The following is a 57671-nucleotide window of genomic DNA, read 5'->3' on the forward strand; positions in this document are numbered from 1 at the left end:
CGCCGGGAACGATCGTGGAGACAGTGAAGACCGTGAGGCACCTGGTGTTCCTCCCTCCTCGGGAGTGGTCATGTCGGACGGGACCGCAGACGGTAGCCACGGCAGCCCGATGAGGGCATCCGGAACGCTACGGACTGACAAGCGGGGCCGGCGGACCGTCCGGGAGACGGGGGAGACGCGGGAGGCGCACCCCGTCCCCGCCGCGCTAACGTTCGACGTGCGTGAGGACCGATGATGCGGCCGTCAGGCGCCGGGGTGAGGAGGGGGAAATGAGCGGGGTAGTGATCTATCTTCCGCAGGGGGCGGCGGGGGCCGGAGGGGAGCCGCGCGGAGACGCGGTGACGTTGCGGCTCGGCCCGGGGGAGGTGGCGCGCTTCGGGCGGGGCTCCGCGACGTCCCCGGTCGAGCTCCGCCTCGACGACGAGGCGATATCCCGGCTGGCGGGCGAGATCCGGGTGACGGACGACCACTGGCAGCTGAGCAACCTCAGTACGACCCAGAGCTACCTGGTGGAGAACCCGGAGGGCGCGGGCGAGTACCTGAGGGTGCCGCCACGGCGGGCGGGAGCGCCCATCCCGTTCGAGTTCTCGCGAGTCGTGCTGCCCACCCGCCGCAACACCACGGTCGCCTTCCAGGTGTTCGCGCCCGACCACGTCTACCTGGACCCGGACGGCCTCGGCGACCAGTGGGGGAGCCGCACCGTCACGGCGTACTCCCTGGACGAGACGGCCCTCTACTTCCTGGTCCTGGTCGCGCTCTGCGAACCGCGGCTGCGTGACGAGTCCCCGGTCGCGGTGCCCACCACCCCCGAGATCGTCGAGCGGCTCAAGAGCCACCCCGCCTGCGGCCGGCTGACGGCCCGCGCGGTCAGCTCGCACATCGACTACCTGGCCGACGAGAAGATGCGGATCAGCACCCCCACCGACTACGGGCCCCGCAGGGAAGCCCGCCGCAACGGCAAGCGGGAGACCATCGTCGGACTCGTGCTGCGGTTCGGGCTCGTACGGGAGGAGCACCTCGCGCTGCTGCCGCCCCGGCCCGGAACGGGCGCACACGAGCGGGAGACGGTGCGATGAGACGTGGCGGACCCGGACGGCCCGAAGGGGGATGTCGTGCATGGCGTGGCCGGCACATCGGGACCGGGAGATGACCGTACGGAACTGCTCCCGCGCGGCTACCGCATCGGCGACTGGGAGGTCACCGAGCCGATAGGGGCCGGTGGCTGGGCAACCGTCTACGCGGGACGGTTCGCCGGTGACGGGGCGGCGGACGGCCGCGGGGCAGGGGAGCCGGGGCGCGGCGCCGTAGCGCTCAAGGTCCTGCCGACCGCCGGGCTGGCCCCGCGCCAGGCCCGCAAGGCGGCGGAAACCGCGCGGCGCGAGGTCGAGTTCGGCCGCCGCTCCTCCCACCCGCGGCTGATCCGCCTGCTGGCGTCCGTCGTGCTCGGCGAACCGGACCTTCCGGTCCTCGACGGTGCCGTCGTGCTGGTCATGGAGCGGGCCGAGCGCAGCCTGCGGGATCTGCTCGACGCCGAGGCGACCGACGGCGGTGTGACTGACGCCGGCGTGACCGAAGCCGAGGGCGCCCGGCTGCTCGCCGAGATCTGCGAGGGCCTGGCCCACCTGCACCGCAGCGGCTGGGTGCACGGGGACCTCAAGCCGGACAACATCCTGCTGATGGCGGACGGTTCGGTGAAGCTCTCGGACTTCGGGCTCGCCACGGAACTGACCGGCACCCGCGGCACCCACGGGTACGCGCCCCCGATGGGCACCTTCGACTACCTCCCGCCCGAGCGCTGGAAGGCCCCGCTCGGCGAGTACGGAGTGGAGGTCCGGCCGAGCGCCGACATCTGGGCCCTGGGCATCATGATCCACGAGGTGTTCGCCTCCGGCGCCCCGCCGTTCCCCGGCGCCACGCCCATGGCCCGCGCCGCCGCGACGCAGGAGTACGCCGAGGGGCGCGCACCGCTCCGCCTGGACAGTGCGGTCCCGCCGTTCTGGCGCGCGCTGGCCGCCGACTGCCTGGCCCCGACCCACGCCGCACGTGCCGCGCACACCGCCGAGAGCCTCCTGGCGCGCATCGCCACCGACCGGCAGGCCACGGAAGCCGAGCCCACGGTGGGGGCGGGCGGGGATCCGGCGTTACGCGGGCGAAGGCCCTGGAGGGTGAGTCGGCGGACGAGCCGGCCATCGCGTCGGCCAACACGCAGGGGCCGAAGAACGCGCGTTGCACTCGCGGCCGTTGCGGTGTGCACGGTGGGTGCGGCGATCTGGCCGTACGCCGTACGCGGCGGCGCATCCGGCTCGCACGGCGCGGCCAGAGCATCAGGCACGCCCGGCGCCACCGCCGCCGAAGCCACTGGCCGGATCCGGGTGTTCAACGCCGAGAAGAGCTGCCGGGACCGTACGGACCGGGACCCGCAGTGCAGTCTCGGCCTGGCGATCGACCCCACCCGGCCCTACACCATCGACAACGTCGTACCGACGCGCGTGTGGCACGGCGATGAGCTCGCCGTGGACTGCCTCCTCCCCCAGGGGATCCCCATCATCGACGAGGCGGACACGCTGTCCGCCGTCTGGTACCGCGTACGTCTCCCGCGGGGTGCCACGCGGCCCACCGCCTGGCTGCCCGCCGTGCGCTCGAAGGACCATCCATCGGTCCCCGAATGCCCGCGCCCCGCACCCGTCACCGCACCCGCATCCGCACCCGCACCCGCACGGCGATGAGACTCCGGGGCCGGGCCGTCACACCCGGAGTCCATCGCGAACCGCCGCGCGTGTCACTCCGGATCGTTCCGGATGGCTCGCTCAGCGCTCCCGTGGTGAGCACCGGCCCGGCAACGCGGGTCAGGACTCGGCGACCGCTTGCAGGGGGCTGAGCGCGGCGGCCCGGCGGGCGGGGAGCGCCGCCGCGGCGGCGCCGACGGCGAGCGAGAGGACGACGACGAGGGCGAGCGTGCCCCAGGGGAGGGCGAACGCGTACTGAGGCACGGCCCCGTTGGCGAGCCCGCTGATCTTCCACGCTCCGAACAGGCCGGCGGCGAGCCCCAGCAGCGTGCCGTACGCGGCGACGGTGAGGGATTCGAGGCGGATCATCCGCCGGATGCCCGTACGGTCCATGCCGATCGCCCGCAGGACCCCGATCTCCCGGGTGCGTTCGGAGACCGACATGGCGAGCGTGTTGACCATGCCGAGCGCGGAGATGATCACGCCGATGGCGAGCAGCCCGAAGACCATGGTGATCAGATCGCCCGCGACTCCGGCCTGCTCCTGGACGAGCTGGGCCCGGTTCTGGACCTTCAGCAGGGGGCTGTTGTCGACGGCGCCGCGCAGCTGCTTCTCCAGGTTCCGGGAGGCGGCCGTGCCGTGGTGTTCAGTGGCCACGAGGATGCGCTGGAGGGAGTTGCGCAGGTAGCTGTGCTGCTGGACGTCGCCGCGGTCGGCGAGGACGTCCTGGGCGGTGGGGTTGTCCTCGTAGACCCCGACGACGGTGTAGGACCGCTCGCGGTCGCCTCGGCCGGGGCCGCCCTGACCGGGGCCGATGCTCGCCTTGATCAGTCCGCCGGTGCTGACCCGGTTGTCGCGGGCGAAGCTGCTGGAGACGGCGATCCGGCCCGGTCCGAGGTCCTCGGCCGAGCCGCTGGTGAAGCGGAGCTTCATGACGGCCCCCACGGTCTTCGGGTCGACACCGGAGACCGGCCGGGCGGAGGCGCCGGCGGTCATGGTGGAGTCCGCGACGGCGGACGCGGTCGCGACCCCCGGCACGGCGGCGACCCGCCGGACGGCGGCCGCGTCGATGGCGGTGGTGGTGTTACGGGTGCTGATGACGTAGTCGGCGCTCAGGCCGGCGGCGGCCTGGGAGTCCAGGGCCCGGCTGGAGGAGTGGTCGATGACGGCGAGTCCGGAGACCAGCGCGGTGCTGATCATCAGGGCGGCGGCGGTGGCGGCCGTGCGGCGGGGATCCCGTAGGGCGTTGTCCTTCGCGAGGCCGCCCGCGACGCCGCCGAGCCGGGCGGTGAGCCGGCCGAGGAGCCGGATCACCGGGCCCGCCAGCAGCGGGGCCAGCACGATCAGACCGGTCACGAGGACGCCGCAGCCGAGCATGGCTGTTTGGAGGTTCTCGTCCGAGGCGTCCTTCGCGCCGCTCAGGGAGATCAGCAGGCCGCCGCCGGCGAGGAGCATGACCGCGCCGGCCGCGCCGCGGATCCGGGACACCGTCGTGGAGGGCGGCTGCTCGGCGGTGCGCATCGCCTCGACGGGCGCGATCCTGGCCGCGCGGCGCGAGGGCAGCCACGCGGCGAGGACCGTAACGCCGACACCGACCGCGAGGGAGGCGAGAACCGGGGCCGGGCCGATCACCAGCGGGCCCCGGGGCAGCAGATCGTCCGCGGTGCCGAGCAGGCCGGGCAGGGCAGTGGCCACACCGAGCCCGAGGACAAATCCGGTTGCGGAGGCGACGAGGCCGACCAGGGCCGCCTCGGCGAGCACCGAGCCGACCACCTGGCGGCGGGTGGCGCCGATCGCGCGGAGCAGCGCGATCTCGCGGGAGCGCCGCGTGATGAGCATGGTGAAGGTGTTGATGATGAGGAACGAGCCGATGAAGAGCGACACCACGGCGAAGACCATGGGCAGCCGGGCGTAACTGCTGGTCTTTGTGTCGATGAAGACCGACTGCCGGGCGGCCTTCGCGGTCGCGGTGGTCACCTCGGCGCGGTCGGCCGGCAGCAGCGCGCTGATGCGCCGGGCGAGTTCGATCCGGTCGGTGCCGGGCGCGGCGGAGACGTCGATCCCGGTGTAGTGGCCCGGCGTGGCGAACAGCTTCTGCGCGGTGGCCTTGCCGAACACGGCGAGGGTGCCGCCGGAGGTGACCCGGGTGTCGTCGGACGAGACGATGCCGACCAGCCGCATGTGGAGGACCGGGCCGTCGGTGGCCAGGGTGACCGTGTCACCCAGGGAGTACGAACCGGCCGCGGCAGTGCCGCGGTCCAGGGCCACCTCGCCGTCCGTGCGCGGGGCGCGGCCGGCCGTCAGCGGGTAGCGGCGGTCCTTGCCGTCGGGGCCGGGGACGTAGGCGGCGGCCAGCTTGCCCATGGCGTTGCCCGCGCGCATGGGGGAGCCGTCCTTGGCGGCCAGGGTGGCCGAGCCGTCGGCCGTCGGACGGGCAGCGGTGACACCGGGAACGGCGGCCAGCTCGGCGACGAGCGCGTCGTCGAGGACGGTGGTGCGCTCGCCGGCGGGGGCGCCCGGGGGGTATTTCGGGTCCACGGTGACCGCGATGCCGGCGTAGTTCTTCGCCATGGAGGCGCGGTAGGCGGCGGTGGTGGAGTCGGCGAAGACGAGCGAGCCGGAGATGAACGCGACCCCGAGGCTGACCGCGAGGACGGTCATGATCAGACGGGCCTTGTGCGCGAGGACGTTGCGCAGGGCTGTTCGCAGCATGGCGGCTTTCGGAGAGTGTGAGTACGGCGGAGGGCGGAGGGGGCCGGGGAACGCGTTCAGGAAGTGCGGCTACGGGCCGCGGGGCCCTGCGCGGTACGGCCCTGGGCTTCGAACGCGAGCATCCGGTCGAGGACGGCGCCGGAGGTCGGCTCGTGCAGTTCGTCGACCAGGCGGCCGTCGGCGAGGAACACCACGCGATCGGCGTGGGCGGCGGCCACGGGGTCGTGAGTGACCATCACCACCGTCTGCCCCAGTTCCCGCACCGAGTCGCGCAGGAACCCGAGCACCTCGGCGCCGGAGCGGGAGTCGAGGTTGCCGGTCGGCTCGTCGGCGAACACGATCTCCGGGCGGGAGACCAGGGCGCGGGCCACGGCGACGCGCTGCTGCTGACCGCCGGAGAGCTGGGAGGGGCGGTGCGCGAGCCGGCCCGCGAGGCCGACGGTGGAGACGACGGTGTCCAGCCACGCGGCGTCGGGCTGCCGGCCGGCCAGCCGCAGGGGCAGGGTGATGTTCTCCAGCGCGGTGAGGGTCGGCAGCAGGTTGAAGCCCTGGAAGACGAACCCGACCTTCTCCCGCCGCAACCGGGTGAGCTGCCGGTCGTTGAGGGCGGACAGCTCGACGCCGCCGATCCGGGCCGACCCCGAGGACACCGGGTCCAGGCCCGCCATGCAGTGCATCAGCGTGGACTTGCCGGAACCGGACGGGCCCATGACGGCCGTGAACCTGCCCCGCGCGAACTCCACGGACACCGCGTCCAGCGCGGTGACCCGCGTCTCGCCCCTTCCGTACGTCTTGGTCAGGCCGGATGCGCGGGCGGCCGGCTCCACGAGGGGTGCGCTGGAGGAAGGGAACGTCTGTGACATGGATACTCCGCCTGGCGTGCGACGGCTCGCGAGGAGTTCCGCGAGCCGGGGGACGTATCCATCCTCACGGCCCTGAACTGCGAAAACATCGCTCTGGAGGCGGGAGTTGACCTCTGCCGAAAGGGCAGTGGTGCCTGATTCCTCTCTACCGAAGGGCAGAGAGGACGGCCGGGGAGCTCCGCCTACGGGGAGAGGCGGCAGTGGCCGTTTCGTCAGGAGGCCAGGCCGGTCCGGTGGGCGAGCAGCGCGGCCTGGACGCGGCTCGTCGAACCGGTCTTGTCCAGGATCGCGCCCACGTGCGTCTTCACCGTGCCGATCCCGATGCCGAGCCGCGCGGCGATGTCCTGGTTCGACAGCCCCTCGCCGAGCATCGCCAGGACCTCCCGCTCCCGGCCGGTGAGCCGGGCGATCCGCTCGTCCGCACGCCCGCCGTCGGCGTCCTGCGCGCCACCGGCGCGCAGCATCCGGGAGATCACCGCCCCCGTCACGCCCGGGGAGAGCACGGCGTCCCCGGCGGCGGCCGCCCGTACCGCGCTGATCAGCTCCTGCGGGCCCTCGTCCTTCAGTAAGAACCCGGCGGCGCCCGCCCGCAGCGCCCGGACGACATTGTCGTCGTCGCCGAAGGTCGTCAGCATCACCACGCGCGGCGCGGGGTCGAGGGCGAGCAGCGGAGCGATCGCGGCCAGCCCGTCGCACACCGGCATCCGGATGTCCAGCAGCACCACGTCGGGGCGGTGCGCGGCGGCCGACTCGACGGCCTGCCGCCCGTCCGGGGCCTCGGCGACGACCTCGATGCCGTCGGCGTGCCGGAGGATCAGGCGTACTCCGTGCCGGATCATCGTCTCGTCGTCGGCGAGCAGGACGCGGATGGCCCGGGCGGGCTCGGTCACGGGGTCTCCCAGGGTGCGGCGTCCCGGACCGACGGGACGGTGAAACGGTCGATGGCGATGAGGCGCTGTGAGGCGTCGAAGCAGTAGCGGGCGACGATCAGGCCGCCGGGGCGGGGCTCGGTGGCGCCGTTGAACGGGTAGACGCAGCCGGCCGTGCCGGCGGGGCGCGGCGGTTCGTGGCCGGTGGCCGCGGCCCGGACGGCCTTGTTGTCCGAGACGCCCGTTGCCGCCACGTCGGCGTAGGTCATGCCGACCCGGGGCAGCGGGCTCGGCCCGGCGTTCTTGTGCGGCGCGGTGGCGTACACGAAGGCGGTCCCGAGGACCATCAGCACGCTCAGCGCCGCCAGCCCGAGGGCGAGGGTCAGCACCTGGGCGGTCCGGCGTTCGGGCGGGGTGCCTGCGTCGTGGCTCGCGTCGTGACCTGTCACGTCGCCGGCCGTGTGCGCGCGGGCCGGCGCGCGGGCCGGGGTGTCGCCGGGCTCGGCCGGCACGACCGCGTCCACCTGGAAGCCGCCGGACGGCAGGGGAGCGGCGTCGAACGTCCCGCCCAGCAGCTCCACCCGCTCCCGGAGTCCGGTGAGACCGCGGCCGGTGCCCACGCTTCCGGCGGAGGCCGGGGGCGCGGGCGGGGCGCCGTTGCGGACGGTGACCCGTACCGTCTCGTCGCCGTGCACCACCGTCACGGTGACGTGCGCCGCGCTCGCGTACCGGTGCACGTTGGTCAGGGACTCCCGTACCACCCGGTGCACTGCCCGGCGCACCCGCGCCGTACGGGCGTCGAGGTCCGGCCCCGTCCAGTCCAGCCGTACGGCGATCCCGCCGTTCCGGGACTCCGCCACGAGCGACTCGATGTCGGCGCGCGTACCGGTGGCGTCGGTGAGCGCCTCCGGCCCGGTGTCCCGGCCCAGCGGCCCGAGCACCCCGACGGCCTGCCGCAGCTCGCGCATCGCGTCCCGGGTGGTCCGCCGCACCAGCACGGCTTCCTCGCGCAGCTCGGGGTCGGCCCGCTCCAGGGCCAGCTCCAGCCCGCCGGCGTGCAGCGAGATGAGGCTGAGCCGGTGCCCCACCAGATCGTGCATCTCGGCGGCGATGCGGGACCGCTCGTGGGTACGGGCCTCGCTGTCGGCGGAGCGGCGGGCCCGCTCCGCCGCGTCCCCGCGCTCACGCAGCGCCTGCACCAGCCGCCGCTGCTGCCCGTACGACGTGCCGACCAGACCGGGCACGAGCACGGCGGCCGGCGTGAGGATCAGACCGAGCGCCAGGCCGTACTCCACCGGCCCCGGACCGGACCAGGGCGCCGACACCGTCGCACACACCACGACCACAGCGGCCGCCGCGACCAGCAACCGGCCGCGCCGCCGCGCCCGGACCGTCCGCCGCGCCACCGCGAACGCGGTCGCCGCCGTGACCGGCCCGACGCACGGCGCCGCACCCGTCAGCGCGGCGAGGACGAGGAGCACGGCCACGGGGAAGCGGCGACGCAGCGGAAAGAGCCCGGCACCGACGGCCAGCGCCGTCACCTGCACATACGGGTGAGCCGGAAACCCGAGCCCCGCGACAGCCCCCCACACCACCAGCCCCGCGGACACCACCCCGCCCGTCTCCACCACCGCGCGCAAGCGACCGCGGTCGGGAAGGGAACGGAACAGACGAGTGAGTGCCACGCTGACCAGTATCAATGCCCCCATCCGCGACAACGTGCACCTCACGACCGATCTCCGCCTCTGCCGAAAGACAGAGAGAGGCGGCTTCAGTTTCAGCCGTAGGGCTTTGCTCCCTGGAGCGGTTGCCTGCTGTGCGATGCGCGGGCTCGTTTACGGCGCGCCCTGACGGGCCAGGCTGCGGACCATCCGGATCAGAGAAGCACGCTCCGCCTCGGGGTCGGACGGCCTGTCGAAGATCATGCGGACGGCCTGGGGGACCGTGAACCACCAGGCGGCCAGGGCCAGCACGGCATAGAAGAGCTCCTCGGGCCGCAGGCCGCCGTCCAGTGCCCCGGCGCGCTGGGTCTGTGCGAGGGCCGCGACGCGCGAGCCGTACGTGGCGGTGCGCTCCGGTTCCTTGAGTGCGGGGCCGCCCCGGTCGAGGAGGCCCTCCCAGTGCAGCAGGCGGATGAACTGGGGCCGGGACCGGTGGTAGTCGTACAGCAGACCCGCGTAGTGGCCGAGGTCCTCGGCCTGCTCGGCGGTGAGCGGGATGGTCGTGGCGATGCGCTCCAGCTCCGTCTCCATCACCTGCCCGAAGAGCTGCCGCTTGTTGCCGAAGTACTGGTAGATCCGCTCCTTGTTCACGCCGGCGCGAGTGCCGATGCGTTCGATGCGAGCACCGTCGAAGCCGTGCTCGGCGAATTCGTCGACGGCGGCGTCGAGCAGGGCTTGTCGGGTGCGTGCGGTGTCCCAGGCCATGCCCCGATCATATGCGACTCCAACCAACCGTTTGGAGATTGCTTGAAACTTCAGCTAATCTCCAAACGGTTGGTTGGAATTTGATCGCCAAGGAGTCCGTACGCATGTCTGAGCACACCCCTGCCGTCCCCCAGGCCGGTCCGCCGCCCCGGCACCACATGGCACTGATGATCTGGATGTCGGTCTTCCCGACGCTCACCGTGCTGGAGCTGCTGTTCCACGAATGGCTCCAGCGCCTCCCGCTCGTCCTCCAAACCCTCGTCCTCAGCGCGTGCGTAGTCCTCACCGTGGTCTATGTCCTGATGCCGCGACTGCAACATCTGCGGCTCCGGCTGCTCACGCGCGGCACCCGCTGACACTCACCGCGTCACTGAGCCGGACCACTCACGCTTCTTCTCCGGCGTAACACGGACGGCGGCCGACGTACACCACGGTGTACGTCGGCCGCCGTCCGGGAGCCTCTCCGGCTTATGCCGTGAGCGTGTGTTTTCGTTCAGACGATGTCAGGGAGTCGTCAGGGAGTCGTGAGGACGACGAGTTGCCGGGTCGCCCGGGTCATGGCGACGTAGCGGTCGACCGCTCCCTCGATGCCCTCGCCGAAGTTCTCCGGGTCGACGAGGACGACCAGGTCGAACTCGAGGCCCTTCGACAGCTCCGGGGTCAGGGACCGGACGCGGGGCGTCTCGCGGAAGGCGGGGTCGCCGATGACGCAGGCGGTCCCGTCCGGCTGCGAGGCGAGCCAGGTGTCGAGGATCGTGCTCAGATCCGCAGTGGATCCGTGCACGACGGGGATGCCGCTGCTGCGGATGGACGTCGGCACGTTGGCGTCCGGGAGCGCGGCGCGGATGACCGGCTCGGCTTGCGCCATGACCTCTTCCGGCGTCCGGTAGTTGATGGCCAGGGAGGCCAGGTTGATCCGGTCGAGCCCGATCCGCTCCAGCCGCTCCTGCCACGACTCCGTGAACCCGTGCCTGGCCTGGGCGCGGTCCCCGACGATGGTGAAGCTCCGGGACGGGCAGCGGAGCAGCAGCATCTGCCACTCCGCGTCGGTCAGCTCCTGGGCCTCGTCCACGACGACGTGCGCGAACGGGCCGGCGAGCAGGTCCGGTTCGGGGGTGGGCAGGGCGCTCTCGTCGACCAGGGCGGTCCGCAGGTCCTGTCCGTGCAGCATCGTCACGGCGCCCTCACCGTCGGGATCGGCGTCGAGGATGTTGTCGATGACGCCGGCCATGCGCTCGCGTTCGGCAGCGACGGTGGCCTTGTGCCGGCGCTTGCGCCGCGACGCCTCCGGGTCGCCGAGCCGCTGCCGTGCCGCGTCCAGGAACGGCAGGTCGGATATCGTCCAGGCCCGGGCATCCGCGCGCTGGAGCTTCCGCACGTCCTCGGGGGCGAGCCAGGGAGCGCACAGCCGCAGGTAGGCGGGCACGGTCCACAGGTCTCCCACGATGTCCGCCGCTTCGAGCAGCGGCCACGCGCGGTTGAAGGCGGTGAGCAGTTCCCTGTTCCGCCGCAGCGACTTGCCGAGCTGGTCGGGCGAGACGTCGCCCTCGTGCTCGGCCTCGTGCTTGTCCACCAGGATCTCGAGCAGTTCCTCCCAGACCTGCTCGCGCGCGTCGTTGTGCGGAGTGCCGGGTTCCGCCGCGTCGAACGCCGCGGCCCAGTCGTCGGCGGTCAGCCGGATGTCGGACCAGTGGGTCGTGACCGTCATCCCCTCGGCCGGCGGCTCCTCGTAGAACCTGACGGCCTTCTCGATCGCGTTCACCAGCTCCGCGGACGACTTCAGGAGGGCCACGTCCGGGTCGGCCTCGACCCCTGCCGCGGCTCCCTCGGCGACGAGGTCCCGCAGGATGCAGGTCTGCACGCCCTCCTCGCCGAGGCTGGGGAGGACGTCGGCGACGTAGGCGAGGTAGGGCCGGTGCGGGCCGACGAACAGCACGCCGCCCCGGCGGTGACCGAGGCGCGGGTCGGAGTAGAGGAGGTAGGCGGAGCGGTGCAGGGCGACGACGGTCTTCCCCGTACCCGGGCCGCCGTCGACGACGAGGGCGCCACGGGACCCCGCCCGGATGATGGCGTCCTGGTCGGCCTGGATGGTGCCGAGCACGTCGCGCATGCGAGGCGACCGGCTGCTGCCCAGGCTGGCGATGAACGCGGACTGGTCGTCGAGCGCCGCGTGCCCGGCGAACCCCTCCGAGGCGAACACCTCGTCCCAGTAGTCGCTGATCCGGCCTCGCGTCCAGCGGTACCTGCGGCGGCTCGCCAGGCCCATGGGGTTGGCGTGGGTGGCGCCGAAGAACGGCTCGGCCGCCGGGGAGCGCCAGTCGAGCAGCAGCCGGCGACCCGTGCTGTCCGTAAGGCCGAGCCGTCCCACGTACACCGGCTCGGAGCTGTCCGCGCCGACCATGTGCCCGAGGCACAGGTCCAGGCCGAAACGGCGCAGGGTGCGCAGGCGGGCGGTCAGCCGGTGGATCTCTATGTCCCGGTCCATCGCTTCCCGGCCCGCGCCGCCGGGCGCCCTGCGCAGGGCGTCGAGGTGGTCGGACAGCTCCGCGATCGCCTGCTCAAGGCTCTCCGCGATGGCGGTGAAGTGCTGCTCGTCGCCGGCGATCAGCGCCGGGTCGGCCTTGGGGGAAAGGCGGTCGGGAAGGTCAAAAACGCTGGTGGTGGTCAGCGGGTGCACGGCATCGGCTCCGATCTGATGTCGCTCGCGACCATGTGAGCGCGCAGCGAGAAGCGTCCGGACCGGCAGCGGGCGGCGCACGGGGTGGCCACGTCGGACGGAACAAATCTCCGTCCGACGTGGACCCCGTGGCCGGCCGCTGCCGGTACAGGTCGCCAGGGTGATTGTGCAGGTTTTCGCGTTACGGGTCGGGTTCAGGGTCGTTCCGGGTCGCGTTCCGGCTCGGTGACCCTGTTCGGTTCACGCTGTCAGGGGCGCCTGTCCCCGGCCGGCCGTCCGGGGACGACTGATCGCGTCGAGCAGCAGCTTCGCGGCCACCGCCGCTCCGTCGGTGCGGATCGCGTCGGCCACGACGGCCGCTCGTGCGCGGGTCCCGCGGGCCAGGGCCGTCCCGAGCGCGGCCGACAAGGACTCGAAGGTCGGAGCCGGACCGTCGTGCGCCGCGCCGACGCCCAGCTCGGCGACCCGCCCGGCCCAGTACGGCTGGTCCGTCGCCTGGGGCACCACGACCTGCGGCGCGCCCGCCCGCGCGGCCGCCATCGTGGTGCCCGCGCCGCCGTGATGCACGACGGCGGCCACCTTGCCGAACAGCGCCCGGTGGCTGACCTCGCCGACGAGGAAACAGTCGTCCTGGTCGTCGATCAGGTCCAGGTCGGCCCAGCCGCGGGCCACGACCGCGCGGCGGCCCTGCGCCCGGACCGCCTCGACGGCCACCTGCGCGACGTCCGCCGACGCGTGCATCGGCATGCTGCCGAAGCCCACGTACACCGGGGGCGTACCGGCGTCCAGGAACGCCACCAGCTCGTCCGGCAGCGGGCGCTCGTCGGGCAGGATCCACGCGCCGGTCTGGACGACATCGAGGCCCGGCGTCTCCCGCCACGGGTCCAGGACCGGGTCCGTCGCCAGCCACGGCCGGCCGCCGACGACGTAGTCGCGCACGTCGTCCACCGGCGGCAGGCCGTGCGCGACCCGGTTGGTGTTGAGCGCCTCGCCGAACAGCGCGTTGATGCTCCGGGCGTCCAGGTCCCACAGCACGCGGTTGTCGGTCACCTCCGGCGGGAACGGCCGGCCCGGATACGCCAGCGGCGCGCGGTGCGGCGACGGCAGGGTGAGCTGCTGGAACGTTACGGACACGGAGGCGATGCCCAGCTTCTCGGCCACCGACAGCGCGCCGGCCGCGGCCGGCACCATTCCGGTCGCCACCACCGCGTCACACCCCTCGGCCGCCTCGGTGATCACCTCGAACTGGGCGGCGATCAACGCCGCCGCGCGCTGCGGCAGGGATGACGGCGCCGGCGCCGCCTTCGTCAGCTTGCGCGCCGACGGACCGACCGGCACCAGCGGCACGCCCACATCGGCCAACCGCTGCGCGAAGGCCTCGTCCGGCGGCGCGCACACCCGCACCTCCGCGCCGAGTGCCCGCAACTGCACCGCGAGAGCCACCAGCGGTTCGACGTCCCCACGCGACCCATACGTCGACAACAACACGCGCACTTTGTGACTCCCCGTTTCCGCAGGTTCCGGCCCTAGGCTTCCGCCCTGGGCGTGCCTAGGCGTGAGATTCTGCGGCACGAGGGGGGCCTTGCCGCAAGGCCCCTAGTGCGCTATAAGTTAAGAGTGGCAAGGAGTGGGTAATCTCCTTGCCTTTGTTTTTTGTCTCGGCGAGGCCGTTCGGACCTGGGTCTCCCGCCAATCACCGGGCCGACCATACGGTCTATCGATATGAGACATCGCATCGCAGTGGTCGGGAGCGGCCCTGCCGGCCTTACCTTCGCCCGCGTCCTGCACCGTCACGACTACCCCGTCGCCGTCCTCGAACGCGATCCCGCCCCCGACGCCCGCCCCCCGGGCGGCACGCTGGACCTGCATGAAGGGATGGGCCAGCTCGCGCTGGACAAGGCGGGACTGCTGGCGGAGTTCCGGGCGCTGTCCCGTCCCGAGGGGCAGGCCATGCGCATCCTGGACACGGACGGGACCGTCCTGCGCGACTGGCAACCCCGTCCGGACGACCGGGCCAATCCTGAGATCGACCGCGGGCAACTCCGTGACCTGCTGCTCGGCCCTCTCGACGTCCAGTGGGGCCGGGGCGTGACGCGGGTGGTGCCGGGGACCCGGGACGGTGTGCTGGTCCATTTCGCGGACGGGCGACAGGAGACGTTCGACCTCGTGGTCGGCGCGGACGGCGCCTGGTCCCGGGTCCGCCCGGCAGTCTCGCCGGTGGTGCCGCACTACAGCGGCGTCACCTCGATCGAGACCTCCCTCGACGACGTCGACACCCGCCACCCCGACCTCGCCCGGCTGATCGGCGACGGTTCCCTGGCCGTGTACGGCGTGAACCGAAGCCTCGTCGCCCAGCGCAACAGCGGCGGCCACGTGAAGGTGTACGCCAAATTCCGCGCCCCGCTGGACTGGCACACGCACCTGGACCTGGCCGACGCCGAGGCCGTGCGATCGAGTCTGCCGACCCTGTTCGACGGCTGGGCCGCTCCCGTCCTCGACCTCCTCCGCAACGGCACCGCTTTCGTCCACCGCCCCTTCCACGTCCTGCCCGTGTCCCATGCCTGGGCCCACGTCCCCGGGGTGACGCTCCTGGGCGACGCCGCCCATCTGATGCCCCCGCTGGGGGTGGGCGCGAACCTCGCGATGCTGGAAGGCGCCGAACTCGCCGAGTCCATCGCCACCGGCCCCGGAGATCCGGACGGAGCCGTCCGCGCCTTCGAGGAACAGATGTGGGCGCGGGCCGGCAAGTGGGCGAAGATCACGGCGGCCGGTCTGGAACGCCTTGTGAGCCCGGATCCCGCCGAAGCCCTCGCCCTCTTCGACCAAGTCCAGCCGTCCTGACCGCCGAGCGCGAGCGCGGATACCGGTGCCCGGCCCGGCGAGGAGGGATAATCAGGGGATGGAGTCTCCCGTTCCCGTTACGCTTCCCGGTCCGGATTGGCCCGAGGGGCCGGACCTGCATCCGGTCTCCGACGTGGTGGATTACCTCACGGGGGAGTGGACCGTCGAGCGCACCCTCGTCGATCTGGGTGCCGGGCGCAGCGGGTCGTTCCGCGGCACGGCGGTGTTCGGGGCGGCCGGCGACGGCCGGGTGTCGCATACGGAGGAGGGCGAGCTGCGCTGGGACGGCGGCACGCCGGGCCGAGCGGGCCGCACGCTCGTGCTGCTCCCCGGGGCGGACGGCACCTGCGAGGTCATGTTCGCCGACGGCCGCTTCTTCCACGACCTCGACCTGCGTACCGGCGGGTGGGCTGTCTGCCACCCCTGCGCGGCAGACCGCTACGAGGGAGCCTTCGCGGTCGTCTCCCGCGATGAGTGGCAGGTCCGCTGGCGCACGACCGGCCCGGCCAAGGACCACCTGCAACGCACGGTCTACCGGCGCGGGCCTGCCGCCGGGGCGTAAGCGGGCCCCGCTGCCTATCGGTCGGCCCTTCACCCCTGGCGGTTTCCGTACGTCTCTCCGGGCGAAGTATCGGAAGGGTGGTACGGCGGAGGGGGAGACCATGACCGTGATCGTCGGGCTCGTACACAACGAGCGGGTGCACCTGGGCGGGGATTCGGCCGGTGTCTCCGGCCTCAGAGTCACCGTGCGCCGGGATCCGAAGATCTTCCGCAACGGCCCCTACGCCATGGGGTTCACCACCAGCTTCCGCATGGGCCAGCTGCTGCACCACGCGTTCAAGGCGCCGAAGCCCAAGGGCGACCTGGACCGGTTCATGGCCACCGTCTTCGTCGACAAGCTGCGCACCTGTCTGAAGGAAGGCGGCTGGGCGCGCAAGGACTCCGAGCAGGAGGAGTCCGGGACGTTCCTCGTCGGCATACACGGCCGCCTGTTCGCCGTCTACGACGACTACCAGGTGGCCGAGCCCGCCGACGGATACGCGGCCGTGGGGTGCGGGGACGAATTCGCGCTCGGCGCCCTGCACGCCACCGCGGGCCTGGACATCGCGCCCCGCAAGCGCCTGGCCCTGGCTCTCGCGGCCGCCGGCCACCACAGCGCCGGAGTCTGCGAGCCGTTCAACTACGTCACTGCACGAAAGAGCCCCTCATGACCGGGGAACCGTGTCCGGTCCCTTGGCCGCGGTGCCGTCGGCGATCCGCAGCACCGGATCGTCATCCGGTTCAGTCGGCGAAGCGATTGCGCGGGACATCGCAGATCAGGTAGGGGATGCGGGCTTCGCAGGCGTCGCAGGAGTGGGCGGTCCAGGAGTTCGTGGCGCCTTGTCCGTGCCAGGTCCGCATGTGGTCGGCGTCCGTGGCGCCGGCGCCGACGTAGACCATCTCGCTCATGCGCAGGTAGTCGACGTTCTGCCATTTGAGGCCCATCTTGCCCAGGCCCACCAGGAGTTTGACGGCGGAGCACGGCCGGGTGACGCCCGCTATGCCGTCGCCCAGGTTCACCTTCTCGCCGCGGACGGTCAGCCACCCCTGGTTGTTCGCGGGAAGGGACGGGTTCACCTGTGTCCACTTCCCCGGGTGGTAGGTGATTCCGTCGAGGTGCTTGTCCTTGATCCACGGTTCCGGGGTGCGCCCGCTGGAGGCGACGAGGAAGTATTCGTGCTGATTGATCTTCGCCTCGAGCACGCCCATCATGAAGACGGCGGTCGGATCGCCGACGAGGCTCTTGTCCTTCCGCAGATTGGCGCCGATCTGCCCGACGACGCTGCGCAAATCCTCGCTGTCGGTCACTTCCGGAATGCCGTGGAGCAGCTTCCCCTTGTCTTTCTTGTTCCGGGCGTAGTGGCACCTCGGGCAGGTGTCTGAGGCACGGCCACCGTGCCGAAGATTGATGTCCCCACCCTTATTGCGGCGCTTGGTGTCCGGCATGCTCGGCCTTCCGTCAATTGTCCGTGGCGCGGGGAAAGTAGCACGTGAGAGCCCTGCCGCCGGCCTCTTGTGAGGAGCCATCGGCCAGTTCTGGACGTCGTCGCGTCATGTCGCGTCGGAGGGTCGTCACCCTGTGGGATCAGGTGTCCGGCCCGAATTCGGCCCTCCCGGTCCCGGACTTACCGCAGGTCACGGCCGGTTCGAGGGGGATGATTAAGGCGGAATCCTCAATGTTCCAGCAAAACAGTCAAAAGAGTGATTCAGTGCGGAAGTTGACGAATGTGCCGCGGCTCCCGGTCCCTCACCTGGCCTGATCACCGCTGGTCGGGCCTCCGCCGCTGATAGCGTGCGCCCGAATTCCATGTACACATTCATGTCCACATTCACGTCCACACACTTATGGCGGACCGTGCCCGGCGCGGCCACTCGATCAGGAGGGAATGCGTTGTGGCAATGACCGTCGGCGAACTCAAGGAATGGCTGTCGAGCCTTTCCGAAGTCAAGGAGCTGGCTCTCCCCGATGGGCTCCCCGACGAACTGGCGGACCTCAAGAACGCGGTGAACCCGGGCGCCCTTTCGAAATGGTTCACCATCGGCACCTCCCTCACCGCGATGGTTCCGGCTCCGGCTGATCTCCGCGTCACCGGAAGCATCGCCACCGGTACGCCGCAACTCTCTCTCCGGTTCTTCAGCGATGACGACGAGAACCCCGATGGCGCCACCATCACCGGCGTCGAGCTCGGCCTGTCGCTCAAGAACCACCCCGTGATGTCCGTCCTCAGCGCCATCGGGCTGGAGGACGTCCTCTTGGCGTACGACATCCGGATGCTCGACGGCGCCGCTGTCCGTGAGCTGTCCGCTCAGGCCACGATCGCCGTCAACGGCGGCGATCCCGTCCTCATCACCTGCGCACTCGACTTCGCGGCGGAGCAGACCGGTTACGAATTCGTCGTGGAGCCCGAGGCCGGAAAGGAGTGGCACGTCGCCGAGGCGTTCTTCCGGCTGTTCGGCGCCGCCCCTCCGCCCGTCCTGAAGGACATCGCCCTCGAGCGCCTCATGCTGGCGTACGACCGGGGCTCCGGCTCCACCGGTTTCCGCGTCGAGGTGGACGCCCAGTTCCCGCTGGGAGACGTCACCGCCGACCTCGACGTCACGGCCAAGCTGTCCAAGTCCGGTGACAGCCAGACGTACGAGCAGGAGTACGAGGGCCGTCTGGTCCTTGCCGTGCCCGCGCAGGGCGGCGGTGACGCTGATGTCCGTACGCTGACGTTCGACGTCAAGGACGCCCAGCACGCCGAGTTCAGCGCGACCTGCGAGGACTCCAAGGGCGTGTCGCTCGCGGAACTCGCCGGACTGCTGGGGCTGACGGACGCCTCGGCCGCCGGGGTGCTGGGCAAGCTGGGCACGATCACGGGGCTCACGGTCGGCTACGCGTCCGCACGCAAGTCCATCGTGTTCGCGGCGAAGGAGAAGGCCGGCGGCTCGCTCGTCGTCGTGTCGGACCAGCCGAACGGCGGCACCCGTGCGTGGGCCGTGCGCGTGGGCGTCGCACTGGACGCCAAACTGTCCGACGTACCGTTGCTGCAAGGGCAGATACCCGAGGAGCAGGACCTCGGCGTGAGCGGGCTGGGCGTCCTGCTCACCTCCGAAGAGCTCAAGCCCGACCGCGTCACCGAGCTCAACAAGGCGCTCGCGGCGAGCGACGCAACGCTGCCACTGCTGCCCGCCGACGGCCTGGGTAAGGGCATGGCCTTCACCGTCGACCTCCAGCTGCCCGGCCACTCGGAGACGACCTCGGTCGTCGTCCGGGGCGAAAGCCGCAAGGCCAAGTCGCCCGTCCCTGCGGGCCAGCCACGGACGATCACGCAGGACGGCACCCCCGTACCGGTCAACGCCCCCGAAGCCCCCACCGCCGCTCCCACCGGCCTCCCGCTCGTCGCCTGGCTCAAGGTCCAGCGCAACGTCGGTCCGCTGAACCTCAGCCGTGTGGGCGTGGGCTTCGCCGACGGCACCGTCTGGGTGCTGTTCGACGCCTCGCTGGGCATGGCCGGGCTCACCGTCGGGGTCGACGGGCTGGGGCTGGGCATCGAGCTGTCCGACCCCGCGCACCCGAAGCCCCGGCTGGACGGTCTGAGCGTCGGCTACTCCCGCCCTCCGCTGGCGATCAAGGGTGCCCTCGTCAACCGGCCCGCGGACGACACCTACAGCACGCTGATCGAAGGCGCTCTGGCCGTCACGGCCGAGGAGTTCGGCCTGACGGCGCTCGGCGCGTACGCACAGACCAGGGCGCACCCCGACCAGCCGTCGCTGTTCCTCTTCGGCAAGGTGAAGGGCGAGTTCGGCGGGCCGCCGCCCGTGCAGGTCACCGGCATCATGGCCGGCTTCGGACTCAACACCGACCTGCGGCTGCCCGAGGGCGACCAGGTGCTGGACTTCCCGTTCCTGAAGGACATGTCCTCCCAGGAAACCGACCCCCTCGCCGTCCTGGGCACCCTGATGGGCGACCAGAACGCCTGGGTGCGGCCCGCGTCGGGGCAGCTGTGGTTCGCGGCGGGCCTCGAGTTCAAGATCTTCGAGTACCTCGACGGCCAGGCCCTGCTGGTGCTGGAGGTCGGCGACGACTTCGCGGTCGCGGTGCTCGGCACGGCGGAGGCCCGGTTCCCGAAGGACCAGTCCCTGACCCCGTACGCCCGGGTGCGGCTGGGGCTGTCCGCCAAGTACCGGGCGAGCGAAGGCGCACTGAAGCTGACGGCGCAGCTAGCGCCCGGCTCGTTCCTCCTGTCGGAGGCGTGCGTCCTGACCGGCGGGTTCGCGCTCTACACCTGGTTCGACGGCGAGAACGCCGGTGACTTCGTCCTCACGCTGGGCGGCTACTACCCCGGCTATCCGGTGCCCGCGCACTACCCGCAGGTACCGCGGCTGGGCTTCAACTGGCCGGTCACCTCCGAGCTGACCATCAGCGGCGGCTCGTACTTCGCCCTCACCCCCGGCGCGATCATGGCCGGCGGCGCGCTGGACGTGAACTTCCGCTCCGGCGACCTGCACGCCTGGCTGACCGCGCACGCCAACATCCTCATCGAGTGGGCCCCCTTCCACTTCGACGCCGAGATCGACATCAGCATCGGCGTGAGCTTCGTCCTCGACCTGTGGCTCGTGCGCGAGACGATCAGCGTCGAGGTCGGCGCGTCCCTGCACCTGTGGGGCCCGCCGACGGGCGGCGAGGTCACCGTCCACCTCTGGTTCATCTCCTTCACCATCGGCTTCGGAGAGGGCAGCGCGAGCGGCGACAAGGCCGCCCTCTGGTCGGACGTGGTCAAGCAGCTGCCGGCGGCCGGGGACGCCGTCCGGCTGGTGCCCATGGACGGCCTGATGCCGGTGCAGTCCACGGTCGAGCCCGGCCTGTGGACCGTCGGCACCGCCGCCTTCTCCTTCGCCGTGCGCACGGCCGTCCCGGTCGGCACGCTGTACCTCGGCGACGGCGGGCAGCACAAGCTCGACGGCGCGGACGTCGACATCCGCCCGCTGCGCGACGGCGGCGAGAAGCTGGAGTCGACGCTCACGGTCACGCTCACCAAGGAATCCGTCGCCCAGGACCTGAGCACCTGGACCGCCACGCGGAACCTGGAGAGCCTGCCCGCCGCGCTGTGGGGCCCGTACGACGGCAAGCTGACCACCGGCAGCACGCAGCGCGTGGACGGCCGGCTGACGGGCGTCGACCTGCGCATCCCGGCACCCAAGCAGGGAGCCTCGCCCGGGCCGGTCAAGGCCGGGACGATCGCGCACGACGACCGCAGGCCGGACGGCGTGCTGCCGCTGAAGCAGCCCACCGCCGTACGGACGGCCGTCACGCGGGCCGAGTCCGCCCACGCTGAAGCCGCCCCGTCCGTCACGCCCGTCGCCGGGCAGCTCGTCGCCGAAACCGTATCCGAGCCCCGCCCGACCCCGGGTGCCCTCACCGCCGGCACGACCGGCGCGGCGGTCGACCAGTCCCGCGACCGGCTCTTCGCCGCCATGGACTACCTCGGCGTGAGCCCCGGGACCAACGAGCGGCTCACCGCCACCGACGCCCTGGCGGCGGGTGACGTCACGGCGCAGCCCGCGCCCCCGGTCCCCGGCTCGCCGACCGCGAGTGAGCGGCTGTACGTCCTGGACGCGGGGGCGACCGTCACGCCGGTCGACGCGCAGAGCCTGACGGTGTACGAGCCCCTCCTGCTGCAATTCTCGGCACCGAACCATCTGGCCGTAAGCCCCGACGGCCGCTTCCTGTGCGTTGTCGACAACGATCAGAGCATCGACATCCGGGACGTGTCCTCCAACCCTCCGTACGAGGCACCGTCCCTGTTCAACGACCGCATCTGGGGATATCAGCAGACACGAGGAGCGGCGGTCTCGCCCGACAACAAGTGGGCTTACGTGACCTCCACACAGTCGCAGCAGCTGCTGGTGCTCGACCTCCAGCCGAAGGCCCCTGCCAAGAAGCACAACTTCGGCTTGCAGACGGCGCTCGGGGAGGTCGCTCCCTCCGCCCGGTGGGACGGGCAGGAGCAGGTGGTGTACGTGGCCAAGCCCGAACAGGGAACGGTCGCCCAGGTGGTCGTCACCGACGGACGGTATCCGAGCTCGGCCCCGGGCGACGACCTGCCCGCCGGTCCCTCTCCCACCCGCCTGGCCGTCGACCCGAAGGGCCGCTGGGTGTACGCGCTCAACACGGGGAAGTCCACGGTGACCGTCATCGACATCGCCGCCAAGAGCATCGCCGCCACCCTGCCCACCGGCACCGGCCCGAGCGCCCTGGCCGCCTCCGCCGACGGCACGCGGCTGTACGTGGCGAACGCCGTGACCGGCACCGTCTCGGTCTTCGACACATCCGGCGACGTGCCGCGCGAAGCGGCCGAGCCCGTGTGGGTGGGAGCACAACCGATCGCGCTGGCCGTGTCCGCAGCCGGTGACCGGCTGTACGTCGTCCGGTCGAAGGTCCGGGCCGTCCAGGTGGTGGACGTCGCGTCGAATCCGCCGGCCCTGCTCCCCGTCACCGTCACTCTCCAGCACGACCCGGTGGCGCTCGCCGTCACCGTACCGCCGGCAGTCACCGACGCCCCGGCGGCTCCCAGCGTCACCCGAATCACCGAAGGCGGTGCGGCATGAGCCACCCCGAGTACGCCCCGGCCCCCGACCCGTCGCTGAACGTGCAGTTCGCCGACTCGCTGGTGCCCGAGCTCACCGCGGGACGGTACGTCCTCACCGCGCACCAGACCCTTACCAAGGACGGCACCCGGGTCGACACGGACCACTACCTGGACACCCCGGTGACCCAGCAGGTGGAGGTCCGCGCGCCGCGCTTCACCCTTCAGCCGGAGTGGATCCACGGCGCGTACCCGACGCCGGGCGCCACCGGCCTCTACGACGACGTGCTGCCGCACGTCACGCTCGACCGGGCGACCCTGCCGTGGGAGCGGGGGAAGGAGAAGGACACGCCGGTGCCCTGGCTGGCTCTCCTCGTCTTCGGCGAGGGCGAGCTGCCCGACACCGACCCGCACTGCCTCGGCCGGACCGAGGCGAAGACGGTGGCCGAGCTGCTCGTCCCCGAGAGCGGCGTCGCCCTGCCGCGGTTCGACCAGGTCGCGGACCCCGTCACCGAGGACGACAAGAAGACGACGTGCCGCACCGTGCTGGTGCCCGCCGACGTCTTCCACGCCGTGGCCCCGGCCGAGGTGGAACTGCCCTTCCTCACCCACGTCCGCCGGGTCAACGAGCAGCACCAGGGCGTGACGCTCACCGACGACCTGATCCAGGTCGGCGACTACGCCGTCGTCGTCGGCAACCGCCTGCCCCGCGCGGCGGGCGGCCGCTACGTCGCCCACCTGGTCTCCCTGGAGGGCTGGCAGTCGCGCCTGCCCGGCGGCACCGAGGAGACGCACGACGGGCCCGACGAGAAACTGCGGCTGATCTCGCTGTGGGCGTGGTCGTTCGAGACGATCCCCGACCACGCGCCCGGATTCGCCGCGCTGACCGAGCACTTCGTCGACACCGAAGGCGAGGGCGGTTCCGCGCTGCTGCTGCGCGTACCGCTGCCCGCCGGCCGCGCGCTGTCCGGATCCGACCAGCAGGAGGTCGCCGACCGGCTCGGCAAGGGCTACCTGCCGATCTCCTGCCGCACCGAGTCCGGACGCTCCACCTTCGGCTGGTACCGGGGCCCGCTCGTTCCCCGGCCGCCCGAGCCGCAGACCGAGCGCGAACGCCGCCGCTGCGCCGCCGAGGCAATGATCCACCTCCAGCAGTACGGCGTCTTCGACGTCAGCCTCGCCACCGCGTTCACCGCCGGCCGGGGCGTCGCCCTGGCCGACCACCAGTTCGGCGCGGCGCTGCTGCGGCTGCGCGGCAAGGTGCAGAGGGCAGCGGAGAAGAAGAGCCGCGCGACGGCAACCGCCGGGGCCCGGGCGCGCATCGAGCACCTGGCGGCGAACGGCCTCGCCGGCCACCTCGGCGAGGTCCTGACCACACCGGCCCGCGCCCGGCAGGCCGCCGCCGCTTCCGTACAGCGCCCAGGCGTCACCCCCGTATGCGCCGCGACCGAACTGCCCGCCACCGCCGGGCTCACCCCGGAGCGCCTGCGCGCCGACGCGGACCTGCATGCGCGGCTCACGTCGGACGACACGCCGCTGGTGGACCCGGCCGACGACGACCTCACCCTCGTCCGGAGCCGGCTGCTCGGCCTGCGGAACCTGACGGGCGTGCCGTTCGCGCACCTCGTGCCCGACACACGGATGCTGCCGTCGGAAAGCCTGCGCTTCTTCTACGTCGACCCCGACTGGACCGCGACGCTGCTCGACGGCGCACTGAGCGTAGGACTCGCCCACACCTTCGACCTCACCTCGGACGACCTGGTCTTCGGCCCCAAGGGCGTGGCCCCGCTGCCACCCCTGACCACACCGGTCACGGGACTGCTGCTGCGCTCGCAGCTCGTCAGCGGCTGGCCCGCGCTGGAGGTCCGCCCGTACGCGAACCCCGAGGCCACTGACGGAGAAACGACTCTGCCGGTCCTGCGCCGCGAGGCGCTCGCCGACGACGTCCTGCTCGTCCTCATCGAAGGCGTGCCGGGCCGGGTCGAGCTCGCCGAGCCGCAGCAAGGCGTGCACTTCGGCATCGACGAGCCGGAGGAAGGCGGCAGCGACGACCCGGTCGACGACGGCATCATCCGGCTGCGCGAGATCGACCCGCAGAGCGGCACGCCCCTCGGTCAGGAGACCGGCGCGCACTTCCCGGCGCGAGCGGGGCTGCGCCCCTACCTGCGTCCCGCGGGCACCGGCGGCCCCGACACCGTGCTGAACGTGGCGAAGCTCGCCGACGGGCTGGGGAAGGCCCTGGGCATCAAGGGCCGTCCGCTGTTCCCCAGCGAGTTCGCCATCCAGATGATCAACGCCGCGCAGCGCCGCACCTTCACCACCGCTCCCGAAGAGCAGCACCTCACCACGACAGGAGACCACCCCAATGGCTGACCGCGACGACACCCTCATCGTCCCGGTGAACGTGGACGCCCTGGTGGTCAACCAAGACCTGCGCCAGCGCGACGGCCAGGGATTCCGCCGCTGGCGGCCCAACTTCAACCTGCTGCGCCACAGCCTCAGCCCCGAAGTGGCCCCGTTCACCAACGAGGACCAGTGGAACGCCACCGAGGAGCACGAGACCGACGACGCCTACAAGCAGTACGACGGCGTCTACGTGCGCTGGGAGCTGCCCGACGCGCTGCGCCAGGGCGCCGCGCGGGCCGAAGGCGGGCGTACCGAGTTCCCGCTCGTGCCCAACCGCTGGCTTGTCGTCCGGCAAGTTCAGGACAGGGACGACCTGACCACCGGCTGGGTGGTGGAGAGCGACTACCTGGACCCCCAGGACGGCACGTCGCGCTTCCTCCACCCCGTCAGGCCCGACGCCGGAGACCCGGCGAACACGCCGTACCGCTCCACGATCATCACGACGCAGATCGGCAAGAAGCAACCCATCGGCACCGGCGGCGCCACGTGGCAGGAACCCACGGACGCCTCGCGCAAGGAGCTGTTCCTCACCGCGGTCGGCCCCGGCATCATGACCTTCCACGTCTACCAGCCGTACCACGAGAACGTCTTCTCACTGCACGACCCGATGACGGGTGTGGACGACACCGCGACCGTCAACTACCAGGTCGTGGGCTGGTACTCGGACCCGGCACAGGAGGAGCTGCGCCGCCGCCTCGACGTCACGGGCGCGACGGTCACGTCCGTCCTGGCCGGTCTCGGGTGGACGGTCGCCGACCTGCCGGGCGGCTGGACGCCCGGCAGCACCACCTACTGCGGCCGCGCCCTCCAGGTGCAGTGGAACCGCGGCGGCCGCGCCCCGGACTCGGACCGCCCGGAGAAGCCGGACGTCCAGGACCAGGTCGCCGTCGGGAGCAGCGCGGACGAGGCGCACGCCGCGCTGGTCGCCAAGGCCCGCGAGGCCCTGCCCGCCGACTCCGGCAACGTCCTCGACCACACCACCGACCCTGCTCTCCTGCACGCCCTCGGCCAAGGCCTGCTGAACACGCTCGACGGGCCCGACGGCGACGTCCTCGCCGCCCAGGCCCTGCACAAGGGCTGGTTCCAGCAGGTGCCGGGCGGCTACGTGTGGCGGCTCGCCGACACCGCCGACAAGGGCAACGTCTCCGGCGACCCGAAGTCGGTGACGTGGTCCGGTGTCGCGCCCGAGCACGAGGCGTGGCTGGCGGAGCTCAACGGCCACCAGAGCGCGTACGACAAGGCGGAGCGCGAACTGACCGCGTTGCAGCAGCGGCTGTACGGGCTGTGGTGGATGCACAGCCTGCCGCTCATCCCGCAGCAGTACAGCCGCGAACGGCTGTACGCCGAGATCGACCCGTCGAACGAGGACGGCCTCGCCGCCCGCGTCGCCACCGCACAGGACGACCTGAAGAACAAGAGGCAGAAGGCCATCACCGACTGCCTCAGCGGCCACCAGCTGCCCGAGGGCTACGAGCTGCGCAAGGAGACCCTGCCGCCCTTCCACCAGGTCACCGACCCGACGATGGTGCTGGCCGGCGGGAAGAGCCACACGGCGCACCGGCCGCTGATGAAGAACGGGGCCCTGCTCTGCCGCATGCCGTCGCAGATCGTCGGTGACGGGCGGGCGAACCCCTTCACCTCCCTCCAGCTGAGCGGGCTGCCGTCGGTCGTGCCGGCGCTGCTGATCGAGTTCGCATGCGTGCTCGCCCCGAAGCACCCGAGGTCCTACACGTCGGACATCGCCCCGGAGCCTTGGCGGCAGCCGTGGAAGCCGCTGCTGTTCCAGTGGCGGATCGACCACTGGCGGGTGCCCTACGGCGATCCGGGCAACCCCAACTGGACGTTCGACGGCAGCACCTACCAGTGGACGAACGGCTCCGGCGCCACCGACGCCGTCGAGGTGACCGGCCGCCGCTTCCTCGTCCCGCTGCCGCAGCACACGGCGAGCAGCGGGCTCGAACAGCACGCCGCCGACCATCCCGACGCGGCGACAGCCGAGGCACTCACCGCGGCAGCAGCGCAGATCAAGGACCTGGACCTGCTCTCGCAGCGGCTGGACGGACTCACCGACGCCTTCGCCCTGCGCGACCCCGCGCCCGGTATCAGCCCGCCCGGCAGGATCGGTGAGCTCATCGGTGACGCGTTCCGCCACCTGCCCGACCCGGGCATGCTGCCCGTGCCGTTCACCGGATGGCAGGACTCCGGCTTCACCCAGATCCGGGCCGGGCAGTTCGCGGTGAACAGGCTGAGCGTCGTCGACGAGTTCGGCCAGAGCCTCGACGTCCTGCTGCCCGGCGAGGCGCCCACGTTCGCCCCCAAGGTCGGCGACAGCCTGCACGCCGGCGACAAGTTCGTCCAACCGAACGACCAGGGGCGGTTCGTCCAGCTGCCGCCGCGTCTGCTCCAGGCCGCCCGGCTGCGGTTCGACTTCGTCGCCGAGCACAACGACGCCCAGCTCGTCGACCTGACCGCGAACACCACGCCGGTGGGCGCGTGGATCGTCCCCGACTACGTCGACCGCTCGCTGCTGTGCTACGCGCCGACCGGCGAACCGCTCGGCGAACTGCGCCTCGAACTCCGCGAGGGCGAGGGCGGCGAGGTGACGACCGTGGTCGCCTGGGGCCCTCTGCCCGATTCCCGGGTGAGCACGATCGACGCCCTGCAAGACGCCCGGCCGCAGCTCTACGCGTTCGCCCGCGAGCTGGCCGCGAAGGGCCCGGACGCCTTCGCGGACCTGCTGGGCACCGTCGACAACGCGCTCGCCGGCATCGACCCGGGCACCCCGTACGGCGACGAGGTCCTCGGCGCGCTGCTCGGGCGCCCGCTCGCCCTGGTCCGCGCCCGGCTCGGCTTCGAGCTGGACGGCCTGCCCGTCGCCGACGGGGGCTGGCAGTACGCGCTGGACTGGAAGACGCAGGAGGCGTGGGCCACGCGTCAGGGCGACACGGCGCCGGCCGAGATGGCCCACCTCGACTACCGGTGGCCCGTCCGGCTCGGCAACGCGGGGCAGAAGGGCGACGGCCTGGTCGGCTACTTCTCCGAGGACGACTACGGCACGTTCTACGCGGTGGCGAAGCCGGGCGATCACCCGCACACGGACTACGTGGCGCAGATCTCCGGCGCCAACTGGCCCGCGCTCCGGGCCGACTCGACGGATCAGACGCACCTCACGCTGCTGCTCGACCCGCTGGCGACCGTCCACGCGACCACGGACATCCTCCCCGTAACGGGGCTTCAGCTCCCGTCCCGCTTCACGCGCACGGCCATGGCCGCGATGCAGGTGGCGCTGCGGCTCAGCCCGGTGCTGACCACGACGCGGAAGGTCCCGGCCAAGGACGTGGGCACGGGCCGGGGCGATGCGCCGGCCGGCTTCGTCAAGGCCCTCGCCATGCCGCACCCCACGTCCCCGCAGGGCACATGGGACTGGGCCGAACTGGTCGTCCCCGACGCGCCCGCCGGAGCCGACCCCGCGCCGCAGTGGAACCACGAGTCGATCGTGCAGATCGACCAGACGGCCCGGCTGGACGAGAACGGCCCGACCGTACGGACCGGCTTCCTGCGCCTGACCGGCGGTTTCCACACCAAGTGACTCCGCAGCACCAGCACCTCCCCGTACCCACCCCGAAAGGAGCCGACTCCGTGAGCGAGCCGGACGCCCCTCTGCTGGACTACGCCATCATCAGCGAGCCGTTTCCGCTGTACGCGACGACGGGTACCGACGACCCCGCCACGGCCCTGCACCTCGTGGTCTCCAACGGCGGTGGCGAGACCGTCTACTGCCGGGAGATCGTCTTCTCCCTGCCGGAGGGCGACCTCGCCCAGAGCCTGGTCGAGGCCGACGCGGGCGACGGACAGGCTCCGGACTGGACAGTGGCGCGCATCGAGCCGGGCACGCAGACCATCCTGCCGCCGGGCGACTACGCCCACTTCGTGGCCACGCCGAACAAGGCCGATGCGCCCGTCGACGTCTCCGGCATCACCATCACGCTGGCGAATCTGAAGATCAGCTCCCGTCCCGGCACTTCAAGGATCGAGATCCGTGAAGTCGCCACCAAGGACACGAACAAGTGGCCCGAAAGCCCCCGCTTCACCAAGCTGGCACTCACGAAGTTCCCGGCGCCGAAGATCCCGGCCATGGCGGTCTCCGACTTCAGGGCGGGCAACGCGGAGGTGATGGCCGGCTACCCGGTCACCCTCAAGTGGAACGGCCCGTCGACCCTCGACTACACGGTCTTGTACGACGGCGCCTCGTACCCGGTGGGCAAGAACCACGTGTACAGCACGACGATCGACCGTGACACGACCTTCCAGCTCTCGTACGAAACCGGCGACCCCAAGACCCCGCACTACCTCACGACCACGGTCACGGTGAAGAACCCGAAGCTGGCGGGGCTGGAGGTGGACGGGAAGGCGACCGTGGTGGGCACACTGGAGATCCGTGGGGATGCGGATGTCACCGGCACCGTCAAGGCCACCGAGGACATCACCACCAAACAGCACTTCCTCGACCCCAAGGGCACCCCGCTGCGAGGGGAACTGAAGTGACCGGCGTCTTCAAGATTGATGGCCGCCTCACCGTCTCGGGTGACATCGGTACCACCGGCGGCCACTACGAGATCCTCAACCCTTCGGGCAGCAAGGACTTCACCTACACCGGTGCCGACGAGGACCAGACCTTCGTCGTCCCGGCCGACGTCACCATCCTCTCCCTGCATCTCCAGGGCGCTGCCGGCCGGGACGCCGGCGGCGTGAGCGGCGGCAAGGGAGCCGACATCAAGGCGCTGCTCTACGTGAACCCGAACGACCGGCTTACCGTCCGGCTTGCCCGTGACGGCGCTTCTGGGGCCTCGGCGAAGGTCCTCCACGAAGGCACACCGATCGCGGGGGCGGGCAGTGCGGGCGACGCCGGTGAGGCGGGTGGCCGTGGTGCGGACGGTGCCCCCGGACAGGACGGCGGGGCAGGCGACGCCGGCGGCAGTGCAGGTGGCGGGTCCGCCGGCGCCGGGGGATCACAAGGAAGCGGGGGCGCCGGCGGCAATGCCGGGCTGGTCACGGCCTCCGGTGGAACGGCATCCGGTGCCATGGGAGTTCAGGGGACGGCCGGATCAGCGGGGAGCGACGGGGGAACCGGAGGACGCGGCTGGAAGTGGGGGGCCGAAGGCCCGGGCGACGGTGGCGGCGGGGGCCGGGGAGCGACGACGTCGGCTCCCGGCTCCGGCGGTGGCCGCGCGCCCGGGACCGGCACGTCGGACGGTGGTGCCGGCTTGCACCCGCAGGGCGGGCCGGGAGGTTCGCCCAGAACATCGGACAGGAGCAACCGCGGAGGCTGGGGCGGTATCGGCGGCAGCGGTGGTAGCGGGGGCAACGGGGGCCGGGGCGGAGCGAACGGTGGCAGCCCGTCCTGTGCCTCCCCGGGCAGCACCGGTGCGACGGGGTTCGGCGGAGGCGGAGGGGGAGGCGCCTCCTCGGGTGAGTGCGCTATCGGGTGCTCCGGAGGGGGCGGCGGCGGAGGGGGCGGTGGCGGTGCCGGTGGTCAAGGCGGCCAGGGCGGCCAGGGCGGCGACAGCTTCTTCGACGCTGACAGGGCCACGCTGATGTCGGCGAGTGCGGACCACTCCGGTGACGCACGCGTCACCATCGCCTGGGGAAACCACTCCTTCCCTGCGTGAACCAATAGGTTCGGCACCGTCGTACCGGTACGACGGTGCCGAACAGGAAACATGTCAGCGCTGCCTCGCTGAATGCGGCCGAACTGGCATCCCGATTCTGAAAGGCCCCCTCCATGAGCGAGCCGGACAACGGCCGGCCCCTGCTGGACTACGGCGTCATCAGCGAACCGTTCCCGCTCTACGCGACGACCGGGACGGACGACCCCGCCACGGCCCTGCACATCGTCGTCTCCAACGGCGGTGGCGACACCGTCTACTGCCGGGAGATCGTGTTCTCCCTGCCCGAGGGCGATCTCGCCCAGAGCCTGGTCCGGGAGGACGCGGGAGACGGACAGGCCCCGGACTGGGACGTGGTGCGCCTCCAGCCCGGCACGCAGACCGTGGTGCCGTCGGGTGACTACGCCAGCTTCCAAGCCACGCCCAAGGGGGACGCCAAGAAGACCGGCGTGCGCGTTGACGCCGAGGGCCTCGTCATCACCCTGGAGAACCTGAAGATCAGCGCGCGCCCCGGCACGGCACGGATCGAGATCCGCGAGGTCGCCACCACGAACACGGACAAGTGGCCCGACAGCCCGCGCTTCACCAGGCTCGCGATGACGAAGTTCCCGGCGCCGAAGATCCCCGTCCAGGCGATCTCCGACTTCACGGCCGACAACCTCGAAGTGGAAGCCGGCGGCTCGGTCCGCCTCACCTGGAACGGCCCGTCGACGCTCGACTACACGGTCTCGTACGGCGGCGAGTCGCACCCGGTGGGCAAGAACCACGAGCACAGCGCGACGATCGATCGCGACACGACCTTCCAGCTCTCGTACGTCACCGGCGGCACCACGCACTGCCTGACGACCACGGTCACGGTGAAGAACCCGAAGCTCACAGGGCTGGAGGTGGACGGCGACGCCACGGTCACGGGTGCCACGGGGGTCCAGGGCCTGACGGTGGGCGGGAACCTGACGGCGGAGCAGGCTCTGAAGGTCGGCGGATCGGCCACTGTCAGCGGCCCCACCGACCTCCAGGAGCTCACGGTGAACAAGGACCTCGGCTCCAAGTCGAGGCTCTCGGTGAGCGGGGCGCTGACCGCGGACAGCACACTCACGGTCGGTGGGCTCCTGAAGGCGAACAGCGACATCACCGTCTCGTGGGGTGGCACAACCAAGTTCACGACGGACGGCGCGAACGGCATCAGGACCCCGGACATCTCCGTGGACGGCAAGAGCATCGTCTTCCGTGGAGATGCGAGCCGCTTGATCTACACCGGGAAGCACGGCGACGGGAAGCTCCAGAACATCAACTACATAGGTGACTCCATCTATATGGCCGACAATGGCGCCGCACAGTTCTACTTTGAGTAGGAAGGATTACCTCCAGGTGAGGGGAGGGGTGGGCAGGCGTCCCAGGGCCTACGCCCGGGGGTAGATGCCCCAGGGCCTACGCCCGGCAGTTGGTGACCGTGCCGCCGTCGCGGTTGTCCGTGCGGCAGAGGTTGTCGCCTCGCCCGCCGTCGACGGTCCCGTACGGGCCGACGGCGACTGCCGTGCCGCCCGGTCCCTGGATGACGTCATCGTCGTCGTCCCCGGAGACCGTGGCACCCCTGCCCTGCCCGACGGACGGCACCTCGATGAGGTCGGCCCCGGCACCCCCGCTGACGCGGGTGGTGCGCACGTTGTCGGTGGCGCCGGTCGCCCCGACACGGATGACGTCGTCGCCTTCGTCGCCGTCGACGGTGGCGGGTTTGGGCGTACGGGAGTTCACGAGGGCGAATCCGTACACGGCGATCTCGTCGTCACCGGGGCCGCCGTGGAGCGGGCCACCGAGTTCCGCGACCGTGATGGTGTCGTTGCCCGCGCCGCCGTCCAGGCTGCTCGACTTGTCGTACCCGGGTACGTCGTAGGAGGCGAGGCGGAGGATGTCGTCCCCGTCGCCGCCCTTGATGCTGGTGGCGAACACGCGACCAGTGGTGATCACGTCGTTCCCGGCGCCACCGTCGATGTACGCCTGGTGGGTCACGTTGCCGGTGGTGATGGTGTCGTTGCCCGCGCCGCCGTAGATGAGGCCCAGGACGGGCCAGTCGTCCTTGTCGGTCACGGTGATCTTGTCGTCGCCGTCACCGCCGTCGATGACTCCCGGTATGTGCCTGCCACCGCCGTTGCCGAGAATCCTGTCGACGACGATGACGTCGTCCCCGCCGAGGCCGTTGACCGTGCCGGAGAGGTGGCCGGTGGCGTCGCCGCCCCTGACCTCGATGATGTCCGCCTTGCCGGTGCCGTTGAGGGTCGTATCGACGGGGACGCCCTGAGCGCACACGATGTGGACGCCGCCGCTCGGCAGGCCGGTACGGGTGCAGCCCGGCGGGTCGGCCGGGGCGGCCGCCCCGGCCGGGGCCGTGGGCGCGGCGATGAGCACCAGACCCGTGACGAGCGCGCCGACGGCCGTGTGTCTGAGACGCATGGCTGGTTCCTCCTGAGGGCGTGAATATGCCAGCGGTGAGAGCCACAGCGTTCCCTTGAGGAACTGGACTTCACAAGCGGGAAATTGGCCCGGCTGGATCCGGATCCATATCCATGCCTACGCCACTGAGCGAGGCAGCCACTGAGCGAGGCGGTCGAGGAAATGCGGTGAGCCCCAGGCGTGGACGACGCCTGGGGCTCACCGGTTCTTGTTTTACTAGGCCTCTAGGCCGTGGCAGGCGCCGTCGCCGTCGCCGTGGCCTCGGTGGCCTCGGCGGTGGGCGGGATGCGGTGCAGGCCCTTGCGGTCGTAGAAGCGGGTGACGCCGAAGCCGAAGAGCACGGCGGCGACGAACGCGATGCCCATGGAGATCCATGCGCGGGTGAGGCCGGCGTCGCCCTGGGCGTCGTAGTAGAGGATGGAGCGCATGCCTCCGGTGATCTGCCGCAGCGGCTCGAACTCCGAGAGCCCGTGGAAGAAGCCGGGCAGCGCCTCCAGCGGCACGGTCGCTCCGGAGGACGGGACGGCCATGGCGACGAAGACGATGGTGGAGATCAGCATGCCGGGCGTGCCGAAGACGGCGAGCAGGGCCAGGGCGCTGACGCCGACGGCCGCGATCGTGCCCACGGAGTAGAGCCACAGCAGGCCGAGGTGGGAGGCGTCCATGCCCAGGATGCCGACCGTGGCGAGCTCGACGAGGGAGCCCATGACCAGGGAGAGGCCGAGCATGAGGACCGTGCCGACGGCCAGCGTGCGGACCCGGCTCGTGCGCCGGACGGGCATGCGCTGGCGGAAGGGGCCGAAGTCGGTGTGCAGGTAGCCGAGCGCGGTGTCGACCTGGGAGACGATCGCGTTGGCGCCGAGCATGCCGCAGACGATCAGGACCAGCGCGTAGTAGAAGGCGCTCAGACCCATGGCGCTGTGCGTGCCGAGCGGGTGGCCGTCCGCGACCTCGACGTTCACGGGGTCCGTGAGCATCAGCTTGGCGGCCGGGGCGAGCTGCGCCTTCTGGGCGGCGGCGCGGTTGAGGAGCTCCTTGCCGAGCTGGGCGGAGGCGGCGTGGGCCGCCTTCTGGTTCGCCTGGCTGGCCATGGAGGAGCCGATGCTGCCGGCGGACTGGTTGGTCAGCACCGTCAGGGTCGGCCGGGTGGCTTCCGCCGGCTTCGGGCTGCCCAGCCCGGCCACCGTGGCGGAGAAGTTCTCCGGCACGACGAGCGCGCCGTAGACCTTGCCCTGGCCGAGCCGCTTGTCGGCCTCCTGCCGGCTGACGACCTGCCAGGAGAAGCTGTGGTTGTCCGCGGCGGACTTCTCGATCCCCGAGACGACCTGGTCACCGAGGTTGAGGTGCTTGCCGTTGGCGTCGGCCCCGCGGTCGCTGTTGACCAGTGCGATGGGCAGGTCGCGCAGGTTGCCCTTGGGGTTCACGTTGCCGCCCACGTAGAGCAGGGCGAACAGGATGGAGACCACCGCGACGATGAGGCCTGAACCGATCCACAGCTTCGGGCTGCGGAGTACGGAGGAGGGCTCGGGGGAAGGCATATTCGCTCCGAGTTATTACCTAGAGTAACTGGATACTTAAGGTATCCAGTGGCTAGATAGTGGCAGTATCTTCGAGGGGTGTCCAGTCGGCGGGTGTCCGGTCGGCAGGTGTCTGATCGGTGGGCGTTCGGTCAGCGGATGTCCGGTCGGCGAGTGTCCGGTCGGCGAGTGTCCGGTCGGCGGGCCTCCGGTCGGTGCGGCAGGATGTCCGGCCGACGCATCACCAGCGAGGAAGCTGCATGAAGATCTCGGAGCTCAGCCGGACCACCGGCGTGCCGGTCGCCAGCATCAAGTACTTCCGGCGGCAAGGCCTGATGCCCGCCGGCAAGGCGACGGCCGCGACCCTGGCCGAGTACGGGCAGGAGCACGTCCAGCGCCTGCGGCTGATCAAGGCGCTGACCACGCTGGGCGGGCTCTCCATCGCCGCCACCCGCGACGTCCTGACGGCTGTCGACCAGGCGCACAGCGCCGACAGCGCCCTGGGAGCGGTCAGCTACGCCCTGCCGGTGCCCGTCGCGGAGTCTCCGGTCGGTGACGCCGAGCGGGAGGCGGAGACCGGATCGGCCGCGGAAGCGGAGGTGGCGGCCCTGATCGCGGACATGGACTGGCAGGCGCCCAGCACCTCCCCCCACGTGGAGGGGCTGACGGCGGCGCTGCGGGAACTGAAGCGACTCGACGCGGACTACCGGCCCGGCGAACTCGCCGCCTACGCGGAGCTGGCCCGCTCCATCGCCCGCTTGGACCTCGACCGGGCAGCCGCTTTCGGCGACGACCCGGTGGCCCTGGCCGAGCAGGCGGTGATCGTCTTCGCCCTCTCGGCTCCCGTGCTCGAACTGCTGCGGCGGCTGGCTCAGGAGGACCAGGTCCGGCGGCGCGTAGCAGGCGATGCGGTTGACGTCGACGCTGACGCCGACACCGACGCCGCTGTCGACGCTGACATTGACTGACCGCGGCGGTCGGACGCACGACGTCCATTCCGTACACACGCGACGAGCGAGCCCCACGCCCACCACGCGACCGTCACGGCTTCTCGCTCGAACGTGGGAACCCTTGCCGGAGTGACCGCCCGACACCCCTGGCCCGCACTAAGGTTCGGGAGCCCCTAAAGGTTCACGGCCCCGGGACGGGCCGGCACGTGCGGGAGGGAAGTACCGTGTCCAACTATCAGTACCGGTGCGCCGTTTGCGGCATCACCTGGGACGAGGTCACCAATCGGCGCCAAGCCGAACAGGAACGCGACCGGCATCGCCGCGAGGCCCACGACGGCGGTGTCCCGGACGGCGACGGCATCCGGGCCCAGGACTCCGAACGCTGGCCCGGCCGAGGGGTACTCCTCGCCGGGCTCCTCCTGATGCTCTTCGTCATGTACAGCAGCTGGCATGGCCAGTAGCCGCAAGCGGAACCGTCAACCGCTACCACCGAACCACTCATCCGGGGAAGCCCACCAGCCCCGTACCGCACTCCTTGACGCAGGCGCAGGCGCAGGCGCAGGCGCAGACGCCGGACGCGGTCCTTTCGCCGCCCGCGGCGGGCGGCCCAGAGGTCAGAGGGGCTGCTGGTTCGGCTGCAGGGTGTTCTCGCTGCGGTCCGTCGCGTAGGGAAGGTCTCGTCCCGCTCCGGCTCCCGCGGTGGCCTGGAGGCAGGCCAGGGCCGTGAGCATGAGGAGGGCAGGCGTCCAGCTGCCGGTGGTGTCGTGGAGGTATCCGGCGAGGAACGGGCCCACGGCGGCGATCGCGTATCCGACGGCTTGGGCCATGCCGGACAGGGCGGTGGCTGCGGCGGCGTCGGCGGCCCGATGGGCCTGGAAGGTCAGGGCGAGGACGAGGCAGGCTCCGGCGCCGAAGCCGAGCACAGCGCTCCATACGGTGGCCCAAGCGGGCATGAGCAGGACCCCGGCGTACCCTGCGGCGCTGACCAGCGAGGCGCCCGCGGCGGGCAGCCGCTGGTTGCCGCAGAGCCGAGTCAGGAAGGGCACTGCGGCGCCGGCGGCCAGGCCCACCGTCTGCATGAGGAACAGCTGCCACCCGGCCGCACCCGGGGAAGTGCCGTGTGCGCGCAGCACACTGGGCAGCCAGGCGATCACCGTGTAGAAGCCCAGGGATTGCAGGCCCATGAAGCATGCGACCTGCCATGCCAGAGCCGAGCGCCAGGGCGAGGACGGGCTCGCGGCCGGGGCCGCCCGGGCCGTGAGTGTGCCGCTCGGGGCTGCCGCTCGGTGCAGCAGGGGCTTCCAGGCGGCAAGGGCGAGGAGCGCCAGAGCGGTCCACACGCCGAGGGCGGTGCGCCAGCCGCCGGGCGTGTGCTGGGCGATCGGCACCGCCACCGCGGAGGACACCGCGGCGCTCAGGCCCATGGCGGTGACGTAGAGGCTGGTGAGAGGCCCGACGCGGTGGGCGGGGGCAACGCTCTTGATGGTGGCGGGCAGGAGGACGTTTCCGGCGGCGATGCCGGCGGAGAGCACGAGGGTTCCGGCGAACAGCGCCCACAGCGCCGGTGCGGAGCGCAGAGCGGTGCCCACCATGATTCCCAGGAGGGCTGCTGTGATCACCGATGCCGACGCCCGCCGCCGTGACCAGCGGGGCACCACGGGGGAGATGACGGCGAAGGCCAGGAGCGGAAGCGTGCTGAGGAGCCCGGCCGCGGCGGAGGACAGCCCGGTGTCGTCGGAGACGGCGGGGATCAGCGGGCCGACGCAGGTCAGGCCGACCCGCAGGTTCACCGCGACCAGAACGATGCCGACGAGCAGGCCGGGATGTACGGGTGAGGGTGGTCCGGAGTCCGTCCGGATCATGGGTGGTCCTTAGCGGTGTTCTGAGCGTGACGACTCGGCCCCTTCCGAACGGTAGCCCTGCTGCCCGGCGGCACGGGCGAAGAGGAGATCACCGGCGTGGGCGCCGTGGCCTAGCTGCTGATCAGCTGGGCCACCTTCGCACTGGTCAGCTCGGTGGCGAGCACGCTGTTCTCCAGCGGCAGCAAACGGTGCGCCTTGCACAACTGCGTCGGCAGCGCCGCGTACTCCTCCCCGGTGACGCGCGTCCAGGACGGGTCGAACCGTACCCGGATGATGAGGTCGCGGGCCTGCTCGGAGACGATCGACGACGCCAGCAGCCACAAGCCGGGCTCTCGCGCCGTGCCCGGCGGGTCGATGGCCAGGTGCAGCAGCGATGCCGAGCGGCCCAGCGGGCTGCTCAGCCGGTGCCAGACGATCCGCCCGTCCGCGTCGATCCGCCCGAACGTGCCGGTCCCCGCCTGCGCCGTGCCGAGGAGCACCAGCCAGATGCCGCCGGGACCGCTGATCAGCCCGACCGGGGTGCTGCCCTGATCCGCCGGTACGGGGATCTGGGTGGTGCGGCCCGTACGGGGATCGATGCGCAGGAGCGAGCTCGCGCTGTCCTGGCTGACGTAGAAGTCTCCGCTGACCGGATGCCGCGCGGCAAAGATGGGGTGGGGCTTCGCGTCGAAGAGGCGGTGGCGTTCGGGGCGCGTGTGGTCCAGGGTCAGGACCTGGTCGCTCCCCTTCAGGGTCACCCACAGGGCGTCGCCGTACTCGTTGACGTAGTGCGGCCCCCGCCCGCCGCCCGGAACGGCGATCTCCCGTTCGATGCGCGGGGCGGCTTCGAGGGAGTCCGCCCGCGGATCCACCAGGAGCAGCCGGTCGGCGCCCTCGTGCGTGGCCCAGATCCGTCCGGGGTGGTGTGAGGAGACCGCCAGCCCGTGCAGCATCGCGTCGGAAGAGCCGAGCGGGAAGGCCTTGACGGCGGTCACTTGCTCGGTGCGGGGGTCCAGCCCGAGCTTCACCAGCCGGCTGTTGGACATCTGGGACACGAGGGCCATCGGCCGGTCCGGCACTTTGACGATCTCGTGCGTTTCCTCGGCGGGCGGCAGGTCGTACTCCACCACCGTCCGCCGGGACGGGCCCGACGGTGGGGAGGGGGCCTCCCGGGGCCGCGGCTCTGCGGTCGCGGTGGCCGGTAGCCCGAGCAGAGTCCCGGCTGCTGCAAGGGCGCCCAAGGAGAGCAGTCGGCTGTGAAAGGTGCGGCGATCCATGCGACGGTCGACGCGGCGGTCGATGTGGCGATCCATGCGACGGTCCAAGCGGCTCTCCTGGTGGGCGCGGCGTGGCTCTGTGGTGTGACGTGTCACGTCTTGGTTGACGTGTCGCGCGCGCCCATACAAGCGGTCGGCCCGATCATCAGATGGTGGTTCCGTCGGATCCCCCCTTGTGGGTGATACGGAAATCGCCACCGGATCGTGCTCGGTTACGGGGCCTGTGATCGTCCAGCTGCCTAGGTGGTCCGGGTCGCCCGGGTCATTGAGCCGCCCGGACGAAGCGAACGATGCGGACGAGGGTGGCCACGCCGCCGATCCAGAAGGCCAGCCCGAGAAGCAGCCGCAGCGCGGGCGGCAGGTAATCGGCGTGGGCCGAGTTGTAGACGAAGTGGGCGAGCATGAAGGGCCAGACGAGCCGGGTGCGCCGGTAGACGAGGACGTACCCGGCCATCCAGATCACGCACAAGGCGAGCGCGCCGTACCCGTAATAGAGGTGGAAGGGAACGCGCAGGACGGTCAGGACCGCGAGCTGAGCCTGCCAGGACCAGCGCAGTCGTGTCATCACCGCCATGGGCAGCGCGAGCAGCAGGGCCTCCTCGACGAGGGCGCCGTGCAGGTTCGCCACCAGCTGTTCGCCGGCTCCCGTGCGGCCGTCGGGGGCGAATCCGGGGGACGGGAAGAGCCGCATCACCTCGAAACCGATCCACATGCCGAGATAGGCCACCGCTGCGGCGCCCGCCGCGCCGTACGGGAACGAGCGGCGGGGACGCGCCGCCAGACCGAGCTCGCGGGCGCTGTAGCCGAGCCACCGGTGGGCCGGCAGGAGCGCGGCCGCGGCGACGACGAAGCCCGCCTTCATGCCGGGGAGGTAGCGCACGGCCCACTCGGGCAGATCGATGTGCCCGGTCAGCAGGATCTGCACTGCGACGGCGCTCGTCAGCCCGAAGGCGAGCAGGAACCCGGCCGCGACCAGGCACCAGTCACGCGCTGCGGAGGGTGTACGCGCACGGTCGGGCCGGCAGGAGGCGTATGCGTCCGGAGGCGGGCCGCTGAACATGGCTGATCATCATCCTCGGTAAGGCGTGGCGCAGGAACCCGGGAAGACGACGACGAGCCCGGAGGGTGGGCCTTGGGTCTTCGTGCCGGCGGATGTCCTGGACCTGGAAGGGCTCGGGCTCGCCCTCATGGTTACCGCATCCCACGGTCCGGGGCCGGGGGCGAAGCGCCGTGAGAAAGCCGCGCTCCGGGCCCCGGCCCTCAAATGGCGCTGCGCCGCTCCGCCTTCATGCACCTGCCGTCCGGCCTGTGGTGTGTGCCACAGAAGGTATCCGTCTTACGGTACGAGACGGCTGTGGTCTCTGAGCTGCGGGGGAAGGCCGTCACGCGCGGACGGTGTACCAGGCGCCGACCCCGCCGCAGCCGCCGGCCATGTACGTGGTGCTGCGGTAACCCGGCGGGATGGGCGAGCCGGCGCAGGTCCATATGCCGTTGCGGACGAGCTGGTGGTACCACGCGCCGACGCCGTTGCAGCCGGTGCGCATGTAGTTGGTCGTGACGTAGCCGGGCGGAATGGGGGAGCCGGCACAGGTCCAGCGGCCGTCGCGGGCGAGCTCCTGGTACCAGGCGCCGATGCCGTTGCAACCATCACGGAGGTAGTTCGTGGTGACGTAGCCGGCGGGGACGGGGGAGCCGGCGCAGGTCCAGCGGCCGTCATGGGCCAGCTCGTGGAACCAGGCCCCGATGCCGGTGCAACCGCCGCGGTCGTACCGGGTGATGACGTAGCCGGAGACGATCGGCGAGCCGGCACAGGTCCAGATGCCGTCCTTCACGGGCTGCTGGTACCACGATCCGCTGCCGTTGCAGCCGGAGCGGTCGTAGCCGGTGATGACCCAGCCGTCCGGAACGGGAGCTCCGGAGCAAGCCCACTTGCCCGCCGGCCAGAAGCCACCGGCGGTTGCTGCGGTGGCCGTACCGGCAGCCGTGCCGGTGAGCGCGGTCGCGATCAGCACGACCGCCCCCACGGCGGCGGCGATGCGGCCGCGGGCTGCCGCCGTCTTCGCTCTGAGGTACGTCAGGTACGTCAGGTACGTCAAAGGTCTGTACACGCTCATCCCATCGTCATGGTCACTTCGTGCCTGTCGAGGGGAAAGAACACCGGAGACCGGGACGAAAGTCAGCCCGCCCGACACCGACTGTGAGAAGGGTGTCACTGCTCATGAACAGCGGCAGTGGAGACCGCGGCGTGGTAGGAGCTTTGCCATGCATGAGGCTGCCCCCGCCCGTGAGGAAGGCGGGGGCAGTCGTGGAGCAGTGGAGCCGTAGAGCCGTCGAGCCGTCAGGCGGCGACGAGCCCTGTCTTGTGGGCGCTGGTGTTGCTGAACTTGAAGTAGAAATAGACGCCGTTATTGAAGTCCGTCCCCAGGACGGTCCACTTACCGGACTTCACCGTGACCTGGCCCTTGCAGGTTTCCTGGCCGGGGTCGTGATTCTTCAGATAGCACAGCTTGATCTGCGTGTCGTCGTCCGGCTTGACCTGGATGTCGGCGCAGCGGTTGGTCGTCACGTAGTAGCCGCTGCCGGTGGGGGCGTAGCCCCACCCGGACGGTTTGTCGTACTTCCATGCACCGCCGATACAGGAGGCGGTCGCCACGTTCGTGTGCTCGGACGGTGCGGTGGCGGACGCCGGGGAGGATATGACGAGGGGTGCGCCGATCAGAGCGGCGGCGGCCACAGTGGTGAACAGCTTTCTACGAGCGGACAAGACGTTCTCCCTTGCCGACTTCGAGGACGTGACGCACCGGACGGCACATCACCTCGGGCACGACAGACCCTACGGACCGGCCCATCCCAGGACATCCCGCCGCTGTTCGATATCCACCTCAACCCGGCACGGTAGCCCTCTCGACGCCTGCAACCCTCGTTGTACTGCGCCTCGGCGATGGATTCAGCGGACCGGGTGCAGGGGCCGTCGGAGGCGCCAGGCACACTCTTTATGTTGCAGTTCGTACAGCAAGAGGATGTTCCACGCATGATTACGCTCAAGAAGGAAGACGGCCCGGCGGACCTGGACGGAGTGACGCACCTGTCCATCGGGGTGTCCTGGGACCCCACCGGCGGGAGCAGCGGCGGTGTGATGGGCATGCTCCGCCGCAAAGCCGGCACCGACCTCGACCTGATAGCCATCGCGATGCAGGGCGCGGACCCGGTCCGCCTGGCGGGCCTGGACTCCCTCGATCCGATGGGTAACGGCTCCGTGGTGCACAGCGGTGACAACCAGACCGGGCGCGGGGACGGCGACGACGAGACGGTGACGGTCGAGTTCGCCCGGATCCCGGAGAACATCACCTCGATTGTTTTCGTCGCTGCCGCGTACAAGAAGGGCAGCTCCTTCCAGAAGGCGCGCAACATCAGCTTCAAGGTGTACGACGCAAGCGGGGGCAGTTCTCAGCAGGTTGCCGACATCTGGCCGAGCCTGCTCAGCAATGACAACGGCTGCGCCGTGGCCAAGGCGGTGCGTGTCGGTGGCAGCTGGAAGCTTGAGGTGATCAATGTGACGGGGAAGATCAAGCAGGGCGACGAGCACGCCCTGATGCGCTTCGCCATCAGCAAGTAATCCGGGCGGGCTGCGTGCGGCCCGGGGACCTGTCGGGTGTCCGGGCCTCCGGGCCGCAGTTCATGACGCGTGCCCCGTGTCCTTTGTGCAGGCAGCGGGGCTCGTAGGGGGGGCGGTAAGGGCGATGACGCACTGACCGTGTGCGTGCTCCTGCACGCGGTGGGTGTGCTCCCCGTGCGCTGGTGACGGCGCGGTGCGCGGCAGGCTCAATGGGGGTCATGGAGACGCTTACCGCCTGTGGACCGGCATCACCGGTCACGGGCTCGCGTACGGGCGCGAGCACCACGATCGGCGCCGACGATGTCTTCACCGACCTCTGCATCGCCCCGGCCGCCTGCACGGCTCCGGTGGCGGTCTGCCTGCCGGAAGGGGCCGAGTGCCTGCCCGGTATTGATGTCTGCTGCTCGGGGTTCTGTTTCAAGGCCCCCGGCGAGGTGAAGGCGCACTGTCACGGCTGAGGAGAGAGCAGCCCTGCGGCTGACGTCCGGCACCGTCCTGCTCGAAACCGGCAGCGACGGAGTGCTGCTGAACTGCCGCGCGCCCGTCGCCGCCTACGTTCCCCCGGCGGCGATGAACTGGGCGGCGCGTGGGGCGGTGGTGCCGGTTGAGCACGAAGCGGCGTACGTACGGTGTCTGGAGGCGTGGCGCTCGGCCGGCCTCCTCCAGGACACCGGCCCGCAGCCGGCCGCCCCCGCGGCCGCCACAGCAACTGCGCAGAAGAGCCGTGCCCGCCTGGCCGTCGACCGTCCGGTACTGGTCATCATGTCGTCCCCCGGCTGCGGATACTGCCGGCACCTGCGGGCCGACCTCGAAGCCAATCGTGAGGCCCTCGCGCGCCTGGACGCTTCGGCGCTCCTGCTGGGCGACAGCAGTCCTGGCGACGGCAGTCCTACGGTGTGGGGCGCCCGGCTGGACCCTGACCGGCTAACAGAACTGGCAGAGGCCTGTGCGGACGTGGCGACGCTCGGCACACCCTCGGCGGTCCTGCTCACTCCCGGCGGCAGCCCCCGGACCATGCGCGGCTTCGACGCCGTAACCGCGGCTCTGGTCGAGCTCGGTGGGGGCGACCCCGGGCGTACGGTCTGCGAAGTGCCGACGTCCTGCTCGGTCACGTTGAGCGCCGGCCCTGTCGACGCACTGGTGACGGCGCACGTCCGGGGAAGGACGCTCGGGATCGCCGCCCGAGGTCCGGAGCCCGTAAGGGTGGCCGGCCTGGCGGCCGAGGAACTCGCCCAGGCCCGTTCCCGTGGCACCGGCTACGTGCCCGTCACCCTGCGGGTGGAGCGCCCACGTAACGTATGGCTGATCTTCCGTGGCGGTGAACTCGTAGCCCGTTCCCGTAACGCGGAAGAGGCCCTGTCCCTGCTGAGGCGGACCGTCGCAGGCTTCGGCCCGCCGGAAGCCCACCAGTCGCAGTTGCTGTGCGGGGCACTCGTCCACGACGAGAGACGGGCCGTGCTCTTCCCGCGGAGCTGGCTCTCGTACTTCGTCGAACGCTCCACCCTGCTGGCGAGGTCCGGCTGGCGACCGTGTCCCGACCCGTTCGCACTCCTGGAGGCGGACCTGGACGGCACGCCCGTCCTCGTCCACCCGTCACCGGCCGGAATCCCGCAGCGCACGCCCGTCACAGGGGTGCTGACACAGCCCCCGGATCACCCGCGACCCGCCGCGCACGCGCGGGGAAGGGCGCTCGCCGCGATCGTCAACTGGCTCACCCGCCCCGTATCCCCACAACAGCTCCGCACGACGTACGCCTTGCTCGCCGCTCTACCCGTCCACTTGGGCACCCGAGAGGAATCCCTGACCTTCCTCACCGCCCCACCGGCCGTCGCCTGATCGGCGGGATCAGCGCCGGCCAAGAGGTGCCGGGTGCCCATACGTTCGCGCAGCCTCGGGAACTCCTCGGCGACTTCGGCGGCGTGCGCCAAGGTGTCGGCCATGCGTAGCTTGGTGGCGGCAGGACGTGCCCCCTCCTCAGCCGTCCAGCAGCCGCCATGCGGTGAGGGCGATCGCGGCCACGTCGGCGTTGTCCCGCGCTGCGTCCTGGGGCACCTGCGCGAGCAGTGCCAACGCCCCTCAGATCGTCGTAGTGCACGACGGGTTGGCGGCAGGTCGGCTGCGAACCCCAGAAGCCGTAGCGCCCGGGCCCTGGCCGCCTCGCCGCAGTCCTGCGCCGCGCCGTGGCCGAGTAGGCCGTCGCGGAGTTCACCTTGACGTGGACGAGGTCGTTTCCTGTCTCACCGGCGGGATACGCCTCTACCTCCGTCCCGAGGGGCCGGGAGACGAGGAGGAAGAGATCGGGCTGACGGCCGGAACCGCCGTCATCGTGCCGCGCGGCAGTCGCCTGGAGAGGTGGAAGACCGAAGCCCAGACCAGGCGCAGGGGCGCAGGGCCTCGGCTTCGGTCTTCCTTCCCTTACGGGGTGGGTCCTACGGGCAGGTCACGTCAGGGCAGGTCAGGAGGACGCGCCGAAGTTCTGCGTCCACCAGGGGCCGTTCGACTTGAAGTTGATGCCCACGCCGATCTCCTTGAAGGAGCAGTTGAGGATGTTGGCGCGGTGGCCGGGGCTCTTCATCCAGCCGTCCATGGCCGTACGGGCGTCCTTGGGGCTCTTGAAGATGTTCTCGCCGTACGTGCTCCAGCGGTACCCGGCGGCGGTCATCCGGTCGCCGGGGCTCTTTCCTTCCGGGCTGGTGTGGGCGTAGTAGTCCCGGGCGGCCATGTCGTCGGAGTGGCCCTGAGCGGCGGCCTGGAGCTTCGCGTTGACGGTGAGTGGTGAGCAGCCGGCCTTCGCGCGCTCCGCGTTGACCATGTCGACTACCTGCTGCACGTACGCGCTGTTCGCACCGCCGGCCTGGCTGCCGCCGCCATTGCCACCGGCCGGGGGCTTGCGATGGCTGCTGGAGCCGTTGCCGTTGCCATTGCTGCCGCCGCCGTTGCCGCGGCTCGTTGAGGGCGCGTCCTGGTTCGTGGCGGCCGCCTGGCTGTCCGGCTTGCCTCCGGCCTCGGTCGTGGACTCGGCCCGGTCCTTCTTCTCCTTGCCACCCCGGTCCTTGTCCGGGGCCTTCGAGGCGCCGGCGCTCGGGGACGCGCTGCGCGTGCCGGGAGCCGGTGAATTGGCCGCCGCCACGGAGAGGCCGTCCTTCGACGCCTCGGTGGTCCGGTCCGCGGTCGGCTCGGAAGCCGTAGGAGTGCTCGTACGGGTCTCCCCGCCGCCCGACAGCGACTGGGCCACGCCGTACCCGCCGCCCACGACGGCTATCAGACCCACCGTCCCGCCGATGACCATCGCCCGCCGGGGGCGCCGGCCGCGGTGCCGGCGCGGGCGGCGGTCGCCGTCGGATGCCGGGTCGAACGACGGAGTCTGGGGTTCACGATTCACGTGGATCACTTCCGGTGTGGGGTCACTGAGTACTGGTCCAACACTCAGGAGACGCCGGGCCCGGCACCGGATAACAAAAATTCGCGGACGTTGTGAGTTGTGAGGTGATGAGCTGTCGCCGCCCGCTCGACCGCCCGCGGATGAGCCGTTGTCAGTGCCGTATGACAAGGTCTGTCGCACGGGCACGAGCACGTGACGGAACACGAGCACGTGACGGAACACGAGCACGTGACGGAACACGGAACGTACGGAACAAGGAGTTCGGCATGACGGGGGCGCTGACAGAAGCCTGGGACGAGGCGCGCGTGGTGGAGCTGGCGCGGCGGCTGAGGACGGCGGAGACCGGTGGCTGGAGCGGGACGGCGCTGCGGGCGCTGGTGGAGGGCCTCGGCTGGCAGTGGGAGGACGGTGCCGCCGGACCGCGGCTGGTCACGGGCCCGGAGTCGGAAGCGTCCTCCCGGTGGACGCCGCGGCTCCGCCCGACGGACCGCTTCGAGAAGGACTATGTGCACGGCGGCGAGGAGTACGTGGGGCTGTACGTGCCCGTCGCGCTGCCGGAGGACGGTGCCAGGGGGAAGGCCGAGGCCTTCCGCGCGGTCGCCGAAACGCTGACGCGAGAGTTCGGCCCCGCCCCCGTCATGGGTGTGTACGGCGACCCCGGGCCCTTCTACGACTCCGCCCCGCTGTGGGGCAGCCCGTTCCTCCGCTGGCGCGGGCAGGAGAACACGCTGGAGCTGCACGCCGGCGAGCACGGTCCCGAACTGCTGCTCCAGCCGACCGACCCGGTGGAGAACTGGTTCTGGCGGCAGGGACACGGCGAACACTACGCCGTCGGCGGATTCTTCGGCACGCGCCGCGACCCCGCCAACGCGGGCCTGGGATTCCCGGGCCGCTGGCGCACCGACGACTGGGACGTCTTCGCCCACGCCCTCGGCGACTTCCTCCACACCCTCCCGGCCGAGACCCACGCCCTCGGCATCGAGCTCGACCTGGGCTTCCACGCGCTCGTGCCCGGCACGTACGGGCCCATCGTCTTCCACCTCGTCTGCGGTGAGCGACTGGAGATCGTCTACGACCCGGCGCGGACCGGCGAGGGCGTCGCCGACCCGAGCTCCTTCGGCTGGATACCGCACACCACGCGCCCGGCCGCCCTGGACCACTGGCTCGAAGCCCCCTACCACTCAGGAGACTTCGGCATCGGTGAGGTGGACGGCCGCCGGCTGGCCCGGATGATGGTGGACACCCTGCGCGACCTGGGTGTCGAGTCCCCGACGGACCTCAGCCTGAGCGACCACGCGCAGCAGGTGGGGAACTACCACGTCGACTACTACGGCCTGACCTTGCAGGAGAACCCGTAGGCCAGGAGAACCCGTAGATCGGGTGAACCGGTAGATCGGGAGAACCCGTAAATGACGAAGCCGGGGTGCCGTGCGGCACCCCGGCATGACGCCAAGGGCGAGGAAAGCGAAAGGACTAGATTCAATGAGGTTTGAGAAGGAAGTCCCCTCATGGCCTCGCCGGGACCAAGGCTAGCAGTCAGCCCGGGATCAGGTCGCGCAGGTTTTCCGGGGTGATGATCCGGGAGTCAGGGTGCAGCCCGTCCGGGCGTTCCAGGCCGATGTACGTGACGGGTTCGTCCGGGACGGTCTTGCCGTCCCACAGGGTGGTGGCCGTGGCGTGGTCGGCCATCAGGCCGGTGAGGTACCGGACCGTGAGGAAGTCGCGCTCGACGATGCCGCGCAGCAGCGTGGCGACCGACACGCGGTTGCCCTCGATCTGGTTGTGGCTCGGGTTGCCCTTGAGGTACAGGTGCAGCCACTTGGCGCGCCAGCGGCCGTCGCTCCCGCGGAGGAACGCCAGCGGCAGTGCGACCCTGCCCGGGCCGCGCAGCTCCGACTTCATGCGCACGGTGCGTGCCTCGAAGGGGCGGCCTCGCTGTTCGGCCTCGCGCAGCATGAAGCCGAAGAACGATTCCTCGACGTCCTCGAAGCCCTCACCCGAGAAGATGTTGACCTGCGGGACGATGAACGCGCCGCGCACGGCCCCCAGGCGCAGGTTGATGAACTCCGAGGCGCCGTCGGGCGCGTCGACGATGTCGCCGGAGTGCTCGCCCTCCACCTCGGTGAGGGAGGTGTAGGAGAGCCAGGAGACGGTTGCGTACGAGGCGTCCAGCATCAGCGCCGACAGGTCGTAGTCGGTGCTGATGCTGGTCTGCTTCCAGTAGACGAAGAACCGCAGCAGTTCGCCGTCGACGGGGGAGAGGGAGCCCCGGGGCAGCACGCCCAGGCCGGCGGCCGTCGCCTTGCCGCTGAGCGGGAGCGCGACGTCGAGGACGTCGGGGTCGATCAGCAGGTGCCCGGGCGCCGGGAGGCGGTGGCGCGTCTCCGCGTCCAGGGCGGCGATCAGGCGCTTGCGCTCGGGCGGCAGCACGGGCGGGCGGGTGTCGGTGGTGACCCAGGCCCGGCCGAGGCGGTTGACGAAGACGCGCCGCCGCTCGTCGGCCTCCTCCGGCCCCTCCAGCTCTTCCACCTCCTCCGCGCGGTTGTGGAAGTGCTCGCGCACCGACAGCAGGACCCGGCCGGCCACCTGCGGGGCGACCTGTTCGGCGGCGGTCACGACGGCGTCGCGCTCCTCCTGGGTGCGGCACGCGCGCAGCAGGCGGTCCAGGGACCGGAACAGCTTGCCCGGGGCGGCCGTCAGCAGCCGTGCCGCGCCGGTGACGTCGTTCGCGCCGAGCAGCTCCTCGACGCGGCTGTCGAACGTCCGGGCCCGCTTCTCGCCCCGGGCCACGGCGAACACGTCCGCGGCGTGCGGCCGGCGCGGGTACTCGTGCGGGTGGAGGCGCTCGCCGAGGCGCTTGAACATCTCCCGGTGCGCGGTGACGTCGGCGAGCTTGGCGGGAGCCTGCGCGACGACCGTGTCGAGGGCGCCGATCAGGGCGCGGCGCACCGGCCGGGACAGCGAGCGGAGCCGGGTCGGCTCGGCGAGCGTCACGTCGCCGTCCGACAGCGCACAGGCCAGGCGGAGCACGTCGGTGACGGTGTCCACCAGGAGGTCCGCGCCGGAGTCGAGGCGGGCGAGGTTAACGACGGCGCGATTCTCCCGGACCGGGATCGCCTCGGGCTGAGGGCCGTCGGCGCAGTGCCCGGCGAGCAGCCGGAGGTCGCGCAGCCCCTCCTCACCCAGCGGAGTGGTGCTGCCCGCCAGGGCCAGATACAGGGCGGTGACCTCGTCCTCCAGGGCACCACCCAGGTGCAGGACCGTCATGCGGTCGCCCGCCGCGGCGATCAGCTCGTCGTGAGCGGCGAGCACCTCGGCGTACGTGTGCTGGTACGTGCCGTACGACGGGAGGGTGAGCAGGTCGACCACGCCGGTGCTGAGCTGGGCGAGCGTACGGTCGTGCGACGCGTCGTCGGCGAGCGCCCCGGCGATGCACCGTGTCCAGAAGTCGAACGTGTCCGGCACGTTGGCCGGGAAGTCGACGAAGTAGGCGTTGTGCCGGACGTGGTCGCCGACCATCTCACGGACGGTGTCCAGTGTCCGTGCGGCAACCTGACGGACCGTCTCCTCACTCAGCCCCGACAGCCGCTCCAGCAACTCCGCCGAGAGCTTGAAGCCCACGGACAACAGCGCGCCGTCGAACTGCCGCGCCACAACACCACCCTGCCCGGCAGGCCCGGAGGGCAGGGGAAGCCGGCGGGCATGCCGGATGACCAGGGGTTCAAGACGGTCGACCATCCGCGCATGATCCCAGACCCACCCGAACCGCCGCACCAGGGTTTTCGAACACAACGCACACCAACCGCCGGGCAGACCGCTCCGCGCTTCAGCCCCGCGTTCGCGCCGGGCCGGCAGCCCTGCCGCATAGACGCGGAGGGCCGCTCAGCGCGGGACCGTCGACACGGCCTGCGGCAGGCCTGGCCGTACGCCGAAGCCCGGACAGCAACGAACGCGGCGGCGAACCACTACTAGGGAGCGAGAGGGAGCTGGCGCTTGTGGGCGGTGAGGTGGTAGCGGCGGGCGATCGTTTCGAAGGCTCGCTCGTCCACCGGCTTGCCCTCCAGGAAGTCGTCGATGTCGTCGTAGGTGACTCCGAGCGCGTCCTCGTCGGCCTTGCCCGGGTCGAGGGTCTCCAGGTCGGCCGTCGGGGTCTTCCACACCAGCTCGGCGGGTGCGCCCAGGGCGTCCGCTACGGCGCGCACCCGGCGCTTGGTCAGGCCGGTCAGCGGGACCAGGTCGGCGGCGCCGTCGCCGAACTTGGTGAAGAAGCCGGAGACCGCCTCGGCGGCATGGTCGGTGCCGACGACCAGGCCGTCGTGCGCGCCGGCCACCGCGTACTGGGCGATCATGCGCTGCCGGGCCTTGATGTTGCCGTGCACGAAGTCCTGGTGGTGATCGTCGCGGAAGCTCACCCCGGCGGCCCGGGACGCGTCGAGCGCGGCGTCGCTCGCGGGCTTGATGTCCACGGTCAGCACGTGGTCGGCCCGGATGAAGGAGAGCGCGAGCTGGGCGTCGTGCTCGTCGGCCTGGACGCCGTAGGGCAGCCGCATGGCGTAGAACCGCGCCTCGTGCCCGGCGGCCCGCGCACGCTCCACGGCGAGCTGGCACAGCCGGCCGGCCGTGGTGGAGTCGACGCCGCCGCTGATGCCCAGCACGAGGGACCGCAGACCGGTGGAGGTCAGCCGCTCGGTGAGGAAGGCCACCCGGCGCTCGATTTCCCGCTCAGCCTCGAAGGTCTCGGCGACCTCGAGTTCCCGGGCTATCTCCTGCTGTAGGGCGGTGGACGCCGGCTCGCTCACGTCTGCTCCTTGTTCCGGTTCACGATGTGCTGCCGCCCACCCTAGCCAGAGCGTGCCGGCGGGAGGGCACCGGAGGGAGCCCACCCCGGGCAGAGGCCGGGGCAGGGGCCGGGGCAGGGGCCGGGGCAGAGGCTGCTGTGGAGGCGCTCGTCACCCTTCCAGCAGCGGCCGCAGCCGGGCATGGGCCCACCCGCTGAGCGAGGTGGGGGTGGTCGTGAGCAGGTCGCGCGGCTGCTCGGGTACGAGGCCGCGCGATCCGGCGGCCATCCCGACGAGGCCCTCCACCGCCGAGGGAGGCAGCCCGGCCGCACGCAGCGTGTCCCGTACCGCGTCGTCGCTGACGGGGTTGAGCCGGACGGGGCGCCCGAGCGCCTCGGTGAGGATCTGCGCGACCTGGTGGAAGGTGAGGTCTTCCGGCCCGTGGACGGCCTGTACCACCCGGCCCCGCCACGCCTCGCTCAGCAGCCGGGCGGCGACCACGTCGCCGATGTCGCGCGGGTCGGCCCACGGCATCGGGTGGTCGGGGTCGAACACGGTGGTCAGACGGACCGCGCCCCCGCCACCGCGTCGCGCACGAATCCGGCGTCCGTCAGGTCGCCCCGGCGCACCTCGACCCGCTCGCGGGTCGCCTCGCCCAGGCGGGCCGGGTCGCGGACCAGAACGCGAGGACGGACGCCGGCCTGGAGCAGCAGCCGCACCACGCGCGATCCCACATGGCCGGTCGGGGTGGTGACCACGATGCTCATCGAGCCCTCCCTTTCGAGCCCTCAAGCCTTTCGAGCACTTCTTTTCGAACGCTTCTCTGTCGTTCCAGGCACTCTAGGGATCTGTGTGGCCGCAGTCGCCCCCCGCTACGAAGTTCAGTGAGTGAAGCGCCAGCGCGTCTGGCCGAAGCCCTCGTCCCTGCTGAATCCGAAGGCGGTACGGGGCGACACCGCGAAGACCAGCGCAAGGCCCGCGTCCGCGGTCTCCTCGGTCGGCGGCGGGGCCGCCGTCGTCGTAGCGGTGCTGAAGGCCCCGTCCCGCACTTCGAAATGCCAGCTCGGCCCGTACTTCGCCTCCCACGCCGCCGCCAGCTCGACCAGCCGCTTCTCGTCGGTGACCCGGACCGCCTCGCCCTCGACCACCAGGTCGCAGCCCTCGCCGTACGCGTTGGCGCCGGTCGTGAGGACGACGTGGGGGTTGGTGCCGAGGTTGAGCCCCTTGCGCTCCCGCGCACCGGTGGCGAAGTGGAGCGCTCCGTCCATCCAGACCGACATCAGCGGCGTGACGTGGGGGCGGCCGTCCGGCCGGACCGTCGACAGCCAGAAGATCTCGGCCTTCTCCAGGCGGGGGACGGCCTCGGCCCAGGGCATGGCGGTGGCGTCCGGGGAGCTGTATCGCGTATCCAGGTCGGTCTGCGGTTCCTGCGTCTGAGCGTGGGCGGGCATGGCGGACTCCTCGTGACACTCGACACCCGGGCTTCACATGCTCCCTCTGAAGCGCGGACTCCGCCTGCCGGCCGGACCCGTCAGCGCGGAGCCGTCCACCACTCCGGGCGGCCCGCGCCGCGCGGCATCAGGATCGTACGGAAGGCACCCGGGGTCTCGGACATGACGACCTGGTCGGTGACGCCCTGGTAGCGGCCGCACGGGGTGTCGGCGGTGAAGGTGTCCGGGTCGAGGTAGGCGTGGCGCTCGCCGGTGCCGGCGAGCTCGCGGGCGTAGTCCTTGTCGAGGATGCCGAGGCTGAGGATCCACAGGGCGACCCGCGTCAGGGAGACGTGCACGCGGTAGCTGCCGCCCTCGGTGGCGCGCCGCATCAGGGCGGCGATGATGCCGGTGGTGGCCAGCCAGGGCACCAGATAGTCGTTGACGACCTTGATCGGGGGCAGCGCCGGGTTGTCGTCGGTGCCTTCGAGGTTCATCATCCCGCTGACGCAGCCGGCGGTCTGGTCGAAGCCGACGCGGCCCGCCCATGGGCCGTGCTGCCCGTGGAGACTGACGGTGGCGTGGATGATGCCGGGCCGTATCGCGGCCGCTTCCTGCGGGCTGAGGCCCATGCGCTCCAGGTAGCCGGCGCGGTGGTTGGCGTAGAAGACGTCTGCGCCGCGGAGCAGTTCGCGCAGGGTCGCGGCGGCTTGCGGGTCGCGGGCGTGGTCGAGGGTGGCGGAACGGACGCCGACCTGGGCGGTGTAGTAGAGGATGTCGTTCTCGAACTGGCCGGGGCGCCAGATGTTGAGCGCGTCCGCACCGTGCTGCGCCATGGTGCGGCCGATGGCGGCGCCGGCGATGACGTGGCCCAGTCCCAGGGCGCGTACGCCGTCCAGCGGCTGGGTGGCGCCGGGCGGCAGCGGCTCGGGGTCGCTGTCGCCGATCTTCTCGATCTCGATCAGGGGCATGCCGGCCAGCACGTCGCGGTACTGCCGGGTGCCGAGGAACTCACGCGTGCCGCGCAGCATCGGCATGACGACACCGGCGTCGGCGCCGGCCCGCTCCAGGTCCGCGCCGTCCCAGCGGGCTATGGCGTTGGCGACGGCCAGGGCGTCGTCGGGGGCGCCCAGCAGTTTGAGGGTGCGGGACTTGAGCGCCGGGTAGACGTTGAGCGGCATCACCCAGCGGCCGTCGCCCGCGCGGTAGAAGGAGAGGGCGAAGGGGTCGTCGGGGGCGGTGACGGGGTAGCCGTTGAGCTTCTCCCACTTGCCGTCGTAGAAGGGGCACAGCCGGTGGGGGGCCTTGCGCAGGTCCATGGAGATGTCCTGGCCGGGGCCGCCGCGGTGCTGCCACAGCTTGGCCAGGGCGACGGATTTGGCCGTCAGGCCGAGGGCGGGGGCGGCGGCCAGCCGCAGGGCGGAGGGGACGACGGGGTCGGCGCCGGTGAAGGAGACGGTGCCCCCGGCGTCCTGCTCGCTCAGGCCGACGCCACCGAGGACGTCGTCGAGCGCGGTGTGGATGTCGAAGTCGTCGCCGGTCCCGCCGGTGACCGGCTTGTCGAGCGCGGCTTTGATCTTGTGAGTGAGCTCGGTGTGTTCGGTCTGAACCGTCGGTACGGTCTGAACGGTGTGCATCGGGCTGCCTTTCCGGCGGCTCACGCCTGGGTCGCCTGGGTGTGCGTACGGGAGGACGTGCTGGAAGACGTGTTGGAGGACGTGCCGGAGGTCTCGGCGAGGGCGCGCATCAAGGCGATCTGCGCACGGTCGCGACGGGCGGCCAGCTCGCTTACGGGCACGTCCCCGAAGGCCTGTTCCGCCTGTTCGGTGAGCAGGGCGACGGTGGGCTCGTCGAAGGAGGGGGCGCCGAGGCCCGGCCAGGACGCCTCCATGGCGTGGCCCAGGTGCTGGATGAAGTGCGGCAGGCCTTCGGGCCCGCCGCCGAGGTGGAAGGTGCGGAAGGGACCGGCGGCCGCCCAGCGCAGCCCGATGGAGCCGGTGACGATCTCGTCGAGTTCGGCCTCCGTCACCACGCCTTCGGCCACCAGGTGCACGCATTCGCGGAAGAGCGCGGACTGGAGGCGGTTGGCGACGAAGCCGGGGACCTCCTTGCGCAGGATCTGCGGCTTCTTGCCGAGCGCCGTGTAGAAGGCGTGGGCCTGTTCGAGGGTCTGCGCCGAGGTCCGCTCGCCGGGGACGATTTCCACCAGCGGTACGAGATGCGGCGGGTTGAACGGGTGGCCGACGACCAGCCGCTCCGGCTGCCGCATCGCCTCGGCGATCGCGGTGGCGGGGATGCCGGAGGTCGAGGTGGCCAGCAGCGCGTGGGCGGGGGCGGCTTGTTCGACGGCCTGCCAGATCTGCTGCTTCACGGGCAGGCGCTCGGGGCCGTTCTCCTGCACGACGTCGGCGTCCGCGACGGCGGTGGCCAGGTCGGCCTCGAAGCGGAGGCGGGCGGTGAGGTTCTCGGTGGGCAGCCCGAGTTCCGCCAGGGCGGGCGCGATCTCGTCCAGTCCGGCCAGGACCTGGTCCCGTACGCCGGGGCGCGGGTCGCTGATGACGACGTCCATGCCGCGCGCGAGGAACAGCCCGGCCCAGGAGATGCCGATCACGCCACCGCCGATGACGGCTGCGCGCCGGTGTGCGGTGGGCACGTCCGCGACGCGTGCAGTTTTCTCGTCGTGTGTATCCATGTTGTGTGCATCCATGATGTGTGCGCCGTCCTCTCAGTGGGCGAGGTAGTCGTGGACGACCGCGGCCGGGCTCAGGGTGAGGTCGGTGAGGATGTGGCTCGCGGCGACCACCTCCCGTACGGGAAGGTCCGCGAGCGGTGCCAGCGCGTGGGCGAAGAGTTCCAGGCGGGCCGGGCCGCGGAAGGCGCTCTTGACGGTGATGTCGGTGATCTGAGTGCGCACCAGTTCGCAGATGCGCGGCCGGCCGTCGTAGCCGGGCACCGCCTTGACCATGTACGTGGGCACGCAGATCTCCGCGCGCGCCTCCTCCAGGTCCATCGGGTGGTGCTTGTAGCCCATCGTCGCGGTGGCCACCCGCAGCGAGCCGTAGTCCAGGGTGCCGACCAGGGTGTCGGAGTCGACGTAGAGCTTGGGGGAGCCGGCCTTCTTGGGGTAGGCGCTGAGCTCCCGCCCGCTGGAGATCGCCGGCACGCTGTCGAGGTACATCGCCAGGTTGTACTCGCCGTGTTCGCCCTCGTACTCGACGGGGACGACCTGGCCCGCCTCCGTGTAGTCGCCCAGCCCCGTCACGTCGGGCATCCGCATGATCTCGAACCGCACCAGCGGCTCGGGAACGGTCAGCGGCTCGGGGACGACCCGTCGCAGGGCTTCGGGGTCGGTGCGGTAGGTGATGTTCAGGTACTCGCGGTCGGTGAACCGGTACCGGGTGGGAGCGAAAGCGGGTGCGTCCAGCGGGGTGGTGAACAACTGGGCGACGTCGTGCATGTGCATGAGTGGCTTCCTTGGAGACGCCTGTGCCTGTGCCTGTCAGGGCGGGGAGCGGACCGGACGGGATCGGATCGATCGGATCGGACCGGATCCGATCCGATCCGTCCGCTCAGCGCTGGGATCTACTGCACTCCACGGAGGCGATGTCTGTCCAATATATGATCCAGGCCGACTCGATATCATTAGCCATATGGAGTTCACGAAACGCCTGCTGGAGCAGTTCCTGACCCTCGCCGAGGAGAAGCACTTCGGCCGCGCGGCGGAGCGCCTCTCGATGAGCCAGCCCCCGCTGAGCCAGGCGATCCAGCGGCTGGAGCGCGGCCTGGGCGCGACCCTTCTGGACCGCAGGCCCGGGGACCTGCGCCTCACCCCCGCGGGTGCGGCGTTCGCCGTGGAGGCTCGGCGGCTGCTGGACGCCCAGACAGCGGTCGTCGAGCGCGTGCGGCGCGTCGCGCAGGGCCTGGAGGGCGACGTGCGCGTGGGGTACGTGAGCATCCTCAGCCACCGCCACCTGCCCCGGCTGCTGCGCGCCGCCGCCGAGGAGCTTCCCGGCCTGCGCATCCACCTGCACCAGGACTCGACCGCCACGCTCGTCGAGATGCTGCGCTCGGGAGCCCTGGACCTCGCGTTCATCCGCGACCCCTCGCCTGTATCGGACGACCTGGCCGTCCACGACTTCGCTTCCGAGCGCATCGTCGCCGCTCTGCCGGATGGGCACCGGCTGGCCGGATCGGACTCCATCGCGCTGGAGGACCTCCGCGACGACGACTTCGTGCTCCTCAACGGAACGGCCCTGCCCGGCCTCGCCCTCCAGGCCCGGCTCGCCTGCCGGGAGGCGGGGTTCACGCCGCGCTGCCGCGCCGACGCCGACGACCTCACCGGCCTGCTCGGCTACGTGGCCGCCGGCCTGTGCGTCAGCCTCATGCCGGAGGACCTGCGCGGCTTCCCCGTCCCCGGCATCGCCTTCGTACCGTTCCGAGGATCGTCGCCGTACCTGCGGACGACCGTCGCCGCCGTGCGCCGCACCGACGCGGACGCGGCCGTGCACCGCCTCCTGGACCTCATCACCCGGCATGCCGGCCGCCCGTGAATCACATGTACCGATCCATCACATGTGCCGACTTCTCCGTAAACAAGTGGTCTGTCAGAAAATGACGGTCTTCTTCCTCCGTCGCCTCATACGGTGACCACCGTGACCGACCACCGTGCCGACGGCGCCGTGATGCCATCGGGGTTATGAGGGTCACGACCGGGCAGGCGGGCGGGAGGACGCATGGAGTATGCGCGGCTCTTGCGGCAGCGCCCCGTCGTGGTCCTGTGGCTGGCACGCAGCCTGTCCGCGCTGGGGGACCGCCTGTACGCGATGGCGGTGATGTGGAGCGTATGGGCGAGCACCGGGTCGGCCTCGCTCACCGGGCTCGTGGCCCTCCTCGAATCGCTGCCCTACGTCGTCTTCGGCACCGTGGGCCGGCGCGTCGTCGCCCGCTTCGCATCCTACGGAGCACTGTCCGCGGTCGACGCCCTGCGCGCGGGCGTTGCCGTGGCCCTGCCGTTCGTCTGGTCGCCCGACGTCCCGGGCACGGTCGTCGTACTGGTCAGCGTTTTCCTCCTCGGCGTGCTCGGAGCGCTCTTCGACCCGAACTTCGACGCACTGGTGCCCGGCCTGGGGCGGTCCGGGCAAGTCCAGTCCGTCACCGGGCTGTTCGACCTCACCTACCGTGTCGCCCGCATCGCCGGCCACGCCTGCGCTGGCGCGCTGCTGCTGGTGTTCTCCAGGATCGAGCTCTTCGCGTGTGTGGGCGCCGCGTTCGCCGTCTCCGCTGCGGCGCTGGGCGGCACGTCCCGGCGCCTGCCCGTGCCCCCGCCCCCGCCCCCGCTTCCGTCCTCACTCCCACTTCCGCCCCCGCTGCCCTCCGCGGACGCCTCCGCCGGCGACCGGCCGCCCGTGCGCGTCAGGGCGCTGGTGAGGGAGCGCCCCGGCATCGGCATGGCGATCGGTGTGCACGGTCTCCTGCCGTTCTGCGCCGCGGCGGGGACGATCGGGCTGCCCGCGCTGCTCGCCGACGGACACGACGCCGGCTCCGGTGGCGGCTCCGGCGCCGGAGCCTACGGACTGATCACCGCCGTCTCCGGGATCGGCGCGCTCATCGGCAACCCGGTCGCCGGCGCCCTGCGGCCGCGCGCCTGGCTCGCCGTCTGCTGCGCGGCCTGGACGGTCGACGGTCTGGCGACCGTCTGCGTGGCGGCGGCAGGCTCCGTACCGGCGTTCGCGCTGTTGTACCTGCTGTCGGGGCTGGCCGCGCCCCTGGGGACCGTCACGATACGAGCGCGCCTGGGGACGTACGCCCCGGCGGAACGCCTACGGCTGATGGCCGTCGAACACACCGCTACCCGTACGGGCGGCGTGGCCGCGATACTCCTTCTCCCGCCGCTCGTCGACGCCTCTCCCCGGGGCGCGTTCCTCGTGGCCGGCTCTGTGGTGGTGCTGATCACCGCGGCGGTCGGTCTGCTCTCGCCGCGGATCACCCGCGGGGAGCGGGCGGAGGAGGCCCGCGCCGGGCGGGCGGCGGGGGCCCGCGCCGGTACGAGCGCCACGGCCACCGGCAGGCACCGTGCCGCCGCCGTATGGCCGCGTATCCGTTTGCCGCGTATCCGTCCGCGCCGGGCCGCCGCGGCG

Annotated in this window: 45 protein-coding genes (2 of these 45 cut by a window edge); 20 read left to right on the forward strand and 25 right to left on the reverse strand. The window is 71.4% G+C overall.

Features of this window, described 5'->3' with window-relative positions; genetic code table 11:
* Positions 1 to 41 carry the beginning of a DUF8189 domain-containing protein gene (locus D7231_RS01075; RefSeq protein ID WP_120752979.1) on the reverse strand. The gene continues 1510 nt to the left of window position 1, outside the view, so 41 of the gene's 1551 nt are visible here — the first part of the coding sequence; the start codon lies at positions 39 to 41; its stop codon lies beyond the left edge, outside the window.
* Positions 42 to 269: 228 nt separating this feature from the next.
* Here D7231_RS01075 and D7231_RS01080 point away from each other — a divergent pair, with 228 nt between their 5' ends.
* Both D7231_RS01080 and D7231_RS01085 read left to right on the forward strand, forming a co-directional pair.
* A complete protein-coding gene (locus D7231_RS01080) occupies positions 270 to 1076 on the forward strand; it encodes an FHA domain-containing protein (protein ID WP_199739279.1) in 807 nt (268 codons plus the stop codon).
* Positions 1077 to 1121: 45 nt separating this feature from the next.
* Positions 1122 to 2726 (forward strand): serine/threonine-protein kinase, encoded by a 1605-nt coding sequence (locus D7231_RS01085; RefSeq protein WP_241999496.1) that lies wholly within the window; start codon positions 1122 to 1124, stop codon positions 2724 to 2726.
* 120 nt (positions 2727 to 2846) lie between these two features.
* Here the strand turns inward: D7231_RS01085 and D7231_RS01090 are convergent, their stop codons facing one another.
* From D7231_RS01090 to D7231_RS01110, 5 genes are all read right to left on the reverse strand, one after another.
* On the reverse strand, positions 2847 to 5438 hold the full coding sequence (locus D7231_RS01090) for an ABC transporter permease (protein WP_120752981.1): 2592 nt from the start codon (positions 5436 to 5438) through the stop codon (positions 2847 to 2849).
* Between the two features lie 56 nt (positions 5439 to 5494).
* Positions 5495 to 6301: an ABC transporter ATP-binding protein gene (locus D7231_RS01095; RefSeq protein WP_120752982.1), complete on the reverse strand. Its 807-nt coding sequence runs from the start codon at positions 6299 to 6301 to the stop codon at positions 5495 to 5497.
* Between the two features lie 212 nt (positions 6302 to 6513).
* Complete coding sequence (locus D7231_RS01100; protein WP_120752983.1) at positions 6514 to 7191, reverse strand: response regulator; 678 nt, start codon at positions 7189 to 7191, stop codon at positions 6514 to 6516.
* Complete coding sequence (locus D7231_RS01105) at positions 7188 to 8855, reverse strand: sensor histidine kinase (RefSeq protein ID WP_241999497.1); 1668 nt, start codon at positions 8853 to 8855, stop codon at positions 7188 to 7190. The genes D7231_RS01100 and D7231_RS01105 overlap by 4 nt, the downstream gene beginning before the upstream one ends.
* 150 nt (positions 8856 to 9005) lie before the next feature.
* On the reverse strand, positions 9006 to 9596 hold the full coding sequence (locus tag D7231_RS01110) for a TetR/AcrR family transcriptional regulator (RefSeq protein ID WP_120752984.1): 591 nt from the start codon (positions 9594 to 9596) through the stop codon (positions 9006 to 9008).
* Positions 9597 to 9700: 104 nt separating this feature from the next.
* On the opposite strand from D7231_RS01110, the gene D7231_RS01115 reads away from it, so the two are divergent.
* Complete coding sequence (locus tag D7231_RS01115) at positions 9701 to 9952, forward strand: putative antibiotic biosynthesis monooxygenase (RefSeq protein ID WP_120752985.1); 252 nt, start codon at positions 9701 to 9703, stop codon at positions 9950 to 9952.
* 158 nt (positions 9953 to 10110) lie between these two features.
* On the opposite strand, the gene helR is transcribed toward D7231_RS01115, so the two are convergent.
* Positions 10111 to 12273 (reverse strand): RNA polymerase recycling motor ATPase HelR, encoded by a 2163-nt coding sequence (helR, locus tag D7231_RS01120; protein ID WP_120752986.1) that lies wholly within the window; start codon positions 12271 to 12273, stop codon positions 10111 to 10113.
* A gap of 240 nt (positions 12274 to 12513) precedes the next feature.
* A complete protein-coding gene (locus D7231_RS01125) occupies positions 12514 to 13767 on the reverse strand; it encodes a glycosyltransferase (RefSeq protein ID WP_120752987.1) in 1254 nt (417 codons plus the stop codon).
* A gap of 228 nt (positions 13768 to 13995) precedes the next feature.
* Between D7231_RS01125 and D7231_RS01130 the strand changes: the two genes are divergently transcribed.
* The 3 genes from D7231_RS01130 to D7231_RS01140 all read left to right on the forward strand — a co-directional run bounded on the left by D7231_RS01130 (position 13996) and on the right by D7231_RS01140 (position 16325).
* On the forward strand, positions 13996 to 15114 hold the full coding sequence (locus D7231_RS01130; RefSeq protein WP_120752988.1) for an FAD-dependent oxidoreductase: 1119 nt from the start codon (positions 13996 to 13998) through the stop codon (positions 15112 to 15114).
* 133 nt (positions 15115 to 15247) lie between these two features.
* On the forward strand, positions 15248 to 15676 hold the full coding sequence (locus D7231_RS01135) for a DUF6314 family protein (protein ID WP_324197142.1): 429 nt from the start codon (positions 15248 to 15250) through the stop codon (positions 15674 to 15676).
* A gap of 100 nt (positions 15677 to 15776) precedes the next feature.
* The gene (locus D7231_RS01140) at positions 15777 to 16325 is read left to right on the forward strand and encodes a hypothetical protein (RefSeq protein WP_120752989.1); all 549 of its coding nucleotides are present in this window, start codon (positions 15777 to 15779) and stop codon (positions 16323 to 16325) included.
* Positions 16326 to 16395: 70 nt separating this feature from the next.
* Here the strand turns inward: D7231_RS01140 and D7231_RS01145 are convergent, their stop codons facing one another.
* Complete coding sequence (locus D7231_RS01145) at positions 16396 to 16962, reverse strand: hypothetical protein (RefSeq protein ID WP_120752990.1); 567 nt, start codon at positions 16960 to 16962, stop codon at positions 16396 to 16398.
* A 591-nt stretch (positions 16963 to 17553) separates the two neighbouring features.
* Here D7231_RS01145 and D7231_RS01150 point away from each other — a divergent pair.
* The 6 genes from D7231_RS01150 to D7231_RS01170 all read left to right on the forward strand — a co-directional run bounded on the left by D7231_RS01150 (position 17554) and on the right by D7231_RS01170 (position 31647).
* Positions 17554 to 22245, forward strand: coding sequence for a YncE family protein (locus tag D7231_RS01150; protein WP_120752991.1), 4692 nt, complete (start codon positions 17554 to 17556; stop codon positions 22243 to 22245).
* Complete coding sequence (locus D7231_RS01155) at positions 22242 to 24596, forward strand: hypothetical protein (RefSeq protein WP_120752992.1); 2355 nt, start codon at positions 22242 to 22244, stop codon at positions 24594 to 24596. Before D7231_RS01150 ends, D7231_RS01155 begins: the two co-directional genes overlap by 4 nt.
* Positions 24589 to 28218 carry a hypothetical protein gene (locus tag D7231_RS01160; protein WP_120752993.1) on the forward strand — a complete coding sequence of 1210 codons (3630 nt, stop codon included), beginning with the start codon at positions 24589 to 24591 and terminating at the stop codon, positions 28216 to 28218. Before D7231_RS01155 ends, D7231_RS01160 begins: the two co-directional genes overlap by 8 nt.
* Before the next feature lie 50 nt (positions 28219 to 28268).
* Entirely contained in the window at positions 28269 to 29174 is a 906-nt protein-coding gene (locus tag D7231_RS01165) for a hypothetical protein (RefSeq protein WP_120752994.1), read from the forward strand.
* Positions 29171 to 30298 (forward strand): hypothetical protein, encoded by a 1128-nt coding sequence (locus tag D7231_RS36105; protein ID WP_147449662.1) that lies wholly within the window; start codon positions 29171 to 29173, stop codon positions 30296 to 30298. The genes D7231_RS01165 and D7231_RS36105 overlap by 4 nt, the downstream gene beginning before the upstream one ends.
* A gap of 113 nt (positions 30299 to 30411) precedes the next feature.
* Positions 30412 to 31647, forward strand: coding sequence for a hypothetical protein (locus tag D7231_RS01170; RefSeq protein WP_120752995.1), 1236 nt, complete (start codon positions 30412 to 30414; stop codon positions 31645 to 31647).
* Positions 31648 to 31723: 76 nt separating this feature from the next.
* Here D7231_RS01170 and D7231_RS01175 read toward each other — a convergent pair whose 3' ends face one another.
* Positions 31724 to 32743 (reverse strand): hypothetical protein, encoded by a 1020-nt coding sequence (locus tag D7231_RS01175; RefSeq protein ID WP_120752996.1) that lies wholly within the window; start codon positions 32741 to 32743, stop codon positions 31724 to 31726.
* Positions 32744 to 32967: 224 nt separating this feature from the next.
* On the reverse strand, positions 32968 to 34281 hold the full coding sequence (locus tag D7231_RS01180; RefSeq protein WP_120752997.1) for a YhgE/Pip domain-containing protein: 1314 nt from the start codon (positions 34279 to 34281) through the stop codon (positions 32968 to 32970).
* Positions 34282 to 34520: 239 nt separating this feature from the next.
* Here D7231_RS01180 and D7231_RS01185 point away from each other — a divergent pair, with 239 nt between their 5' ends.
* A complete protein-coding gene (locus D7231_RS01185; RefSeq protein WP_120752998.1) occupies positions 34521 to 35228 on the forward strand; it encodes a MerR family transcriptional regulator in 708 nt (235 codons plus the stop codon).
* A 206-nt stretch (positions 35229 to 35434) separates the two neighbouring features.
* Complete coding sequence (locus D7231_RS01190; protein ID WP_120752999.1) at positions 35435 to 35671, forward strand: hypothetical protein; 237 nt, start codon at positions 35435 to 35437, stop codon at positions 35669 to 35671.
* 153 nt (positions 35672 to 35824) lie between these two features.
* Here D7231_RS01190 and D7231_RS01195 read toward each other — a convergent pair whose 3' ends face one another.
* From D7231_RS01195 to D7231_RS01220, 5 genes are all read right to left on the reverse strand, one after another.
* Positions 35825 to 37072, reverse strand: a complete 1248-nt coding sequence (locus D7231_RS01195; RefSeq protein WP_120753000.1) for a CynX/NimT family MFS transporter — start codon at positions 37070 to 37072, stop codon at positions 35825 to 35827.
* A gap of 110 nt (positions 37073 to 37182) precedes the next feature.
* Positions 37183 to 38181: an NHL repeat-containing protein gene (locus D7231_RS01200; RefSeq protein WP_147449663.1), complete on the reverse strand. Its 999-nt coding sequence runs from the start codon at positions 38179 to 38181 to the stop codon at positions 37183 to 37185.
* Positions 38182 to 38590: 409 nt separating this feature from the next.
* On the reverse strand, positions 38591 to 39388 hold the full coding sequence (locus tag D7231_RS01210; RefSeq protein WP_120753003.1) for a CPBP family intramembrane glutamic endopeptidase: 798 nt from the start codon (positions 39386 to 39388) through the stop codon (positions 38591 to 38593).
* 322 nt (positions 39389 to 39710) lie between these two features.
* The gene (locus tag D7231_RS01215) at positions 39711 to 40436 is read right to left on the reverse strand and encodes a hypothetical protein (protein ID WP_199739281.1); all 726 of its coding nucleotides are present in this window, start codon (positions 40434 to 40436) and stop codon (positions 39711 to 39713) included.
* A 230-nt stretch (positions 40437 to 40666) separates the two neighbouring features.
* A complete protein-coding gene (locus D7231_RS01220; protein WP_147449664.1) occupies positions 40667 to 41092 on the reverse strand; it encodes a hypothetical protein in 426 nt (141 codons plus the stop codon).
* A 267-nt stretch (positions 41093 to 41359) separates the two neighbouring features.
* On the opposite strand from D7231_RS01220, the gene D7231_RS01225 reads away from it, so the two are divergent.
* The 3 genes from D7231_RS01225 to D7231_RS01230 all read left to right on the forward strand — a co-directional run bounded on the left by D7231_RS01225 (position 41360) and on the right by D7231_RS01230 (position 43780).
* Positions 41360 to 41944: a TerD family protein gene (locus D7231_RS01225; protein ID WP_120753005.1), complete on the forward strand. Its 585-nt coding sequence runs from the start codon at positions 41360 to 41362 to the stop codon at positions 41942 to 41944.
* A 218-nt stretch (positions 41945 to 42162) separates the two neighbouring features.
* Positions 42163 to 42402 carry a hypothetical protein gene (locus D7231_RS36110; protein WP_147449665.1) on the forward strand — a complete coding sequence of 80 codons (240 nt, stop codon included), beginning with the start codon at positions 42163 to 42165 and terminating at the stop codon, positions 42400 to 42402.
* A 61-nt stretch (positions 42403 to 42463) separates the two neighbouring features.
* Positions 42464 to 43780 (forward strand): thioredoxin domain-containing protein, encoded by a 1317-nt coding sequence (locus D7231_RS01230; RefSeq protein WP_147449666.1) that lies wholly within the window; start codon positions 42464 to 42466, stop codon positions 43778 to 43780.
* A 619-nt stretch (positions 43781 to 44399) separates the two neighbouring features.
* On the opposite strand, the gene D7231_RS01245 is transcribed toward D7231_RS01230, so the two are convergent.
* Positions 44400 to 45326: a CAP domain-containing protein gene (locus D7231_RS01245; protein WP_241999499.1), complete on the reverse strand. Its 927-nt coding sequence runs from the start codon at positions 45324 to 45326 to the stop codon at positions 44400 to 44402.
* 266 nt (positions 45327 to 45592) lie between these two features.
* Between D7231_RS01245 and D7231_RS01250 the strand changes: the two genes are divergently transcribed.
* Entirely contained in the window at positions 45593 to 46684 is a 1092-nt protein-coding gene (locus D7231_RS01250) for a hypothetical protein (protein WP_120753007.1), read from the forward strand.
* Positions 46685 to 46862: 178 nt separating this feature from the next.
* On the opposite strand, the gene D7231_RS01255 is transcribed toward D7231_RS01250, so the two are convergent.
* From D7231_RS01255 to D7231_RS01285, 8 genes are all read right to left on the reverse strand, one after another.
* Positions 46863 to 49064: a TerD family protein gene (locus D7231_RS01255; protein ID WP_120753008.1), complete on the reverse strand. Its 2202-nt coding sequence runs from the start codon at positions 49062 to 49064 to the stop codon at positions 46863 to 46865.
* Between the two features lie 230 nt (positions 49065 to 49294).
* Positions 49295 to 50125, reverse strand: a complete 831-nt coding sequence (gene nadE / locus D7231_RS01260) for an ammonia-dependent NAD(+) synthetase (protein WP_120753009.1) — start codon at positions 50123 to 50125, stop codon at positions 49295 to 49297.
* Positions 50126 to 50275: 150 nt separating this feature from the next.
* Positions 50276 to 50659 carry a Rossmann-fold NAD(P)-binding domain-containing protein gene (locus D7231_RS37275; protein ID WP_241999500.1) on the reverse strand — a complete coding sequence of 128 codons (384 nt, stop codon included), beginning with the start codon at positions 50657 to 50659 and terminating at the stop codon, positions 50276 to 50278.
* 5 nt (positions 50660 to 50664) lie between these two features.
* Positions 50665 to 50871 (reverse strand): SDR family oxidoreductase, encoded by a 207-nt coding sequence (locus tag D7231_RS37280; RefSeq protein ID WP_228775441.1) that lies wholly within the window; start codon positions 50869 to 50871, stop codon positions 50665 to 50667.
* Positions 50872 to 50985: 114 nt separating this feature from the next.
* Complete coding sequence (locus tag D7231_RS01270) at positions 50986 to 51555, reverse strand: pyridoxamine 5'-phosphate oxidase family protein (protein WP_120753010.1); 570 nt, start codon at positions 51553 to 51555, stop codon at positions 50986 to 50988.
* 80 nt (positions 51556 to 51635) lie between these two features.
* Positions 51636 to 53171, reverse strand: coding sequence for a CoA transferase (locus D7231_RS01275; protein ID WP_120753011.1), 1536 nt, complete (start codon positions 53169 to 53171; stop codon positions 51636 to 51638).
* A 20-nt stretch (positions 53172 to 53191) separates the two neighbouring features.
* On the reverse strand, positions 53192 to 54226 hold the full coding sequence (locus tag D7231_RS01280) for a 3-hydroxyacyl-CoA dehydrogenase family protein (RefSeq protein WP_120753012.1): 1035 nt from the start codon (positions 54224 to 54226) through the stop codon (positions 53192 to 53194).
* Positions 54227 to 54259: 33 nt separating this feature from the next.
* The gene (locus D7231_RS01285) at positions 54260 to 54997 is read right to left on the reverse strand and encodes an acetoacetate decarboxylase (protein WP_120753013.1); all 738 of its coding nucleotides are present in this window, start codon (positions 54995 to 54997) and stop codon (positions 54260 to 54262) included.
* Positions 54998 to 55184: 187 nt separating this feature from the next.
* Here D7231_RS01285 and D7231_RS01290 point away from each other — a divergent pair, with 187 nt between their 5' ends.
* Complete coding sequence (locus D7231_RS01290) at positions 55185 to 56084, forward strand: LysR family transcriptional regulator (RefSeq protein WP_120753014.1); 900 nt, start codon at positions 55185 to 55187, stop codon at positions 56082 to 56084.
* A gap of 183 nt (positions 56085 to 56267) precedes the next feature.
* Positions 56268 to 57671: the 5' portion of an MFS transporter gene (locus tag D7231_RS01295; protein ID WP_120753015.1), read on the forward strand. 123 nt of this gene lie beyond the right edge of the window; 1404 of the gene's 1527 nt are visible here — the first part of the coding sequence; it begins with the start codon at positions 56268 to 56270; the stop codon falls past the right edge of the window.

This window comes from Streptomyces klenkii, assembly GCF_003626645.1.
In the GTDB taxonomy this organism is placed as follows: domain Bacteria; phylum Actinomycetota; class Actinomycetes; order Streptomycetales; family Streptomycetaceae; genus Streptomyces; species Streptomyces klenkii.

Bases quoted from the DNA above. Each gene is read 5' to 3' on its own strand.
- D7231_RS01080 (WP_199739279.1), top strand. From the start codon at position 270: ATGAGCGGGGTAGTGATCTATCTTCCGCAGGGGGCGGCGGGGGCCGGA.
- D7231_RS01090 (WP_120752981.1), bottom strand. From the start codon at position 5,438: ATGCTGCGAACAGCCCTGCGCAACGTCCTCGCGCACAAGGCCCGTCTG.
- D7231_RS01095 (WP_120752982.1), bottom strand. From the start codon at position 6,301: ATGTCACAGACGTTCCCTTCCTCCAGCGCACCCCTCGTGGAGCCGGCC.
- D7231_RS01110 (WP_120752984.1), bottom strand. From the start codon at position 9,596: ATGGCCTGGGACACCGCACGCACCCGACAAGCCCTGCTCGACGCCGCC.
- D7231_RS01115 (WP_120752985.1), top strand. From the start codon at position 9,701: ATGTCTGAGCACACCCCTGCCGTCCCCCAGGCCGGTCCGCCGCCCCGG.
- D7231_RS01130 (WP_120752988.1), top strand. From the start codon at position 13,996: ATGAGACATCGCATCGCAGTGGTCGGGAGCGGCCCTGCCGGCCTTACC.
- D7231_RS01140 (WP_120752989.1), top strand. From the start codon at position 15,777: ATGACCGTGATCGTCGGGCTCGTACACAACGAGCGGGTGCACCTGGGC.
- D7231_RS01150 (WP_120752991.1), top strand. From the start codon at position 17,554: ATGACCGTCGGCGAACTCAAGGAATGGCTGTCGAGCCTTTCCGAAGTC.
- D7231_RS01155 (WP_120752992.1), top strand. From the start codon at position 22,242: ATGAGCCACCCCGAGTACGCCCCGGCCCCCGACCCGTCGCTGAACGTG.
- D7231_RS01160 (WP_120752993.1), top strand. From the start codon at position 24,589: ATGGCTGACCGCGACGACACCCTCATCGTCCCGGTGAACGTGGACGCC.
- D7231_RS01170 (WP_120752995.1), top strand. From the start codon at position 30,412: ATGAGCGAGCCGGACAACGGCCGGCCCCTGCTGGACTACGGCGTCATC.
- D7231_RS01175 (WP_120752996.1), bottom strand. From the start codon at position 32,743: ATGCGTCTCAGACACACGGCCGTCGGCGCGCTCGTCACGGGTCTGGTG.
- D7231_RS01180 (WP_120752997.1), bottom strand. From the start codon at position 34,281: ATGCCTTCCCCCGAGCCCTCCTCCGTACTCCGCAGCCCGAAGCTGTGG.
- D7231_RS01185 (WP_120752998.1), top strand. From the start codon at position 34,521: ATGAAGATCTCGGAGCTCAGCCGGACCACCGGCGTGCCGGTCGCCAGC.
- D7231_RS01195 (WP_120753000.1), bottom strand. From the start codon at position 37,072: ATGATCCGGACGGACTCCGGACCACCCTCACCCGTACATCCCGGCCTG.
- D7231_RS01210 (WP_120753003.1), bottom strand. From the start codon at position 39,388: ATGTTCAGCGGCCCGCCTCCGGACGCATACGCCTCCTGCCGGCCCGAC.
- D7231_RS01225 (WP_120753005.1), top strand. From the start codon at position 41,360: ATGATTACGCTCAAGAAGGAAGACGGCCCGGCGGACCTGGACGGAGTG.
- D7231_RS36110 (WP_147449665.1), top strand. From the start codon at position 42,163: ATGGAGACGCTTACCGCCTGTGGACCGGCATCACCGGTCACGGGCTCG.
- D7231_RS01250 (WP_120753007.1), top strand. From the start codon at position 45,593: ATGACGGGGGCGCTGACAGAAGCCTGGGACGAGGCGCGCGTGGTGGAG.
- D7231_RS01255 (WP_120753008.1), bottom strand. From the start codon at position 49,064: ATGGTCGACCGTCTTGAACCCCTGGTCATCCGGCATGCCCGCCGGCTT.
- D7231_RS37280 (WP_228775441.1), bottom strand. From the start codon at position 50,871: ATGAGCATCGTGGTCACCACCCCGACCGGCCATGTGGGATCGCGCGTG.
- D7231_RS01270 (WP_120753010.1), bottom strand. From the start codon at position 51,555: ATGCCCGCCCACGCTCAGACGCAGGAACCGCAGACCGACCTGGATACG.
- D7231_RS01275 (WP_120753011.1), bottom strand. From the start codon at position 53,171: ATGCACACCGTTCAGACCGTACCGACGGTTCAGACCGAACACACCGAG.
- D7231_RS01280 (WP_120753012.1), bottom strand. From the start codon at position 54,226: ATGGATACACACGACGAGAAAACTGCACGCGTCGCGGACGTGCCCACC.
- D7231_RS01285 (WP_120753013.1), bottom strand. From the start codon at position 54,997: ATGCACATGCACGACGTCGCCCAGTTGTTCACCACCCCGCTGGACGCA.
- D7231_RS01290 (WP_120753014.1), top strand. From the start codon at position 55,185: ATGGAGTTCACGAAACGCCTGCTGGAGCAGTTCCTGACCCTCGCCGAG.